The sequence below is a fragment of the Comamonas sp. F1-6 genome (assembly GCF_039581415.1).
Classification (GTDB): domain Bacteria; phylum Pseudomonadota; class Gammaproteobacteria; order Burkholderiales; family Burkholderiaceae_C; genus Comamonas; species Comamonas thiooxydans.
On sequence record NZ_JBCPWN010000028.1, the window covers coordinates 1 to 55,968 of the forward strand.

Below are 55,968 nucleotides of genomic sequence, written 5' to 3' on the forward strand. Positions count from 1 at the left end.
ACGTTCGAACTTTTCTTTTGCCATGATTTCTCCGAAAGAGCAAAAACCTGTGTGATGTTTAAGGTCTGCACCTCATTGCTGACTCGCCCCGCACAGGAAACAGGACGGCATGGGATCGCAGACCGGCAAAAATCGCGGCAATCCTCAAAGGACTGCCGCGATTGGAAGCCGTAGATTATGACGGATTCGTCAAACCTGCGTCAATTACTTGGCGCGGGCAGCAACGATGGCTTCAGCCACGTTACGAGGAGCTTCAGCGTAGTGCTTGAACTCCATGGTGTAGCTGGCGCGACCTTGAGTCATGGAACGCAGCGAAGTGGCGTAGCCGAACATTTCGGACAGAGGCACTTCAGCCTTGATGGCCTTGCCGCCACCAACCATGTCGTCCATACCCTGAACCATGCCGCGACGCGAGGACAGATCGCCCATCACGGTACCGGCGTAGTCTTCGGGCGTTTCCACTTCCACAGCCATCATGGGTTCCAGGATGACGGGGTTGGCCTTGCGGGCAGCTTCCTTGAAACCGAAGATAGCGGCCATCTTGAACGCCATTTCGTTCGAGTCCACATCGTGGTACGAACCGAAGGTCAGACGAACCTTGACGTCCACCACAGGGTAGCCAGCCAGCACGCCGGAAGTCAGAGCTTCGATCACGCCCTTCTCCACCGCAGGGATGTATTCGCGAGGAACCACACCGCCCTTGATTTCGTCGACGAACTCGAAGCCCTTGCCGGCCTCCTGGGGCTCCAGAGTCAGAACCACGTGGCCGTACTGGCCCTTACCGCCGGACTGGCGAACGAACTTGCCGTCCACGTCCTTGACCGTGCTGCGGATGGTTTCGCGGTAGGCAACCTGGGGCTTGCCCACGTTGGCTTCCACGTTGAATTCGCGCTTCATGCGGTCAACGATGATTTCCAGGTGCAGTTCGCCCATACCGGCGATGATGGTCTGACCGGATTCTTCGTCGGTACGCACGCGGAAGGAAGGATCTTCTGCAGCCAGACGCGACAGAGCGATACCCATCTTTTCCTGGTCGGTCTTGGACTTGGGTTCCACAGCCTGTGCAATCACGGGCTCGGGGAACACCATGCGCTCCAGCACGATAGGCGCGGCGATGTCGCACAGGGTTTCACCGGTGGTCACGTCCTTCAGGCCCACGCAGGCAGCGATGTCGCCGGCACGGATTTCTTCCACTTCCACGCGGTCGTTGGCCATCATCTGCACGATACGGCCGATACGCTCCTTCTTGCCCTTGACGGCATTCAGAACGGTCTCACCCTTGGACAGAACGCCAGAGTACACGCGCACGAAAGTCAGCTGGCCCACGAAGGGGTCGGTCATCAGCTTGAAGGCCAGAGCCGAGAACTTCTCAGCATCGTCAGCCTTGCGGCTCAGCTTCTTCTCTTCGTCATCGGGGTCGGTACCGGTAACGTCAGGGATGTCCACAGGAGCGGGCAGATAGTCGATCACGGCGTCCAGCATGCGCTGCACACCCTTGTTCTTGAACGCGGTGCCGCACAGCATGGGCTGAATTTCGGTGGCCAGGGTACGAGTACGCACGCCGAGCTTCACTTCTTCTTCAGTCAGAGTACCTTCTTCCAGGTACTTGTTCATCAGCTCTTCCGAAGCTTCGGCAGCGGCTTCCACCAGGTTTTCACGCCACTTGTTGGCGGTTTCCACCAGCTCGGCGGGGATGTCCTGGTATTCGAACTTCATGCCCTGGGAAGCTTCGTCCCAGATGATGGCCTTCATCTTGACCAGATCGACCACGCCCTGGAAGTTTTCTTCAGCGCCGATTGGGATCACCACGGGCACAGGGTTCGCGTTCAGGCGAGTCTTCATGCCTTCATAGACCTTGAAGAAGTTGGCGCCGGTACGGTCCATCTTGTTCACGAAGGCCAGACGAGGCACCTTGTACTTGTTGGCCTGACGCCACACGGTTTCGGACTGGGGCTGCACGCCACCCACAGCGCAATACACCATGCAAGCACCGTCCAGCACGCGCATGGAACGTTCCACTTCAATCGTGAAGTCCACGTGACCGGGGGTGTCGATGATGTTGAAACGGTGTTCTGGGTAGGACAGATCCATACCCTTCCAGAAGCAGGTCACAGCAGCCGAAGTAATCGTGATGCCGCGCTCTTGCTCTTGCTCCATCCAGTCGGTCGTAGCAGCACCGTCGTGCACTTCGCCCAGCTTGTGGGTCACACCGGTATAGAACAGGATACGTTCTGTAGTAGTTGTCTTACCTGCGTCAATGTGAGCGGAAATACCGATGTTGCGATAGCGCTCAATGGGGGTCTTGCGAGCCATGATGGATCCTTGCTTGATCGTATGGGAGTACTGCCGGCCCCGCATTGTGCGCAGGAGGCAGCAGCTCTATATGGGGGCGCTCAGAATCGACACAAGGCCGCAGCAAGTTTTTGCATGCGGCCCTGCATCTCGAGCGAGATTCCGATTAGAAGCGGAAGTGGCTGAAGGCCTTGTTGGCTTCGGCCATACGGTGCACTTCGTCACGACGCTTCATGGCGCCGCCACGGCCTTCCGTAGCTTCCAGCAGCTCGTTGGCCAGGCGTTGAGCCATGGACTTCTCGCCACGCTTGCGGGAGGCTTCCTTGATCCAGCGCATGGCCAGAGCCAGACGACGGACGGGACGCACTTCCACGGGCACCTGGTAGTTGGCACCGCCAACACGGCGGGACTTCACTTCAACCATGGGCTTGACGTTGTTGATGGCAACAACGAAAGCTTCCAGAGGGTCCTTGCCAGGATGCTTCTTCTCGATCAGGTCCAGAGCGCCGTAAATGATGCGCTCAGCAACCGCCTTCTTGCCGCCTTCCATGATCACGTTCATGAATTTGGACAGCTCTACATTGCCGAACTTGGGATCCGGCAGGATTTCACGTTTGGGGACTTCGCGACGACGTGGCATTTTTTACCTCTATCTTTGCTTCAGTTGGCATCTTTTCAGATACCGCGAGAGCTATTCAAAACTCTCACTTACTCGACCCGCACAAAACATTCGTGCTCAGGGCCACTACGTTTGACCGCGCCAGTCAGGCGAATCAAACACCGTTTGTTTTCAAAAAACCAGGGCTGATTACTTAGCCTTAGGCTTCTTGGCACCGTACTTGGAGCGAGCTTGCTTACGGTCCTTGACGCCTTGCAGGTCCAGGGAACCGCGCACGATGTGGTAACGCACACCGGGCAAGTCCTTCACACGACCACCGCGCACCAGCACAACGCTGTGCTCTTGCAGGTTGTGGCCTTCACCGCCGATGTACGAAATCACTTCGAAACCGTTGGTCAGACGAACCTTGGCCACCTTACGCAGAGCCGAGTTAGGCTTCTTGGGAGTGGTGGTGTACACACGGGTGCACACGCCACGGCGTTGGGGGCAGTTTTCCATAGCAGGGCTCTTGGATTTAACAACTTCTACCGTGCGGCCCTGACGCACGAGTTGGTTAATGGTTGGCATTAATTAAACGTCCCTAAACGTGAATTTGCTTCGTGAAAGCAAAAGGTTTATCCGCAGCAACAGATGCCGATGCGGAAACGTGAATCCCTTCGGAAATTCCGAAAAGCCCTCGAATGTACCAGCTTGTGCAAATCAGCACAACCACCTGTGGGCAATAGCCCCCAAGCAGCAAGACACTTTGCATGATCGACCAAGGGCTATCGCCGGCAGGAGCGCCTCCTGCCTGCCAGGGAACTTACTTGATCCAGAGGCGGATGGTGTCCCACAGACGGCCGAAGAAGCCGGCCTGCTCGACGGCCTCAAGCGCTACCAGCGGCACCTCGGCCACCACATCCGCGCCCGACTTGACCTTGAGCACGCCCATGGACTGGCCCTTGGCGATAGGAGCGATCAGCGGATCCTGGCGCACCACCTCGGTGGTCAGCTTGCCGCCGGTGCCCGAGGGCACGGTCACCACCACGGCGCCGTCGGCCTTGCCAATCTTGACGGCATTGGCAGCGCCCTTCCAGACGGCGGGAGTAGCCACGGGCTGATCGGAATCAAACAGCTTGACGGCATCGAAAGCGGTGTAACCCCAGTTCAACAGCTTCTGGCTTTCGTTGGCACGCGCCTTTTCGCTGGCCGTTCCCAGCACGATGGACAGCAGGCGGCGCTGGCCCACATTGGGCAGGTCGCGCTTGGCCGTGGCCACCAGGCAATAGCCTGCGGCGTTGGTGTGGCCGGTTTTCAGGCCGTCCACGGTGGGATCGCGGAACAGCAAGGCATTGCGGTTGCTGCCGTTGGAGGCAGGCGTGCCGGGGTAGCTGTATTGCTTGGTGGCGTAGTAGTGCATGTACTCGGGGAAGTCATGCATCAATCGCTGCGCCAGGATGGACAGATCACGCGCCGTCGTCAGGTGACCGGGCTCGGTCAGTCCTTCGGGGTTCTTGTAACTGGTGTTCTTCATGCCCAGGGCCTTGGCCTGGTCATTCATCATCTTGACGAAGTTCTCGGCCGTGCCGCCCACGGCCTCGGCCAATGCCATGGTGGCATCGTTGCCGGACTGGATGATCATGCCGCTGAGCAGGTCATTGACGGGCACCTGCATCTTGGGGTCGATGAACATGCGCGAACCGGGCATCTTCCAGGCGCGCTCGCTCACGGGCATGCGCTGCTCCAGCGTAATTTTCTTGGAGCGCAGGGCGTCGAACACCACATAGGCCGACATCAGCTTGGTCAGCGATGCCTGCTCGACGGGAGCATCGACGTCCTTGGCACCCAGCACCTGGCCGGCAGTGACGTCCACCAGCAGATAGTTGCGGGCTGCAATTTCGGGAGGAACAGGGGCCGCCACCTGTGCCATGGCAAACACGGGCGCCACTGCGGCAGCAACGGCCAGAACACGCAGTGTGGAGTAGATGGGCTTCATGAAGAGGACTCTCGCTAAAGCAAAGGTAAGCGCGGTGATTTACCGTCGAAAACGGCCAAAGCCAAGGATATACCTCGGCCTGGCGCTATGAAAAGGGAGTTAACCAAGACGGGGCAGCAATTCACGTGCGTCAAGGTGTGGGAAATGGCTCTTACAGGGACTTCAGGTGGCGCACCACCAGGCTCTTGAGCAGAGGCAATTGTCCGTGAAAGAAATGGCCGACCTGCGGAATCACGGTAACAGGCAGTATCTGCGGGCGCGCCCAGTCCATCACTGCGGACAGCTCGACGGTGTCGTCCGCCTCGCCGTGGATCACCAGGGTCTGGTCATGGGCCTCGGCAGGCACGGGAGCCACTTCGAAGCGACTGGCGGCGGTGCCTACCAGCACGGCCTTCTGCACCCGGCCTGTACCCCAGAGCTGGGCCAGCGCATGGCTGGTGACGAAAGCGCCGAAGGAAAAGCCGGCCAGAGCTACAGGGCCTTCGGGAGCCACCTGCTGCACCACGGCCAGCAAATCCTGCAGCTCGGCCTTGCCGGCGTCATATTCGCCGGCACTGGCACCCACGCCGCGAAAGTTGAAACGCACGACCGTGTAGCCGCACTGAACAAAGGCACGCGCCAGGGTCTGGACCACCTTGTTGTCCATGGTGCCGCCAAACAGCGGATGCGGATGGGCGATGATGGCCACGCCCTTGGGGCTCTGGCCTTCGACCAGTTGCGGCGCATCGCGCAGGGCCTCAATGGCACCGGCGGTGCCGGTGAGCGTCAGTCGTTCGGTTTGGGAATTCACGATTGCTATCCTAGTTGTAGCTTTTTGCGCTTGCTGTAATTGGGCTGACGCTTGAAAACGCTTAAAGTTCCTGAACAAGCAAGCCCAAAGTCGGCCGCACCAGGCAAGCGCCGCCTTGCCGCAAGCCTGTCGGGACGGCCAAAGGACTTAAGGCAGCCAGATCAGCGCCCCACGCTTTCGGGCAGCACCAGGCGCTCGACCACCTTGCCGTTCTTGAGATGGGATTCGACGATTTCATCGATATCGCTGTCGTCGATGAAGGTGTACCAGACAGCCTCGGGATAGACCACGGCCACGGGACCGCCGGCGCAGCGATCCAGGCAGCCGGCCTTGTTCACACGCACCAGCCCCTTTCCAGCAAGCCCCTCTTCCTTGACTTTGCGCTTGCAGTGGTCAAAGCCCGCCTTGGCGCCATGCAGAGCACAGCAGTCCTCACCGTTGGGACGCTCGTTCAGGCAAAAGAAGATATGACGCTGGTAGTAGCCGCCGGCCTGGTCTTGATTCTGGATGTCGCTCATGGTGGATCATTCTAGGCAGGCTGTTGGCGACGTGAGAGTCGAATCACTACATACGCCAGTGTCACGTAAGGCCAGAGCCAGCCCAGCCATTGGCCCAGGCCGTAGAAGCGGATGAAACGGCCTTGCTCCCAGGCCTGCAGGGTCTGGGCGAAGTACACATTCGTCGGCGCCTGATTGAGGATGCTCAGATGCAGCACCAGCACCAGCAGCAATAGCACGGCGCACATGCTGCGCGAGGCAGGCAATGCAATCACGGCCAGACCCAGCCCACCCCAGACACCCAGACGCACCGGCAGATCCACCCACTCCCAGGCATGGGCCGGACCCCAGCTCAACGCGGCCGACAGTGCCGTCACCCCCACCCCTGCCGCCACCAGAAGCAGTCCGGCCAGCGCGCGGCGGCCCATATGGCGCACGGCGCAATAGGCCAGCAGGCAGGGAATCCACAGCCCCAGCATTACGCATAGCATCTCCGTCACCAGCGACAGCGGCGTCATGGCGAAATCGCCCAGCGGCAGCCAGTCTTCGAACGGCGTGTTCAGCAGCCAGTCCTGCAAGGTGTCGTCGATGCGCTCCAGCACCTGGCCCAGGCCAAACGGCACTGCTGCCGGAAACAGCAGCGCAAACGGCCACAGCGCCAGCAGCACCAGCACGCCAGCACCGCCCTCGCCCAACCACTGGTTGCGAAATGCACTCCAGCGCGAGAGAGCCCCCAGCCTCTCCAGCAGCGCAGCCAGCAAGGCACCGATCAAGGTACCGCCGGCATTGAGCACCAGATCCAGATTGGACGGCACGCGGCGCGGCAGATAGATCTGCAGAAACTCCATGCACAGCGACAGCAGCGTGCCGGCAAGAAAAGCCAGCGGCACGGCCAGCCTGGGCTGGCCCGAGCGCATCAGGGCCAGCGCCAGGAAAAAGCCCAGCGGCGCATAGCCGACGATATTGGTGTTGACGTCGAACCAGGTCCAGTAAGGCGGCGGAATCCTGGCGAACAGGAATACGCTGGGGTCGATGCCCTGGGCGCGCCAGCCGTCGAACGGGAACAAGCTGGCAAAGACGATGAGCAGGCCATAGACCAGCGCCAGCGGCCAGGCCGAGGTATGGCGCATGGAAATCACCGGCACCGCGGAATCGGACACAGTCGCCTCCTACTCTCAGCGCAAGATTCAGAAGGGCTTGACCACCACCAGAATCACGGCAGCGATCAGTAGCAGCACCGGCACTTCGTTATAGAAACGGAACCAGCGATGACTTTTATGACAGGTGTTGTCCGCCAGCTTGCGCAGCAGCACGGCACAGCTGTGGTGGTAGCCGATGACCAGCAGCACCACGGCCAGCTTGGCATGCAGCCAGCCGCCCGCGAAGCCCCAGCCCAGCCACAGCCACAGGCCCAGTCCCAGCGCGGGCACGGCCAGCATGGTGGTGAAGCGCAGCAGCTTGCGCGCCATCAGCAGCAGGCGCTCGCGTTCGGCCACCGAGCCCGGCGTGACCATGGCGATGTTGACAAAGATGCGCGGCAGGTAGAACAGACCAGCAAACCAGCTGGCGACAAAAACGATGTGAAAGGCTTTGACCCATAGCATGGAGCCAGTGTAAAGGCCTGCGCTGCGCCGCAGCCGCTGCGCGCCGCGTCTTTACCTCGAAGCTCGGGCCTTGTCGCGCCGGCCGTCATGGAATAGTCACGCAGCTGCAAGCCAAGCCATGACGAATGGGGCACAATTTTCCCCATGCATTTGTCCAGCCCTACTCCTTTTCCCCAGAATCGTCCGCGCCGCCTGCGCCGCGATGCTTTCACCCGCAATCTGGTGCGCGAGAGCGTGCTGACGCCGCACGACTTCATCTACCCCGTGTTCGTGCATGAAGGTCAGAACAAGCGCGAGGCCGTGCCCTCCATGCCCGGCGTGGACCGCCTGAGCCTGGACCTGCTGCTGCCCGTAGCCGAGGAATGCGTGAAGCTGGAGATTCCCTACCTGGCGCTGTTCCCCGCCATCGAATCCAGCCTCAAGACCCCCGATGGCAAGGAAGCCCTGAACCCCGACGGCCTGATCCCGCGCGTGGTGCGTGCGCTGAAAAAGGAATTCCCCCAGCTGGGCGTGATGACCGATGTGGCCCTGGACCCCTACACCAGCCACGGCCAGGACGGCATCCTCGACGAGAGCGGCTACATCATCAACGATGACACCGTGGAAGTGCTGGTCGGCCAGGCCCTGGCCCATGCCGAAGCCGGCGTGGACATGGTGGCCCCCAGCGACATGATGGACGGCCGCATCGGCGCCATCCGCGAGGCACTGGAGCTGCAAGGCCATATTCACACCCGCATCATGGCCTATAGCGCCAAGTACGCCAGCGCCTTCTACGGGCCCTTCCGCGACGCCGTGGGCACACGCGGCGCCCTGGGCAAGGCCGACAAAAATGTCTACCAGATGGACCCTGCCAACACCGACGAAGCCCTGCGCGAAGTGGCGCAGGACATCGCCGAAGGCGCGGACATGGTCATGGTCAAGCCCGGCATGCCGTATCTGGACGTGGTGCGCCGCGTCAAGGACGAGTTCAAGGTACCGACCTTCGCCTATCAGGTTTCCGGCGAATACGCCATGCTCAAGGCTGCTGCCGCCAACGGCTGGCTCGATCACGACGCCGTGATGATGGAAGCCCTGCTGGCCTTCAAGCGCGCGGGCGCCGACGGCATCCTGACCTACTTTGCCATCGACGCCGCCAAGAAGCTGCGTGGCCTGTAACAAAATTGATAGCTGTCAGCGCAGGTCATGCTTGCGCCTGAGAGCATTTCAGGCATGATCTGACGGCCCGTGCAGCTTGCACGGGCCGTTTTGCATCTGCTTTTTGCACTGACATCGAGACTGCCTATTCCCATGCGCGTGCTGCATATCTCTCCCCTCTATGCCCAGCCTGTTGACGGACTGCCCACGCAGGCGGCAACAACGGGGTTTTACTGGGTCTCCTGCACACGCTCGGAGCTGGAGGCTCAGCTGCCGGCCATTCAGACCATGTTGGTCAGGCTGGGCGGCTCTGCCCTCGTGGACCTGCATGTCTCCGACCTGCTGAATCCCGCAATCCCTTCCAATTACGACTACACCTCGGTGTACGACGTGCTGGTGTTCCGCCGCCTGGCCAACGCCCATCTGCCGCCGCTCAATGGAAGCCCCGCCTCGCCAGCCGTGGCCACACCGCCAGGCCTGCCTGCAGTGATGGCAGGCACCGGCAGTGCTGCATCCAGCGCCCCGCCTCCATCGCACAACCCGGCCCACAGCGGCCAGCGCGAAGCGCCGGTGCTGCAACGCGTGGAAACCCAGCCCGTGGGCTTTGCGCTGTATGACCAGATCCTGCTGTCCGTGCATCCCGACGGCTGCTTTGTGCTGGAAAACTTCTGGCAGCGCCTGATCTCCGGCCCCGCCAAGACTGACAGCCGCCAGGTCAGCACCAAGATGCCCGTGGAGCCTGCCGACCTGATGCTGCGCATGGTCAACGGCATGGTGGACGGCTATCTGGACCTGCGCCGCACACTGACGCGCCAGATCGACCACTGGCAGATGGCACTTCTCAAGCCCAACAGGCGTTTCAGCAACTGGGCCAGCGTGCTCGATGTGCGCCTGGCGCTGCACCAATTGGATGAAATCTGCGAAGACCAGCGTGCCGCCGTGCAGGACTGGACCGAGGCGCTGGAGGGATGGCCGCCCGAGCACACACCTGCGCGCCAGCATGAGCGCGAACTGCTGCGCGTGCGCTCGCGTGACGTGCTCGAACATATAGAGCGCGTGACCCACCACATTCACCGCATGGAGCAAAGCGCCGAGACCGCCGTGCAGATGCACTTTTCGGCTCAGAGCAACCGCGCCAACGACATCATGCGCACGCTGACCACGGTGACGGCCATCTTTCTGCCTCTGAACCTGATTGCCGGCATCTTCGGCATGAACTTCGAGTTCATCCCGTTCGTGCACAAAAAGGACGGCTTCATCTGGGCGCTGGTGGCCATGGTGTTCATCACCGTGGTGCTGGTGGCCTATTTCTGGCGCCGACGCTATCTGGAAAGCGAAGAAAAAGAATGACCCCCTGAGGCGCTTCCGCGCCTTCCCCCAAGGGGGACGACATCCTCGCTGCGCGGCGGCGCTTGCTTGATGTCTCTGATGGGGGACCGCCCAGCGGCAACGGGCTTTAGATAAAAATAGCTGCTTGCGCTTATATATAAAGCACAAGCAGCTATTGTTTTTATATCAACCCAGATGCTGGGCGAAGAAGGCCAGAGTGCGCTCACCTGCCAACGCTGCAGCGGCTTCGTTGTAGGAGCCGCGCTGATCGCAGTTGAAGCCATGGTCGGCTTCGTAGATATGGACTTCCACCTTGGGCTGGGCCTTCTTGAAGGCTTCGACGGACTCCAGTGAGATGTAATGATCCTTGCTGCCGAAGTGGGCCAGCACCGGGCACAGCGCCTGACGGCTGGCTTCCAGCTCGCCCGTCATGCCGCCACCGTAATAGCAGACTGCAGCCGAGACGCTGGCCAGATTGCAGGCCGAGCGCCAGGTCATGAGGCCGCCCCAGCAAAAGCCCACCACGCCGATCTTGCCGCCAGGCACCAGAGTCGCCGCATGGGCCACGGCAGCTTCCACATCGCGCAGCGCGCCCGGCTCGGGTAGGGCTTCTACCGCGGTCTTGAGCGCAAAGCCGGCCTTCATGTCTTCTTCGCTGTAACCCAGCTCCACATCGGGCTTGACGCGGGCAAACATGGCGGGCGCCACGGCCACATAGCCCTGGGCTGCGTAGCGGTCTGCCACGGAGCGGATATGCGAGTTCACGCCGAAGATCTCCTGCAGCACCACAATGGCACCGCGTGCCTGGCCCTCGGGCATGGCCACATAAGCCGGGGTTTTTGCGCCATCCACGGCTGTCAGTTCAACAAAGCTGCCCATTGCGAAGCTCCTTAACATGGTTCAAAAGGGAAATCCGCGACGCGGCCGCCAGCAATGCTGTAATGGCTGATGCCGCGTCGATGATTCGGCCATTTTTTCACAGGAGTGTTGATGCAAGCTATCTCAGCCCCACAAAAGGCCGACAGTCGCAAGAAGCCCCCCATGCCAGGAGGCGAGCTGTAATGGATATCAAGCCGTTGATCACCCTGGTCGCCATCATCAACCCGCTGGCCATCGTCCCGTTCTTCATCCACTACACGGCCGGCTTCGACGCCGAGCAGCGCTGGCAGACGATTCGCACCGCCGCCTTTGCCGCCTTCTGCGTGATTGCGGTCTGCGCCCTGCTGGGGCTGCAGATTCTGCAGTTCTTCAATATCTCGCTGCAAAGCTTTCAGGTCGGCGGCGGTCTGCTACTGCTGATCAGCGCGATGAACATGCTCAACGCCCGTCCCGCCGAAGACCGCCCCAACAATGCCACGCTGGCAGCCGGCGTCGAAAAGGCCGCCGAGGGCAACAGCATTGCCGTCGTGCCGCTGACCATTCCGCTGCTGACCGGGCCTGCCGCCATGTCCACCGTGGTGATCTATGCCGATCAGGCGCGCACCATCTGGCAGCATGTGGCGCTGGTCGGTTACGGCGTGGTGGTGGCCGCAGCCATCATGGTGTGCTTTTCATTGGCCCACCCGATTGCCCGCGTACTGGGCAAGACCGGCATCAATGTGATGACCCGGCTCATGGGACTGATTCTGGCCGCGCTGGCCATCGAGGTGATGGCCGGCGGACTGATCAAGATCTTCCCCATCCTGGCCTCCCCGGCGATATACCCTTAACCCAAAAAATACTCCCCCTGAGCGGCTGCGCCGCTTCCCCCAAGGGGGACGGCAGCTTCGCTGCGCGGCGGCGCTTGCTCGCTGTCTCTCGCCTTAGCGCGTGCCAGTTTCAGGCAGTTACCACTTCCATTTTTTCAGTTTCACCACAGGCACCACCACAGCCGGTGATCGGCTCTGCAGGCAAAGCCTCGGGCACCAGCACCGCGCCGGTCACCGGGTCAAAGCCCGCGCGGCGCATATGCAGGGCCAGGGCGGCATCCATGTTCTGCGCATGGTGGCTGAACCACGGACCCAGCTCGGCCGCCATATGGCGGATCGTGGCCAGATCGCCCTGCCCGCCCTTGACCGCCCCCTCGCGCAGCACGGCCAGCACCACCTTGTGCTGCTGGCTGTGGCAGTTGCCCGTGGCAAAGCCCGTGGTCTGCATCCAGCGGTCTTCCTGATCGAAGTGCTGCTGGGTATGGGCAATCAGCTCGTCCCAGAGCGCGCACAGCTGCTCGTCGCCCGCAGCTTCCACCTGGGCCAGCAGGGTGACGAACTCTTCATGCACCGCGTCCATGACGGGAAAATCCAGGATGAGAGCGGCATTCCATTCGAGGCTGGCCATGGCAGTTCCTTGTGCGAGGTTGAGGAACTGGCAGCTTAAGAACAAGGCCCGGCCCGGCCATTGACCCACATCAGCAAAGCAGCTGCCCGCAAGTAACCAGGACCTGCCCGGAATCAACAAAGCCCTGCATGGCAGGGCTTCGGGAGCGGAAGTGCCTGGGACTGGTCAGGCCCTAGCGCCCGTAACCCTGCAACCAGCGGCTGAGCTGGACAGCCGCCTCATCCACCGCGCGTGCCATGGCCTGGGCACCGCCGGCTGCGTCGGCCGAGGCAGCCGGAACCTCGACCATGAATACCTTCTGGCCCAGCAACTGGTTGCCTGCACTCTCGCCGACACCGATCAGGCTGGCGCTCAGGCGCAGCAGCGCACGGCTGTTGCTGGCGTTGTCGAAGACCTGGTTGAACTCGTCCACCGTCACGCGCAGCTGCGCAATCGAGCGCTTGTCGGCCAACAGGGGGCGGACATTGTCCTTGCCCGAAAGCACGGGGCGCTCCAGCCCCAGACGCATGCGCAGACGCTGCTCCACCATCTGGGCGGGAGGCAGGCTCCAGCGCGCGTTCTGGTAGGCACGCAGTTGCTGGCTGTCGCTGTAGTTCAGACGGTAGAACATGGCCGTCAGGCCCTCGGGCAGGCCCGGCGCCTGGACTTCGGCCAGCACCAGCGGCACCGGCGCCACGGAGGGTGCGGCCGCATTCGCGGCCGGCACTGCCAGGTCGGCCATGCCCAGGTCATAGCGCACCGGTTGCGTGGGTGCCGTGGGCAGGCCCGAGCAGGCGGCGAGCGCCAGTACCAGGGAAGAAGCGCCCAGCAATCGCCATGCTCCGCGGCCGGTGAGTGAAATCTTTGTGTCTGCCATATTGATTCCTTTGGGACTTAGGCCAGCCAGAATGAGTAGCAGGCATTTCCATCGAAAAACAGCCTGCCTGATCCGAATTGGCGCAAGTCGTGTCCTTGTTGCGGGTTCATTTGGCCGGAGCCACGAACCCTGGCTCGCCGGGGCCTGGCAAGCCCATTCCCTGGCCGTAGATGACGGATTGCGGGTTGTCATTGAAGCGGCCCGCGGCCGCGCCCATGGTGCGCGCGGCGCGCGAGACATCGTCAGCCGCGCCGTTCATGCGCGGCAAGGTGCTGCGCCCCAGCGACTCGGCCGCCTGCGACAGGGCCTGCGTGCCCTCGGCAATCTGCTGCAGCGGGCCGTCGGGGGCATTGACCTTGTGCACGGTCTGTTGCAGATCGGTCGCCACGCCTGTGGCGGCATTGCCGGCCTTGGTAAGGGACTGCAGGGTCTGGTGCGCATCTGCCGTGATCTGCGGAAAGTCCTTGGCCGTCTTGTTCATGGTCTCGGCCAGATCCTTGATCCCGCCGGATGCGGCAGCGATATTGTCGAGCGCCACGCTCACCCGCTTCTGGTTGTCCTCACCCAGCATGGAATTGAGGCGGCGTGAAATTTCGTCAACCCGCTCCAGCAGCACCGGCCCCTGGTCGGCCAGCATGTTCAGCGGCGATGACTTCATGGGCAGGCGCGGCAGGCCGCTGGGCCCGGGCTTGAGCGGTTGCGAAGACTTGCTGTCATCGTCGAGCTGGATATGTGCCAGACCTGTCACTCCCTGATAGCCGAGCTGGGCGTAGGTGGCCGGCGTGACCGGCGTGTCCTCGCCCACGGCAATGCGAATCAGCACATTGCCAGGAATCTGCGGGTCAAAGCCGATGCGCACCACCTTGCCCACGGGCACGCCCTTGTAGCGCACCGTGGCCTGGGGCTGCAAGCCGCTGACTCCGTCCTTGGTGGACATTTCATAGAGCTGGTATTCGCGGTTGTCGCGCGTCAGCCAGACGGCCAGCCCTGCCAGCAGGGTCGCCACCACCAGCACGAAGATGCCGGCAGCCATGGCATGGGACTTGTTTTCCATCAGCTTTCCTCTGCGGCCACGCCGCCTTGCACCGGGGCCATGGCACGGCGGCCACGCTCTCCCTGGAAGAAATGTTCAATAAACGGGTGCTTGATCCGGGCCACGTCGCGCGGAGCTCCGGTGAACAGCACTTTTTTCTCGGCCAGCACGGCCACGCGCGTGGACAGCGCGAACAGCGTATCCAGATCGTGGGTGACCATGATCACGGTCAGGCCCAGCTCGGCATGGATATCGCGCAGCAGCTCACAGAACTCGTCCGAGCCCTTGGGGTCCAGCCCCGCTGTGGGTTCGTCGAGCAGCAGCAGCGGCGGATCCATCATCAGCGCGCGCGCCAGCGCCACACGCTTGATCATGCCGCCCGACAGGTCTGCAGGCATGCGCGAGGCATGCTCGGGCTTGAGGCCCACCATCTGCAGCTTGACCATGGCCGCATCGCGCACCACGGCATCGGACAGGGTGCCCTGCTCACGCAGCGCAAATGCGATGTTGTCGAGCACGTTGAAGGCCGAGTACAGCGCCCCTTGCTGGAACAGCATGCCCACCTGACTCGCCGCCAGCTCGCCGCTGATGACCTCGCGCGAGGGCCTGCCATCCACGGTCACCGTGCCGCGCGATGGCGAGAGCAGCCCCAGTATCTGGCGCAGCAGCACCGTCTTGCCCGTGCCGGAGCCGCCCACCAAGGCAAGAATCTCGCCCGGGTAGACATCGAAGTTCAAGTCCTGGTGCACGGCAAAGCGCGACTCGCCCTCGCCGAACTCGGTCCACAGGTCCACTGCCTGCACCAGCGGCTTCACATCCTGCGGCGGCGCGTAATCGCCCACGGCACCCTCGATACGGCGGTTGTGCATCACCTCTGTCATTTGCGTGCCCCCCGCTCCACGAGGCTGGCGCGACCCAAGCCAGAAACGCCGAGCAAGGGCCGCCCCGCAGCGAAGGTGTCGTCCCCTTGGGGGGAAGCGGCGAAGCCGCACAGGGGGTAGTTCATCCTAAAAGCCCACATTTCTGAAGAGGATGGCGAAAATGGCATCCACGATGATGACCATGGTGATGGATGACACCACCGCCGCCGTGGTGCCGCGACCCAGGCTCTGAGTATTGGGCTCTACCTTCAGGCCCCAGTGGCAGCCGATCAGGGCGATCAGCACGCCAAACACCACGGACTTGCCCATGGCCAGCACCAGATTGCCGATCTTCACGGCCGCAGGCAGGCTTTGCACGAAATAGGAGGGCGTGATGTCCATGGTCAGGTCCGCCGCGACCATGCCGCCAGCCAATGCAGCAAGAATGGTCCACAACGCCACCAGCGGCATGGACACGGCCAGCGCCAGCGCACGCGGCAGCACCAGCCGGTAGCCCTGGGAAATGCCCATGACCTGCATGGCGTCGAGCTCTTCGGTCACGCGCATCACGCCGATTTGCGCCGTGATGGCCGAGCCGCTGCGCCCAGCCACCAAAATCGCCGCCAGCAGCGGCCCGAGTTCGCGGATCAGCGAAATGCCAAGAATGTTGACGATAAAGGATTCGGCCCCGAACTGGCGCAACTGCAGCGCCATCAAATAGGCCAGCACCACGCCGATCAGAAAGCCGACGAGTGCCGTGATCGGCAAGGCGGTCGCCCCTGTCGCATAGAGGTGGCCCGAAATATCGCGCCAGGGGCCACGAAACGGATTGCGCAGCAGGCGCAGGCAGTCCAGCAGCAACTGACCGACCAGTTGGATCAAGTTGGAAAAGTGCCCGCAGGCATCGATCACCATCTGGCCCAGTCGATTGACCTCGCACATCCATCCCGAGGGCTCGGGCTTGGACTCGGGCACTTCGCTGAACCTGGCCACACGCTCCAGCATGGAGCGCTGGGTCTTGGTCGTCAGCAAGTGGGCCGGCCAGGCCTTGCCCCATTGCTCCCACAGCAGCTGCGCACCGATATGGTCGAACCAGACCATTTGCTGCAAATCCCAGGCCGCGCCCTTGGGCACCGCCCTGATCTGCGGCGCCAGCCGGCGCCAGATATGGCGGTCGCCCAGCTCTGCTGCACTCCAGCGGCCCACAGGCACGGCCCATTGCTGACCCTCGCGGGACTGCAGCGGACATTGAGGTAGTTGGTCTGAGCTGAACAAAGAAAAGCTTCCTAGAACTTGAGGGAGGCGGGCTGGCCGTAGGGGCCAGCATAACGCGCCACGCCGGGAACATGCCAAGCGCAGCACGTAGGCCGCTGCCGCATGCCACGTAATGATAGCGTTGCAATTTTTATCAAAAATCCGCGAAAGTCAAAACCAGTACTGCGCCGACAGCTTCCAAAACAGGAGTATGCGAGCGCTTTCCCTATCGACACCCGCAAGCTCATCACACCTAATGAACCAGCCTTTTTGCCCATGACTGCCTGATGCTCTGGCCTCTGCGCCTAGCTGTACCGGCCTTTTGATCTGCCCATGAGTGATACCCAGTTCGACTACATCGTCATCGGCGGAGGCACAGCAGGTTCGCTGCTGTGCAACCGTCTCACCCGCAACAAGAATCACCGGATTCTGCTGATCGAAGCCGGCGGCAAGGATGACTACCACTGGATCCATATCCCCGTCGGCTATCTCTATTGCATAGGCAACCCGCGCACCGACTGGCTCTATCAGACCGAGCCCGATCCCGGCCTCAACGGTCGCAGCCTGCGCTACCCGCGCGGCAAGACACTGGGCGGCTGCTCCAGCATCAACGGCATGATCTATATGCGCGGCCAGGCCCGCGACTACGAGCAATGGGCCGAGCTGACCGGCGACGACACCTGGCGCTGGGAGCAGGTCCTGCCGGCCTTCAAACAGCATGAAGACCATTGGCGTCTCGACGCCGTCGGCAGCGCCAGCGAAGAATTCATGCGCCTGCACGGCAGCAAGAGCACCGGCGGCAGCGGCGAGTGGCGCGTGGAGAAGCAGCGTCTGCGCTGGGACATACTCGACGCCTTTGCCCAGGCCGCGCAGCAGGCAGGCATTCCTGCCACCGACGACTTCAACCGCGGCTGCAACGAGGGCGTGGGCTACTTTGAAGTCAATCAGAAGTCAGGTCTGCGCTGGAACACTGCCAAGGCATTTCTGCGCCCCACCTGCTACGGCCGTCCCAACTTCGAGATGTGGACCCGCGCCCAGGTGCGCCGGCTGATTCTGGAAGATCTGCCGGACGGCAGCCAGCGCTGCACCGGCGCCGAAGTCTGGACCGGAGAGGAGATGGTGACTGTGCAGGCCGGGCGCGAGGTGCTGCTCTGCGCGGGTGCGGTCAACTCGCCGCATATCCTGCAGCTGTCGGGCATAGGCCCCGGCGAATTGCTGCAACGCCATGGGATGGCTGTGCGCCGCGATCTGCCCGGCGTGGGCGCCAATCTGCAGGACCATCTACAAATCCGCTCGGTCTACAAGGTGCAGAACGCCAAGACGCTCAACACCATGGCCGGCAGTCTCTGGGGCAAGGCGGCCATCGCCCTGGAATACGCACTCAAGCGCAGCGGCCCCATGAGCATGGCGCCTTCGCAACTCGGTGCCTTTACACGCAGCAATCCGGCATTGGCCCACCCCAATCTGGAATATCACGTGCAACCGCTGTCGCTGGATGCCTTTGGCGAGCCGCTGCACGACTTTGCCGCCTTCACCGCCAGCGTCTGCAACCTCAACCCCAGCAGCCGCGGCACGGTGCAACTGCAAAGTGCGGATTTCCGCCAGGCTCCGGCCATTGCACCCCATTACCTATCCACGGCAGAAGACCGGCAGGTGGCGGCAGACAGCCTGCGCGTCACGCGGCGCATCGTCAGCCAGCCGGCGCTTGCGCGCTTCCAACCCGAAGAGTTCAAACCCGGTGCTCAATACCAGAGCGACGAAGAGCTGGCACGTCTAGCCGGTGATATCGCCACCACCATCTTCCACCCCGTAGGCACGACCAAGATGGGACGCGCCGACGACCCGATGGCAGTCCTGGACAGCCGTTTCAAGGTGCGAGGCGTGCAGGGTCTGCGCGTGGTCGATGCCGGCGCCATGCCCACCATCACCAGCGGCAATACCAACAGCCCGACGCTGATGATGGCCGAGAAGGCGGCGCAGTGGATTCGTGACGCGACCTGAAAAACGGCCTCTCGAAAAGCCGAGCGATTCACTGCGAAAAGCCCGTCAGCGCCCGAAATTCGCTCTGGAGCGCAACGTCTGTCCGAGCGGAAGAATTCCGCGCGGCGTCATGCCCCATGAATCAAAGCCCTCAGAGATCTTTTGCTTATAAGCATATGACGCTATTGTTTTTGAAATATCTCAAAACTCATAAGGATGTCACGAAACTTTCTGATTCATTTGTCAGACGTTTTTGATATAACCCAAGGGAATTCCCCAATGCACCACACAGGTGCAGCCCTTACATTCTCGTCACTCTCGCTGCTCCACGAAGCAGCATGGAGGGCCGAGGAGACAACTCGACACAACCAGACCAATACATATAAAAGCATCAAAGATGCGTTCAAAAGCGCCCCACAGTGGGCGCTTTTTTTATGCCTTCGCACAGGCTTGAGGCAGCGGTGCGACAATGCCGGCGCCATCCTCGGGCATTCAAGCCCGCTCTCTCCCTGGCTTCTTCATCCCGCCTCCGGCAGCGCCGCCCAGCGGCAACGCGCGTTGCTCACGGCATGCACCAATTGCAGGCATTTGCTCCATGGAATGGATTCTTGTTTCCCTCGCCTCGGCCCTGGCCGGGTTTGTTGACGCCATCGTGGGAGGCGGCGGACTGATTCTGGTGCCGGCCATGTTTGCAGCCTTCCCCACCACCACGCCCGCCACGCTGTTTGGCACTAACAAAAGTGCCGCCGTCTGGGGCACGGCCATTTCCGCCTGGCAGTACAGCAAGCGTGTGCATATCACCTGGGCTACGCTGCTGCCCGCCATCGGCACGACGCTGGTGGGAGCTTTTCTCGGAGCCTGGGCCGTCACCTTGATTTCGCCCGATTTTCTGCGCAAGCTGCTGCCCTTCATCCTGCTGGGCGTGCTGGGCTACACCCTGGCCAAAAAAGAGCTGGGCCGCGACCACGAGCCGCGCCTGGCAGGGCGCACCGAGATGTTGACCGCCAGCGCCATCGGCCTGCTGATCGGTTTCTACGACGGCTTCTTCGGCCCGGGCACAGGCAGCTTCTTCGTGTTCCTGTTCGTGCGCCTGCTGGGCTATGACTTCCTCAACGCCTCGGCCAGCGCCAAGCTGCTGAACCTGGCCTCCAACGCCGCGGCACTGCTGCTGTTCACGCTCAAGGGCCATGTCTGGTGGCACTTTGCGATTCCGCTGGCCGTGGCCAATGTGCTGGGCAGCATGCTGGGCACCTGGATGGCCTTGCGCCACGGCACGGGCTTTGTGCGCACGATTTTCATCGGCGTGGTCAGCCTGCTGATTCTGAAAACTGGTTATGACGCTTTTCTGCGTTAAACCATTACACAGCAAGCGTTAACAGCTATCAATTTATCAAGGTGCTGTTTCGTCGTCGGACAGCACCGAGATATCTTCCACACGACGCGGCGTGCCGATCGGTGCGCCTGCCTTGCCCTGGCGCACGGCAGCGATATCAGCCTCGCTGGGATAGTTGCCCACCAGCCAGTAGTCCAGTATGCGGCGTGCGATAGGCGCGGCAGCCGCTGCACCGAAGCCGGCATTCTCCACAATCACGGCCACGGCAATCCTGGGCGCTTCGGCCGGGCCGTAAGCGATATAGAGCGAGTGGTCGCGCTGGTACTCGGCCAGACGCGCAGCGTTGTACTTTTCCTTCTGGCCCACGCTCACTGCCTGGGCCGTGCCGGTCTTGCCGCCCGACAGATAGCTGGCACTGCCGAAGACGCCACGGCCCGTGCCGCCGGTCACCACTCCGACCATGCCGCGCTTGACGGCATCGACATTGCTCTGCTTGTAGCCCAGATTGACGGGGGCCGGCTGAACAATGGCCGTGCGCGTACCGGTGACGGAGTCGATCAGCTCCTTGCCCACATGGGGCGTGAAGCTCATGCCGTTGTTGACCAGCGTGGCCAGCGCATGCGAGAGCTGGAGGATGGTGAAGTTGTTGTAGCCCTGGCCGATACCCAGAGAAATCGTCTCGCCTGCAAACCATTGCTGCTGGGCTGCGCGCTTGTAGGTCTTGCGCTTCCACTCCTTGCTGGGCAGCACGCCGCGCACCTCGCCGGGCAGGTCGATGCCGGTGATCTGACCAAAGCCCAGCGGCTTCATGAAGTCGTGGATCGCATCCACGCCCATCTCGTTGGCCAGAGTGTAGAAATAGACGTTGCTGGAATGCTGGATGGCGCGCGCCAGATCCACCGGGCCCAGCGCATGGCCGGAGCGGAAGGTGTGGCCGCCGAAAGTCCAGGAGCCGCCGTCCTGGATCACCGTGCCCGGCGTGCGCTTGCCGGTCTCTATGCCCGCCAGGCCCATGAAGGGCTTGTAGGTCGAGCCCACGGGGTAGGTGCCGCGCATGGAGCGGTTGAGCAAGGGGCGGTCCAGCGATTCGTTGAGCGCCTTCCAGCTCTCCTGGTCGATGCCGTCGACAAACAGATTCGGGTCGTAGGTCGGCTTGCTGACCATGGCCAGCACCTCGCCATTGCGCGGGTCCATGGCGATGGCCACGCCACGGCGGTTGCCGTAGAGGTCTTCCACCATCTTCTGCAGCTTGATGTCCACCGACAGCTGCAGGCTGTGTCCCGGCGTGGCAGGGCGACTGCCCAGACGACGCACGGCATGGCCGCCAGCCGAGGTTTCCATTTCCTCCCAGCCGGTCTGGCCGTGCAGCTGCAGTTCATAGCTCTTTTCGGCACCCAGCTTGCCCATGACCTCGGTGCCACGGTAGTTGGCGGCATCGTCGGAGTCGTCGATCTCTTCCTTTTCCCTTTGATTGATACGACCGATGTATCCGATCAAATGGCTGCCGGTTTCCTTGAGCGGGTAGGTGCGAAACAGGCGGGCCTTGATGTCCACACCCGGAAAGCGATAGCGCTGGGCCGCAAACTTGGCGACTTCCTCATCCGTCAGGCGCGAGCGGATCGGAATCGACTCAAAGCTCTTGGAGTCATCCATGAGCCGCTTGAACTTGCGGCGGTCGCGCGGTGTGATCTCTATGACCCCGGACAGCCCTTCGATGGTCTCGTCCAGATCCTCGACCTTGGAGCGTGTGATCTCCAGCGTATAGGCCGAGTAATTGGTCGCCAGCACCACGCCGTTGCGGTCCAGGATCTGGCCCCGGTTGGGCACGATGGGGACCACCGCCGTGCGATTGCTCTCGGCCCGCTCGGCAAATTCCTCATGGCGCTCGACCTGCAGCACCAGCAGACGCCAGACCAGCAGACAGAACGCCAGGAACACCACGCAGCCCATGACGACTGCACGCATCCGGAAGCGCTGCAGCTCGACTTCGGTGTTGCGAATCTCCATCATGCGCAGGCTCCCCGCACGCCAAACCAGTGACTGCAAGCAAGGGCCGCCCCGCAGCGAGGCAGTCGTTCCCCCCCGCGAAGCGAGAGAGGGAAAGGCGCGCAGCGACTCAAGGGGGCTTTCATCTACAGAGGCCGGTTTTCATCGCTGTCCGGCGCACGGCGCTGCGGCGCCAGCAGCAAAGCGCTGACCACAGGCCACAGCAAGGTCTCGATCACTGGAGCTATCAGAAACTCCAGCCCGGGGAAGATACCTCCCGTCGCCACACGCAGCAGAACCTGAATGCCGTGCGCCGCAGCAAACACCGGCAACAGGTGCAGGGCCTGCACGGGGCTCGAGAACCAGAGCAGGCGGCGACTCATCCAGCCCGTCACGAAGACCAGCAAGGTATAGGCCAGTGCATGCTGGCCCAGCAGCGAGGCCCGGTCCACATCCATGATCAGCCCCAGCACAAAGGCAATACCCAGGCCCACGCGCTGCGGCTGATTCAGACTCCAGAAGGCCAGCAGCAGCAGCAACATGTCCGGCAGCCAGACGATGCGGCCCAGCGGAAGCATGTTGACGGCCAGGCCTATCACCAGGGTGACGACGATGAACAGAGGATTGACCGGCAGCAACAGCTGCTGGCCGCGCGGCATGATCATGCAGGATCCTTTGCAGGCTTGGCGGCCTTGGTCCCCGCCTTTTCAGCGGCGGCCTTCTCCTTTTCGGCAGCGGCCGCCTCCTTTTTGCCACGTGCCTTGGCAGCCCGGTCGGCCTTCTCGGCATCGGCCTGGGCCTGCATATTGGCGGCCTCGGGATGCTCGGTACGGCCCTGGGGCTTGAGCACCATCACATGGCGCACGCCCTGCACACGGCCCACGGGCTCGCAGTAGATGCGGGTGAAGGCAGAGTCGGCACGGCGGTCCACGGTCACCACCTTGGCCACGGGCAGGCCCGTGGGATAAAGCCCGTCAATACCACTGGTGGTGAGCAGATCGCCCACCTGTACATCGGCGTTGCTGGGCATGAAGCGCAGCTCCAATCCGCCGGCGCGGGTCGAGGATGCATCGCCATAGGCGACGCTGCGCGCGCCAGTGCGCGGGTTGAAAACGGGAATGGCCTGATCGCGATCGATCAGCAGCGTGACCTCGGCACGCGTCGGATAGACGCGCGTGACCTGACCTATCACGCCTTTTTCATCGAGCACGGGCGAGCCCGGCGCAATATTGTCCGCCTGCCCCTTGTCGATCACCACGCGGCGCGTATAGGGGTCAGGACTGTCATAGACCACCTCGGCCACCTGCCCCGGCGTCAACGAGCGCTCACGCAACTCCAGCATGGAGCGCAGATGCTCGTTCTCCTTGATCAACTCGTCGGCCAGCTCGGCGCGCTGAGCCATGACGACCAGCTCCTTGCGCGCAGCATCCTCGCGGGCCACGGCCTGCTGCTGCACCTCGGCATAGCGGCTGGCGTTCTGGTAGGCCAGCACGGGCTGGGCCACCAACCATTGCACGGGCGACAGCGCCACCGACAAGGCCGCGCGCACCGGCGTGGTGATCTTGAAGCGCGCGTCGGCCACCATCAAAAACAGCGCCAAGGCGCTGTAGAGGGCAAGCTGGGAAGTGCGCGAGGCCTGTTGCTTGAACAGTGATGGAGCGCGGTGGTCCAGGGTGTCCAGGCTCATGCGTGCTCCCGCGACATGGCCGCATGCGCACGGCCTCCTGGATCAGAAGGAATGCAAAAAGAGAGCGCGGTATGCAGGCGTATCACGGACTCAGGCCCTGTTCATGGAAGTGGCTGCGGTACGCGCACTATGCCGCGTGCCGCAAAACACCACATTGCACAGCGATTAATCGCTGGTGAAGATGCTGCCCTGGCGATCCATGGTCTCCAGTGCCATGCCACAGCCGCGTACCACGCAGGTCAGCGGCTCCTCGGCCACCAGCACGGGCAGACCCGTCTCTTCGGCCAGCAGACGATCCAGATCGCGCAGCAGCGCACCGCCGCCGGTCAGCATCATGCCGCGCTCGGCAATGTCGGCGCCCAATTCGGGAGGCGTCTGCTCCAGCGCATTCTTCACGGCGGAAACGATCTGGTTCAGGGGGTCGGTCAGCGCTTCCAGCACTTCGTTGGAAGAGATGGTGAAGCTGCGCGGCACGCCTTCGGACAGGTTGCGGCCCTTGACTTCCAGTTCCTTGACTTCGGAGCCGGGGAAGGCCGAGCCGATCTGCTTCTTGATCAGTTCTGCCGTGGGCTCGCCGATCAGCATGCCGTAGTTGCGGCGGATATAGCTGATGATGGATTCATCGAACTTGTCGCCACCCACGCGCACCGAGCCCTTGTAGACCATGCCGCCCAGCGAGATCACGCCCACTTCGGTCGTACCGCCGCCGATGTCCACCACCATGGAGCCAGAGGCTTCGGAGACGGGCAGGCCCGCGCCGATGCCGGCAGCCATGGGTTCTTCGATCAGGTACACGGCCGTGGCACCCGCAGCTTCGGCGGCGTCCTTGATGGCGCGGCGCTCGACCTGGGTGGAGCCGCAGGGCACGCAGATGATGATGCGGGGGCTGGGCGTCAGCACCGAGCGCGGATGCACCATCTTGATGAACTGCTTGATCATCTGCTCGGTGATCACGAAGTCGGCGATCACGCCGTCCTTCATGGGGCGAATGGCTTCGATGTTGCCGGGCACCTTGCCCAGCATGGCCTTGGCTTCGCGGCCGACAGCCTGAATCACCTTCTTGCCGTGGGGGCCGCCTTCGTGACGGATCGCAACCACCGAAGGTTCGTCCAGAACAATGCCCTTGTCTCGGGCGAAAATCAGGGTGTTAGCTGTGCCAAGGTCAATGGCAAGGTCGGTGGAGAAGTACCGACGGAAAGCTCCGAACATTCAGGGTCCTCTCAGGCACGGCTTGCGCATCGGCTAGCCGTCGCCGGGATGTAAGGTAATGGAGTCTGGGTGGTGGGCATTTTTTGCACAATGACCAGCCGAACGGAGGTATTGCGGCAAAGCCGAGATAATACCGTATCCCCTGTGAATAACTTCTACTGTCAGGGTTAGAAACACTGCTTTACACGCGGCGGCCCTGTTAAATAATTTCTATGGCATTGAACGATCAAGACATTGCGCGCATCGCCAACTTGGCCCGCCTTGAACTGTCGCAAGACGAAAGTAAGCGCATGCTCGCGCAACTAAACAACTTTTTCGGCATCGTCGAAAAAATGCAGGCTGTGGATACTTCAGGCGTCAGCCCTCTGTCACATCCGGTGGCAGCCATCCAGGACGTCGCCTTACGGCTACGTGACGATTTGGTAAGTGAGGGCAATAACCGCGACGCCAACATGCAGAACGCCCCTGCAGCCGAAAAGGGTTACTTCCTCGTGCCCAAGGTCATCGAATAAACGCGCGGGACACATCAGAACATGAGCCAAACCGAACTCCACCAATTGAGCGTGGCCGAGCTGGCCGCGCAGCTGCGCGCCAAGCAGGTCTCAGCCACCGAAGCCGCCCAGCATTTCCTGGCCCGCGCCAAGCAGCACCAGCAGCTGGGCGCTTTTGTCGCCATCGATGAAGACGCCACCCTGGCCCAGGCCAAGGCGGCCGACGCCCTGATTGCCGAAGGCAAGGGCGGCAAGCTGGCCGGCGTGCCCATTGCGCACAAGGACATCTTCGTCACCAAGGACTTCCCCACCACCGCCGCCAGCAAGATGCTGGAGGGCTACAAGTCGCCGTTTGACGCCACCGTGGTGAAGAAGCTGGCCGATGCCGGCGTAGTCACCCTTGGCAAGCTCAACTGCGACGAATTCGCCATGGGCGGCGCCAACGAGAACTCGGCCGTGGCCCCCGTGGGCTTTGACGCGGCACAGCCCGTGCGCAACCCCTGGAACACCGAGCGCGTGCCCGGCGGCTCGTCCGGTGGCTCCGCCGCTGCCGTGGCCGCGCGTCTGGCCCCGGCCGTGACCGGCACCGACACCGGCGGCTCCATCCGCCAGCCCGCCTCGTTCTGCGGCATCACCGGCATCAAGCCCACCTATGGCCGCGCCAGCCGCTACGGCATGATCGCCTTTGCCTCCAGCCTCGACCAGGCCGGCCCCATGGGCCGCAGCGCCGAAGATTGCGCGCTGCTGCTCTCCGAAATGTGCGGCCCCGATCTGGACCGCGACTCCACCAGCCTGGACTACCCCGCCGAGGACTTCAGCGCCCGCCTGGGTGACTCGATCGAAGGCCTGCGCATCGGCGTGCCCGCCGAGTTCTTTGGTGAAGGCCTGTCCGACGATGTCCGCACAGCCGTCAACGCAGCGCTCAAGGAATACGAAAAGCTGGGTGCCAAGCTGGTTCCCGTGAGCCTGCCGCGCACCGAACTGTCCGTGCCCGTGTACTACATCCTGGCTCCGGCCGAGGCTTCGTCCAATCTGTCGCGCTTTGACGGCGTGAAGTTCGGCCACCGCGCCGCCAAGTACGAAGACCTCAACGACATGTACAAAAAGACCCGCGCCGAAGGATTCGGCGACGAGGTCAAGCGCCGCATCATGATCGGCGCCTATGTGCTGTCCGAAGGCTATTACGACGCCTACTATCTGCAGGCGCAGAAGATCCGCCGCATGATTGCCGACGACTTCCAGGCTGCCTTCAAGGACTGCGACGTCATCGCCGGCGCGGCCGCGCCGACGACGGCCTGGGCCATTGGCGGCAAGGCCGATCCCGTGAGCAACTATCTGGCCGACATCTTCACCCTGCCCGCATCGCTGGCCGGCCTGCCCGGCCTGTCCCTGCCCGCAGGCTTCGGCGACGGCGGCATGCCCGTGGGCCTGCAGCTGATCGGCAACTACTTCGGCGAAGCCAAGCTGCTGAACGCGGCCCACCGCTTCCAGCAAGCGACAGACTTCCACCTGAAGAGCCCTGTTGGCATTTAAATGAAACACCCCCTGAGTCGCTTCGCGCCTTCCCCCTCAAGGGGGACGACAGCCTCGCTGCGGGGCGGCCCTTGCTCGCTGTCCCTGGATCGGGCCGCGCCAGTTTCATGCGCGGCGCCATGGATACAGCCCACTTTTTGAAGCAAGAACATGACTGTGAAACTAATCAATGGCTACGAAGTCGTCATCGGCTTCGAAACCCATACCCAGCTGGCGACCAACAGCAAGATCTTCAGCCGTGCCAGCACCGCCTTCGGCGCCGAGCCCAACACCCAGGCCAGCGCCGTTGACCTTGCCCTGCCCGGCACGCTGCCGGTGATGAACAAGAAGGCCGTGGAATGCGCAATCAAGCTCGGCCTGTCGCTGGGCTCGACGATTGCGCCGCGTTCCATCTTCGCGCGCAAGAACTACTTCTACCCCGACCTGCCCAAGGGCTACCAGATCTCCCAGTTCGAGATCCCCGTGGTGCAAGGCGGTGAAGTCAGCTTCTATCTGGAAGAAGGCAAGAACAACGTCCTCAAGACCGTGCGCCTGGTGCGCGCCCACCTGGAGGAAGATGCCGGCAAGTCCGTGCACGACGAGTTCATCGGCCAGTCCGGCATCGATTTGAACCGCGCCGGCACGCCGCTGCTGGAAATCGTGACCGAGCCCGATATCCGCTCCACCGCCGAAGCCGTAGCCTACGCCAAGGAGCTGCACAAGATCGTCACCTGGATCGGCATCTGCGACGGCAATATGCAGGAAGGTTCGTTCCGCTGCGACGCCAACGTCTCCGTGCGCAAGCCCGGCCAGCCCCTGGGCACCCGCCGCGAGATCAAGAACCTGAACTCGTTCAGGAATATGCAGATCGCCATCGATTACGAAATCCTCTGGCAGATCGAGCAGATCGAGGACGGCCACAAGATCCAGCAGGCCACCGTGCTGTTCAACCCCGACACGGGTGAGACCCGCGCCATGCGCACCAAGGAAGACGCGGCCGACTACCGCTACTTCCCCGACCCCGACCTGCCCCCGCTGGTCGTGGCACCCGAATGGGTGGAGCAGGTCAAGGCCGAGATGCCCGAGCTGCCCCGCGCCATGGCCGCGCGCTTTGTAGCGCAATACAGCCTGCCCGAGTACGACGCCACCACGCTGACGCAAAGCCAGGCCATGGCCGGCTACTTTGAAGCCACCGCCAAGGCCTGCGGCCAGCCCAAGCTGGCGTCCAACTGGATCATGGGCGAGATCTCGCGCCGCCTGAACATGGAAGAGATCGGCATGGACCAGGTCAAGGTCAGCGCCGAGCAGCTGGGCACCCTGATCGCCCGCATCCACGGCAATGTCATCAGCAACAACTCGGCCAAGCAGGTGTTCGAGGCGCTGTGGACCGGTGAAGGCTCCGATGTGGACGCCATCATCGAAGCCAAGGACCTCAAGCAGTCCAACGACACCGGCGCACTGGAAGCCATCATCGACGAGGTGATCGCCGCCAACCCCGCCAACGTGGAGCAATACCGCGCCGGCAAGGACAAGGCCTTCAACGCCCTGGTCGGTCAGGTCATGAAGGCGTCCAAGGGCAAGGCCAACCCCGGCCAGGTCAACGAGCTGCTCAAGGCCAAGCTGGCCTAACTCTGTTACAAGCACGTCCCTCAAGGCGTGCCTCTGCCCCCAGATAATGGGAGCACGCTCCAGGGCCGCAGGCAGCATATGCCTGCGGCCTTATTACTTGCAGCTCATCCCAGTCCTCGGTCCCCATGCCCTGTGGCGCCCGCCCAGGAAAAAATCAGTGATCTTCTCGAACGCCTCACTCATCGAATCCGAAAAAGAGCGCAACCTCTGCAGCAAGTTTTTTGCCGGTTACTTTTTCAACGAATTCACGGCCGGCTATGCCAAGCGCATCGTCCAGTTCAACCGCTACATCCAGGAAGTCACGGGCCGCGAAGACCTCGGCCTTCAGTCCCCCCATATCTCCTTCGACACCCACGCCTACCTGTGCCACGAACGCCTGCGCAGCAAGCTGGCCGATGTGCTCATCTCAGACCCCGCACGGCAGGTCTTTCTGTTCATCGAGACCAAATACCTGAGCAACTGGACTTACGCCGCCGATGTGGCCAAAGGGCTGGAGCGGCTGGACAAGGTCTTCGACGCCGATAAGAAGTCCCATCTGGCAGACGCCCGCCAGCATTACTTTGTGCTGACTTCCAGGCGCAAGGAGGAAGCAGCAGGCCGCCCCGTGCAGCACTACGCCCCGGTGAATGGACCTATTTATGTTCCCACCCCTTCGCGCGCCGCAGAAGTGAGCGAGGGCGACGCGGCTGAGTCCGCGAAGCCTTCTTTCACCAGCCTGCTCTATTGGGAAGACCTGGCCCAGATGTGCGACCGCTCGGAAGTGCGCCAGTACATGGAGGCGCGGTTGAAGCTATGTGTCAGCAGCAGTCGGAATCAGCACAAGGCGGGGTACTTTTTGCCGGGGGCGTGATAGTTAGGTGTCTGCTCCCCTCGCAGGCGCAGCCGAAGGAACGAGGGCAGCAGGGTCAGGCTCTTTGCTTACTTTCTGGTGGTCCGGCATACCGGCAGCAGAAAGTAAGTCGGCATGGCGGACCGAGACCCGCCCTCAGTCCACTAATCAGGCATGTCGCTAAAACAGAGACTTCAAGCCAAATGAGCCTCTAGCTCAATCGCATCAACGTAGGCCGCTATCAAAAAAGCGCTTTTTTGTTGTACACGACAGAGGCCGGGTCTCGCCCCGGCAGGCGAGTTACCTTTCTTGCTCGCACAAGAAACGTAACCCCAAGAATGCGCCCCGACTGTCTGCGTCCCTACGCTTCGCTACGGGCAAACCTGCGTCACGCCATTCAGTCTGCGGTGCGGCAAAACTCGCTTTGCGCTGCGCGCGCCGCTCAAACAGGTTGCCGCAAGTCAGAGCACGATGCATTGGCACTCTTCGGTGCCAATGCCCGCAGCCCGAACCGCGCGCCGCAGGCGCTGACACACGGGTGGATACGGGAGCGTGCGGCCTGCGAGAGCCATGACGAAATTGGCTTCAAGTGTTTATTCCGATTGCAGTAACAGCTATCAATTTGACAAAGAAGCTAGCCCGCTCCCGGTATTGCCCCTTTTGCCCACGCCTGCGACGGCAGGCTCTTGGGGCTGGCAGTTGCACCGCAGAGTGCAACTGCATCGTCATCCAATCTGCGGCAACCTGTTTGAACGGAGCGCTGCAAGCGCGCAGTGAGTTTTGCCGCACAGCCCCAAGAGCTTGACGGCGCAGGTTGCCCGCAGGCGAAGCCGGAGGGACGGGGGCAGTAGGGGCTGGCTCTTTGCCGACTTTCTGGCAGCAGAAAGTCGGTCGGCAGGCGGACCGAGACCCGCCCTCTGCAAGCAAAGCAGGCATGCAATCAGCCTCGCCACATCAGGCAAACAGCTAAAGCATCACCACGAGCCAAACAAGCCCCAAACGTAGACATCACTCGCACCACCCGCTATCAATTCCTCAAACCACCGCTTACATAAAGCCGAGGTAAAGCGCACACCAAACCCACACAAATCTGCGCACAATCCGGCGCAAACCCCATATCTTTGCGCTCCATGTTCTCCAAGCTGCTCAAGCCCCTGCTCTGGCTGCTGGCCCTGTGCCTGGCGGTCTATATCTGTATCTGCAGCTATATGTTTGCGCAGCAGCGCCAGATGATTTTTCCGGGTGGCGGCACACGGGTGGCGGCCGAGAGCACCGATTTCTCGCTGCAGCGCGCCGATGTGCTGCTGCGGGGCTGGCAGCTGCACCCGGCCGACGGCAAGGCGCGCAATGCGGTGATCTACTTTGGCGGGAATGCCGAGAACATTGCCCACCGGCGCCAGCAGCTGTCGCGCAGCCTGCCGCACAGCGATATCTATATGCTGGCCTACCGCGGCTACGGCGCCAGCGAGGGCGAGCCCACGCAAGAGCTGATGGAGCTGGATGCCGCGGCCTTGTTCGACGAGGTCAGGCGCCTGCACCCCGAGCTGCCCATCACCGTGATCGGTCGCAGCCTGGGTACGGGCGTGGCGGCTGCCGTGGCCGACCTGCGCCAGCCGGACCAGTTGGTGCTGATCACGCCCTTCGACAGCATTCTGAACACGGTGCGCGGCATGTATGGCTGGCTGCCTGTGGAACTGCTGCTGCGCGACCCATTCGACTCTGCCGCGCATCTACGCAATTACCATGGGCCGATTCTGGTGCTGCGCGCCGGACGCGATCAGGTGGTGCAGCCCGAGCGCACTGACGCCCTGCTGCACGGCCTTAGGGACAAGGCTGTGCAGGTGCAGGAATTCGCCCTGGCGAATCACTCGACCATCTTCCGCGCCAACGGCTTCTGGAGCGCCATAGAGCAGTTCGTGGACGGGCATCACAAAGCGGCCTGAAAGGCCTCAGACGCTCCCAGCAGGTGCTGTCCGGCGATGCGTTTCAAGTGCCCGTCAAATTCTTGACGACCGTCGTCGCGCCGTTTTTCCTGACGGACTCGATGCCCGCATCGCGCGAGGCCGCCGAGGCATAGAGCTGGCTTGTGCCGATAACCTGATGGTTGGCCGCCTTGAGGTTGAAATGCTCCTTGCCGTTGCTGGCGGTCTTTTTCTCATAGCGCTCGGCCAGCGGGCTGTTGGTCTGCACCGAGGCAATGCCACTCTCGGCCGCCGCCCGTGCCTTGTACAGCTCGCTGGTGAGGATGATCTCGCCATTGCCGGCCTTCAGCACAAACCGGAACTGCCCATCGCTGCTCTTGCTCAACTCGAAATGACCTGCCATTGGTTTCTCCTTCAGTTGCAAAAAGCGGCCTGCGCCGCGGGGGTAGCCCGCACACTATAAAACCATCACCGCTGAAACCGGGCATCCCATGGCCGGCTCCGGCGGTGATGAATCCAGCCTTGTCAGCTTTTCATGGCGCTTTCATAGGGCGGCTGATCCAGCCCCATGCCTTCGGCCAGATTCTCGGCATAGCCCAGCATCAGCGTACGCCGAGATAGCAGCACAGACGCCAGCTGTACCCAGCCCGCATGTTCCCGCACCTCGCCCTGCCCCTGGCCGTAGAGCATGCGCAAATCCTCTATCAGCCGATCGACCAGCACCGCATCGGGCAGGCTGCTGCGCACAAACCCCATCCATGCGGCGCCCATGCCGAAGAAGCGATAGCCATATTGCACCGCAAGATGGCGGATGACAGCGTGGTTCTGAAAACTGTCCCAGTCCGCGCTGAAATAGCCGTTTGGCTGGCCCGCAATCATGAGCTCGTCGCTGGGCACGGGCAAACGCTGGACATAGACCACCTCGTCGAGCAGCACCTCGGGACTGCCGTTGGCCTGCAGCAGGGCATCTACATCCTCGGCCGCCAGCAGCAGCGTGCCGCAGACCTGCACCCAGTCCTGCACCAGCTCGGGCCGCTGCAGCTGCGCCACGCGGTGCTGCAGCGAAGCCAGCGTCAGGGCCTGCTCCTGCGCCGGGTCCTCCCAGTCCATGTCCTCGGGGTCATCCAGATACAGGCGCTCATCCTGGCTCGCATGGCCGCTGGTGTAGCTGCACTGGCTCACATCGTCCAGCGTGCACAGATAGCGATGTGCAGGGTCGGCGGCACGCAGCGCGTCCAGCCGCTCCAACACCTCGTCCAGCGTCTTGAACTCCTGCAGCCATTCATGGGCGAAGCCAAAGTTGCCCTGGCGGTATTCGGCCTGTTCCCCGTCGAATCTTCCTGTCTTCATTTGCGCAGCACCCGGCGATAAAAGAACACACACAGGCCCACGAAATAGGCCAGGCCCAGCCACATGGCGGGCGCAAAGCCTTCGCCGACCAGGGCCAGCGGCGCATCCTTGCCGCTGAAGCCTATGAGTGCCGCAATCAACAGGCCCATCAGGCTCTCGCCCACGATGAGGCCGGAGGCCAGCAGCAGGCCGCGCTCCTCGGCCGCCGCCGTCCAGTCCTTGCCGCCGCGCTGCGCATAGGCCTTGATGGCTCTGGCAATGCACCAGCCCAGCACCGCGCCTATGGTCAGCGTCAGGCCTATGGTGGGCGGCAGATAGATGCCCAGGCCCACGGCCAGCGGTGGCAGCGCACCCTTGCCGCTCTTGCGCAGGGTCAGATCGATCAGGATGACGACAATGCCCACGGCCACGCCCAGACCCAGCATGCTCCAGTCCAGCGAGCCCTTGAAGATGCCGCTGGCAATCTGCATCATCAGCGTGGCTTGCGGCGCGGCCAGGGCCTGATTCGGGTCCATGCCGGCACGCGGCATGCTGCCGGCAAAACCGTAGGCGTTGTAGAGCAGATCCAGCACGGGCGGTATGACCAGCGCGCCCACAAGGCAGCCGATGATGAGCACGATCTGCTGACGCCAGGGCGTGGCCCCCACCAGATAGCCGGTCTTGAGATCCTGCAGGTTGTCGTTGGAGATCGCAGCCATGGCCAGAACGGCCGAAACCATGAACAGCACCAGCGCAATGCCCATCTGCCCAGCGACGGCGCTGGTATAGGCCGGCACCAGGGCATGCAGCGCCAGCAGGGCCACGCCCATGAGCAAGGTGGCGATGATGCCGATACCCGAGATGGGACTGGCCGACGAGCCCACCAGACCGGCCATATAGCCGCAGGCCGCCGCCACCAGAAAGCCGAACAGGGCCGCGAACAGCACGCACAGGGCCGCCAGGCCGTAGCGCGCGCCGGCGGCCAGATCGGGCATATGCCCGGCGATGAAGTCATTGACCACCAGGAACAGAACGCCCAGGGCGGCGGCTCCTATCGTCAGCATCCAGCTGCGCGGCATGTCCTTGTCGGTTTCATCGCCACCGGCACCCTCGGCGACGCTGCGTGCAGGCTGGTTGCGAATCGCCTGGACAATGGGCTTGGCCAGCGTGGCCACGGTCCACAGCGCCGAGATGCCGATGACGCCCGCCCCCAGAAAGCGGGCCTTGCTGCCCCAGAGCTGGGTGGACAGCTCGGAGAGCGCCTGGCCGGCCGCAGGAGAAGCCTGGGCCGTCAGCCAGGGCACGACCACGCCCCAGCACAGCGCCAGCCCCACAAGCACGGCAATGCCTGCGGCCGCCCCCATCAGATAGCCGGCAGCCAGCAGGGCGGGCGAAAAGCCTGCCGCCACGCGAAAGGCCACGCTGCCTGCGGGAATCCAGAAATTGAAGGCATCGCCAAGCAGGCGCAGACCGCCGCTGAAAAAGCCGAACAGCGCGGCCAGCCCCGTGCCCCAGCCCAGCTCGCGCAAGCCCGAACTGCGTGGCTTGCCCTGGTTCTCCGGATCGTGGAGATGGCGCTGCTCATCGCCTACGCGCAACACCTCGGCAGCAGCCACGCCCTCGGGATAGGGCAGCGCGGACTGCACCACCAGCACGCGGCGCAGGGGCACGGTGTAGAGCACGCCCAGTGTGCCGCCGGCCGCGCAGATCAATGCCGTCTGCCAGAACGGGAAACCCGTCCACAGCCCCAGCATGAGCAACGCCGGCAGCACAAAGATGACCGAAGACAAGGTGCCGGCCGCCGAGGCCTGGGTCTGCACCAGATTATTTTCAAGGATGTTGGAATCCTTGAAGCGATAGAGCAGCGCCATGGAGATCACGGCAGCGGGAATCGCCGAGGCAAAGGTCAACCCGACCTTGAGCCCCAGATAGACGTTGGCGGCGGTGAACGCCAGGGTGATGAGCGCGCCAAGCAGCACGCCACGAAAGGTGAACTCTCTCTTGATTGGTGTATTCATTGTGCAAGCGGGAGGGTCTGTAACGGCACAAGCCTAGCATCAGCGGCGCGCAACACCATGTCCGCCGCGCCCCTTCGGGCCAGCTTCTGGCATCGCCAATGGCCGGTCCATGAAAAAAGGAGACCAAGGTCTCCTTTTCCGTTCAGCGGCCAAGGCTTCAGAACAGCACGCGGCAGCGGATGGTGCCCGCAATCTGCGCGAGCTTTTCCAGCGCCAGCGCCGAGGACTTGGCATCGATATCGATCACCACATAGCCCACTTTTTCATCGGTACGCAGGTACTGACCTGCGATATTGATGCCGTTGTCGGCAAACACCTGGTTGATGGCAGAGAGAATGCCGGGACGATTCTCGTGCACATGCAGGATGCGGTTGTTGCCGGGGTGCTCGGGCAGCGCCACTTCGGGGAAGTTGACGGCCGATGTGGTCGTGCCGTTGTCGCTGTACTTGACCAGCTTTTCCGCCACTTCCAGACCGATATTGGCCTGCGCCTCCATGGTGGAGCCGCCGATATGCGGCGTGAGGATGACATTGTCCATGCCACGCAGCGGTGACAGGAATTCGTCCTTGTTGCTCTTGGGCTCCTTGGGGAAGACGTCGATGGCCGCGCCCAGCAGCTTACCGCTTTGCAGCGATTCCGCCAGCGCCTCGATATCGACCACCGTGCCGCGCGATGCATTGATGAGAATGCTGCCGGGCTTCATGGCGGCAATCTGGGCAGCCCCCATCATGCCGTTGGTGGAGGCCAGCTCGGGCACATGCAGGGTGACGATGTCGGACTGGGCCAGCAGCTCGTTGAGACCGCTGCTCTGCTGGGCATTGCCCAGCGGCAGCTTGGTCACCACGTCGTGGAAGATGACCTTCATGCCCAGGCCTTCGGCCAGCACCGACAGCTGGGTGCCGATGGAGCCATAGCCGACGATGCCCAGCGTCTTGCCGCGGATCTCGAAGGAATTCTCCGCGCTCTTCTTCCAGCCGCCGCGGTGGGAGACGGCATTCTTTTCGGGGATGCCGCGCAGCAGCAAAATGGCTTCGCCCAGCACCAGCTCCGCCACCGAACGGGTGTTGGAGTAAGGCGCATTGAAGACCACCACACCGCGCTCGCGCGCTGCGTTGAGATCCACCTGGTTGGTGCCGATGCAAAAGCAGCCCACGGCCACCAGCTTCTGCGCGGCCGCGAACACATCGGCCGTGAGCTGGGTGCGCGAGCGGATGCCGACAAAGTGCACATCGGCAATCTTGCGCTTGAGCTCCTCGCCGTCCAGCGCGCCGGTCAGTGCCTCCACATTGGTGTAGCCCGCGTCATGCAGCACCTTGAGCGCGGAGGGATGTATGCCCTCGAGCAGCAAAAACTTGATCTTCGATTTATCCAGCGACGTCTTACCCATGATCCAGCCTCGATCCATCAAAACTCCATTACAGCGGTTTCGTAATTCCGTTACAGGATCTGGGTGCATCGCCCCTTCATGAAGTGAAGAGGAGCAGCACCGGCGTCCCCGGCCCAAAAACGAGGGCTGGGCAGGACGGAAGCGTGCATTTGTCGACTCAGCTGTAACAAATTACGACTTTCCGATTCGCTTCCTACAATCGCGATCATTCACGCGCTTCCAATTTCATAGTTGAAAGTGCAGACCACTCAAGCTTTTTACAAGGATTTGCTGCCTATGCTGACCCTCTTGCGCCGCGCAGAAGATTTGCTGATTCAAGTTCTGCGTCTTGTCTTGCTCGCCTTTTCCATCTTTGTGCTGTTTGGCATGGGCCACTGGATCTGGGACCACTACAAGCCCAAGAAGCCCGATACCGCCACTGCCGGCGCAACGGCGCTGAACTGGAAGGATGCGCCCTACGACCTCAAGTACATGGAAGAAGAGACCGGTCGCGACCTGAGCGTACTCGGCAACGCCGTGCCCATGGAAAAGCGTCTGGCCGACCCCGCCCTGCGTCCGGATTTCCGCAAGGCCGACGGCCTGCTGCGTGGTTTCATCTATCGGGACACGGCTGCGCGCAAACGCGTAGAAACGGAAAACAGTAGCCAGGGGCTGGATCCCATCCACCCCCTGCTCAAGGGCGATGCCCTGCCCTCGGCCGACGATGTCAACCGCCAGATCAAGATGCGCGAGGCACGTGAAAACTCCTGCTGCGACAAGGAGGCTGCCGACGCGGCCGCTGCCGAAGTGGATGCCGCCTGGACGGCTCGCCGCATCTCGCTGACCCGCGAGGACCGCATGGCCCGTGCCGCCGCAGATGCTGCAGCCGATGCAGCGATTGCGGCAGCCGCCGAGGCTTCGGGCGAAGACGCCATGCTGATGGATCCGGTGAACCTGGCCTCCGAAATCAACGACCGTGCCCAGGCCGCCGAGATGGAGCATGGCGAGGGCTCGTATGCGGCCTACATCAAGGGGCTGCCCGTAGCGCTGGAGAAGGTGCTGGGCAACGAAAGCCTGACCAAGAAGCTGCAGCAGCAGTCCGCCCCGCAGATCGTCAATACCTTGCTGACCAACTACACACTGTCGTTCGACCGCACGGCCGCCAAGCTGCGCGGCGACAACCCCGATGAGGAAAAGTGGGAGTTTCTGGGCATGGACACGGCTTTTGCCACGCTGCTGATTTCCTGCCTGGTGATGGTGATGATGGCGCTGGTGATGTTCCGCATGGAGCGCCATTTGCGCGGTATCGGCGCGCAATCGGGTCAGAAGTCCTGATTTTCCGGCTCCGGCACAAAGGCCGGAGCTTGCGCTATGGTTTCGGGCCCGCCTCTGTACAGTAGGCGGGCCCTTTTCTTTTCAGTTCAGCGATATCACCATGAGCACCACCCGTAGCAGTACCGTCCCCGTCCACGCGCAATTCATCGAGCGCATGTCGCCGCGCGCCTTTGTGCCTGAAGCACTGAGCGCTGCCCAGATCGAGCAGCTGGTGGAAGCCGCCCGCTGGGCGCCTTCGGCCAGCAACAAGCAGCCCTGGCACTTTGCCTACGCCCTGCGCGATGACGCGAACTGGCAGGCGTTCTCGCAGATCCCCAACGAAGCCAACCGCCGCTGGTGCCTGAATGGCGGCGCGCTGATCGTGCTGCTGTCGGACAGGCAGGCTTCCGCCGCCAAGCACAGCTTCGACGCGGGCTGCGCCTGGGGCTATCTGGCGCTGCAGGCCCATGCCATGGGTCTGGCCACCCACGCCATGGGCGGCTTCTCTGCCGATGAAGCCCGCAAGGTGCTGAACCTGCCCGAGCATCTGGTGCCCGAATGCGTGATCGCCGTGGGCCGCCGCGCCGATGCCGCCACTCTGCCCGACGATCTGCGCGAGCGCGAGCAGCCCTCGGGCCGCAAGCCGCTGGCCGAAATGCTGAGTGCCGGAGCCGTTCAAGCCGCCGCAACCGCCTGAAGCGGCGCCAATCCCGCCAAAGCTCCACAACTCACCCTGTGGAGCTTTTTTTGACAGAATTGCCGCATTAATCAATACAACATTGCGGGAGCAGCTATCAAATTTGCGCCCCGTAGCCTGAGCCTATGTCCGTCATGCAAACAATGTGGCAGCGCCTGGGGCCGGTGGCCTCGCGCCCTTCTTGGAAAGAGCTGATCCGCGCCAGCATCGGCGCAGGTCTGGGTCTGGCGCTGGCCGGCATTCTGGTGGGGCTGGTCGAGCATTTCTTTCCCAACACCCTGTTCCTGTTCGCACCGCTGGGCGCCACCGCCGTGCTGGTCTTCGCCGTGCCCAGCAGCCCGCTGGCCCAGCCCTGGAACTGTGTCGTCGGCAACACCGTGCCTGCACTCTATACCTTGCTGCTGCTCTGGGCGTTTCCCACGCTGTCCCAGACCTCGCTGGCCGCGCTGGCCGTGGCAGGAGCCATTGCCCTGATGCTGCTGCTGCGTGCCCTGCACCCGCCGGGTGGCGCCGTGGCCTTGCTGACGGTACTGGCTGCGGCCCAGATGGCGCCACTGGGCTGGCATCTGCTGATTCCCATGGCCGTGCTCTCAGGCGTCCTTGCAGCAGTCGGAGTGCTCTACCACCGCGCCTGCGGCCGTCCCTACCTGCACCAGCCGCATCAAGCGGCCAAGACCCAGCGCCCCACCACGCGCCTGGCGCTGAGCGAGCAGGATCTGGAGCAGCTGTTGCAGCGCTTCGAGCAAAGCTACAACCTGACACCCGAGGATCTGGGCGAGCTGCTGGCTGCCGCCGAGGAGGAAGCCATCAAGCGCCGGCTGTCCAGCGTGAACTGCGGCACCGTCATGTCCGCCAAGCTCCTGACCGTGAGCCCGCAGACTCCGCTCGAAGAGGTCGCCGAGCTGTTTCACCGCCATCTGATCAAAAGCCTTCCCGTGGTCGATGCGCAAGGTGAGCTGATTGGCCGCGTGCTGCGCGCCGACCTGTTCGACTGGCTCTGGCAGGATCACCGCGCGCGCCAGCAGCAAAACCTCTGGCAGCGCCTGCGCAGCCGGCCATCCAAAGTGCAATCCGTAGCCCAGGAACTGATGCGCGCACCAGAGATGAGTGTGCAGGAAGACACACCCATGGGCGATCTGCTGCACGAGCTGGCATCGCACAGCGTGCAGTTCATTGCCGTGCTGCGAGGCAAGACCCTGGTCGGCGTCATCACGCGCTCCGACGTGATTCGCACCTTGCTCTCCATCAATCAATAGCCATGCGGGCAAAGGCCCTCTTGCCTGACACGGGCTGCTGGATAAACTATGGGCAGTACTGGTTTGATTGCCCGAAAAGGAGTTGCTGCCATGGACGCCGTGTTCACCCCAAACCTCGACAAGCTGCGCAACATCGTGCAAAGCTTTGGAGCCAGTTCCTTTACCGCGACACAGGTGGCCACGGAATATGAAGGCAGCACTGCCAGCAGCGAAATCACCAAGACCTTCGAAGAGCTGCTCGCCCACCACGCCACCGTGCTGGGCATTCAGTCTGTGCCGGGCCACCATGTGGTCTGGCGCGCAAACTGAGCCGCTGACAAGCCCCTTCATGCATGCCCACTTCGGTGGGTATTTTCTTTTTCATCCAGGGATCAACTGGGCTAAAGTGCGGCGCCATGTCGCTGATTCCTCTTTCGTTGTGGATGCCGCTGTCCGTTGCGGCCTGCGTGCTGCTGGTACTGGCCGCCGTGGGCTGGCTATGGCGTACCGCCCTGCGCATCCCCGCAGGCAGCCGTGACGGCCGCAATATGCGCAACATGGCCGCCATTGCCAGCGCAGGCCTGCTGCTATGGCTGGCCTATGGTTTGTTCAAGGGTTATGGGGCGCTGTGGCAAGCCGATGCGCTGATGCTCATGGCTCAGGCACCGTTGCTGGTGCAGATGCCCTTGATCATCGCCGGAGTGGCCTGGATTGCGACCCTGCTGCTGGGTCGGGTCATGGCCATGCACAAAGACGGCCACGAAGACTGAAGGCACAGCCGTCAGTGCGAGCGCGTTGCGGCCGGCTGCAGATCAGCCCATAGTTTGCGCAGCTGCTGCAGCTCGGCATCGAAGCGCTGGTTGATGCGCTGCTTTTCCTCTTCCTGCTGCTTGATGAAGCGCTGCTGCTCGGCCTGAGATTCCGTGTTGTCGTCCAGCTGGCGGCGCAGATTAGCGGGAGCCTTCTTCGGGTCGTTCTGATAGAACTCCAGCTCGGTATTGAGCTTGCGGCGGCGTTCCTTGAGATCGACCTGGCGCTGCTGGGCCACGCCGATCACATCGTTGACCTGGGCAATGGCCTCGGCTCTGGCGGCGTCATGCACGCCCTGATTGGGGAAGCGCGCCAGCATCGCACGGTCACGCGAGCGCTCCTCACGCAGGCGTTGCTGCTCGGCCTGGTCCTGGCGGCGCTTGGCCTCCTGTGCACTGCGCTCCTGATCGGTCAGCGTGGGGCCCACGCGGCGCAACTCGACGCCCGTGGTACCAAGCACACGCTGCTCGCGATCGACGCAGGAGGCAATAGGTCTGTCGGCCGTGATGCGCCGCCCATTGGCATCCGTGCAGGCGTAGATACCGCCGCTATTGGCTGGGGCCTGGGCTTGAGCCGGCATGGCGCCTGCCCAGACGGTAGCTACCACATACAAACTCAGTTTTGCATGCAAGGCCTGCTTCATTGGCGTGTTTATTCCTTGTCTTCAACACCATAACGCTGACGGTAGGCCAGCACGCGCTCATGATGCTCGCGGCCGGCATCCCCACCCTGCTGCTCGAGATAAAGCAACAGATCTGCCAGCTTGGCAATCGCACAGACCTGCATGCCCAGTTGATTGCGCACATATTGCACGGCGCTGTGCGGCACGTCCTGGCCATTCTCTGTCGCCATTTCCTGACGATCCAGAGCGATAGCCACGGCATGCGGCTCGGCACCGGCCGCCTTGATGATAGCAATCGACTCGCGCGCGGCCGTACCGGCCGACATCACGTCGTCAATGATGAGCACGCGGCCCTTGAGGGGAGCGCCCACCAAAGTACCGCCTTCACCGTGGTCCTTGGCTTCCTTGCGGTTGTAGGCAAAGGGTACGTTCTTGCCCTGCCGCGCCAGTTCCACCGCCACCGTGGCTGCCAAAGGGATGCCCTTGTAGGCAGGCCCGAAGACCATATCAAACTCCATGCCGCTGGCCAGAATGGCTTTTGCATAGAATTCGGACAGACGGGCCATCTTGGCGCCATCGTCGAACAGGCCGGCATTGAAGAAGTACGGGCTGATGCGCCCGGCCTTGGTCTTGAATTCGCCAAAACGCAGCACGCCCGCATCGACGGCAAACTGCACAAAATCCTGCGCCAGACGGTCTGCACCGCCCATTGGCTTCTCACTCACCACCATGGATTCATCCTTGTTCAAATTAACCAGCCTCAACCTCAACGGTATCCGCTCTGCCACGACCAAAGGCGCCGAAGCCTGGATCGAAGCCACTGCGCCGGATTGTATTTGCGTCCAGGAAATCAAGGCCCAGGCTTCGGATATGGCCGGGCGCTTCGAGGTGTTGGCCGGCATGAAGGGCTACTTCCACTTTGCCGAGAAGAAGGGCTATTCGGGCGTGGGCGTCTATACCCGCCACGAGCCCAGCGATGTGGTCGTGGGCTTCGATATCGAAGAGTTCGACGCCGAGGGCCGCTATGTCGAAACCCGCTTCGACACGCCAGGCCGCAAGTTCTCCGTCATCAGCGCCTACTTTCCCAGCGGCAGCTCGGGCGAGTTGCGCCAGGAGGCCAAGTTCCGCTTTCTCGCCAAGATGCACAGCCACCTGATGCACCTCAAGGCCGAGCGCGACTTCGTGCTCTGCGGCGATATCAATATCGCGCACCAGAAGGAAGACCTGAAGAACTGGCGCGGCAACCAGAAAAACAGCGGCTTCCTGCCCGAAGAGCGTGACTGGATGAGCAAGTTGCTGCACAAGACCGAGGCCAGCGGCGGTCTGGTCGACGTCTATCGTCAGCTTCAGCCCGACACCACGGATGCCTGCTACACATGGTGGAGCAATCGGGGCCAGGCCTATGCCAACAACGTGGGATGGCGACTGGACTACCACCTGGCCACACCGGCGATCGCGGCCCTGGCCCGCACCGAGTCCATCTACAAGGGCGAGAAGTTCTCGGACCACGCGCCCATCACCATTGGTTACGACATGGCGATCTGAAGCGCGCAAGCAACGCCGGCAGCGACCTGCAAGGCAGTGAACGCACGCATGTTCGGCGAATTGAGTTAGCGCAAGGTGCAACAGTACAACCCATGCGAGCATGAGTTGTACTGAGCCGGCTGGGCAGGTTTCCGAAAGAATGAACTGCGGAACCTGGAGGGCGACAAGGCCACAGCGGTTCCCGTTTCGCTTTTAGGAAAAGGAATAGCCAATGAAGAAGATCCTGATGACCCTGGCCCTGTGTGCAGTCGGTGCCCTGAGCGCACCCGCCATGGCGGCAGGCTGCGAAGCCGTCGTTGAAAGCAACGATGCCATGCAGTTCAATGTCAAAAGCATCGATGTGCCCAAGTCCTGCAAGAAGTTCAGCGTGACTCTCAAGCATGTGGGCAAGATGCCCAAGACCGCCATGGGCCACAACATCGTGGTCAGCACCGCTGCCGACATGCAGGCCGTGATCACCGACGGCATGGCCGCTGGTGCTGGCGCCGACTATGTGAAGGCCGGCGATGCACGCGTGCTGGCTCACTCCAAGGTGATCGGTGGCGGCGAGACTACCAAGTTCGATATCGATGCGAGCAAGCTCAAGGCTGGCACTGACTATGCCTTCTTCTGCTCCTTCCCCGGTCACTCGGCCCTCATGAAGGGCTCGCTCAAGCTGGGCTCCTGAGCTCCGAAGCTCCCGATTCAGGAGCTTGCAGCGCTTCCCTCATATAAGTTTTGAAGCCATTCAAACTGAAAGACATTAAAGGACAAGCGCCAGACGCTCTGAAATATGGAGCAAAATCAGCTGTACCAAAGCGCCTGTGATTCGCGTCACAGGCGCTTTTTTCATGGCTTATTCCATCGCAGACGTCAGCGGCCTGTTGATCACCACATGCTTCATCACCAGCGTGGAAGTCATGCGCAGCACGCCGGGCAGCCGGGTCAGCTGCTCGTCATAAAGCCGCTGGTAGGCAGGCAGATCGCGCACCACGACCTGCAGCAGATAGTCGGGATCGCCGAACAGGCGCTGGGCCTGCACCACATTGTCGAGCCGGGCCACGGCGTCCTCGAACGCAGGCACGGACTTGCTGTCCTTGAGCGTGACAAAGACCAGGGACGAGAAATCCAGCCCCAGCGCCGCGGGGTCCAGCTCGGCGCGGTAGCCGCGAATCACGCCCGATTCCTCCAGCGCACGCACACGCCGGTGGCAGGGCGACAGGCTCAGGCCCACCTGCTCGGCCAGCTCGGTCACCGTGAGGCGGCCATTGTTTTCGAGCGCAGCAAGAATTTTTCGATCCAGCGAGTTCACGAGGCAGTTTCTTCCAATTTCAAGCCGATATGCGGCGAATATTGAGAGCACATTCTCTCTCCTCTTCCATATTCTCTCGGCATCAACGCTTTTCGAGGGAATTTCGTGTCCTACGCCGCCTTGACCGCCTTCTGGGCCGTCTCCTTTCTTCTGGTGCTCACGCCCGGGGCCGACTGGGCCTATGTGATCTCGGCCGGTCTGCGTGGCCGGCGGCTGGTGCTGCCCGCCACGCTGGGCCTGGCCTGCGGCGCGCTGCTGGCCACGCTGGCCGTGGCTGCAGGCGTGGGCGCCCTGGTGGCGCGCAACCCGGCCCTGCTCACCGCCTTGACGGCCACCGGCGCGCTCTACCTGGCCTGGATGGGCGTGGGCCTGTGGCGCAGCCCGGCAGCCATAGGCAGCGCCGGCGATGCCGAGAGCGGCACGCGCTGGCACTGGACGGTCAAGGGAGCCAGCGTCAGCGGCCTCAACCCCAAGCAGCTGTTGCTGTTGCTGGCCTTGCTGCCGCAGTTTGTGCGGCCTGCCGAGAGCTGGCCGGTGTTTGCGCAGATCATGGCTCTGGGCACCGTCCATGCAGCCAGTTGCGCCGTGGTCTACTTCGGCGTGGGCTGGGGCTCGCAAAGCGTGCTGCGCTCGCGCCCCGCCGCCGCGCTTGCCGTCTCGCGCCTGTCGGGCACGCTGATGCTGGTGATTGCCGCCGTGCTGCTCGGTGAAATCGCCGTTCAGCATCTCTGACAGCAAAAATGCCTGCGGCCAAAAACCGCAGGCATTTCAAGAATAGGCATATGCCACAACCCGGGACACCGGGCTCCCGCATTGCAAAGCAAGGCGGCAGAGGGGGCAGAGCGCCTCAGCAGAGGCCACTCCATCTCATCAGCTCTTCAGTGCCCCCAGCACCTCATCCAGCATCTTCTTGGCATCGCCAAACAGCATGCGGTTGTTGTCCTTGTAGAACAGCGGATTGTCCACGCCCGCATAGCCGGAGGCCATGGAGCGCTTCATCACGATCGAGGTCTTGGCCTTCCAGACTTCCAGCACCGGCATGCCGGCGATGGGGCTCTCGGGATCGTCCTGGGCTGCCGGATTGACGATGTCGTTCGCGCCGATGACGATGGCCACGTCGGTCTCGGGGAAGTCTTCGTTGATCTCGTCCATCTCCATCACGATGTCGTAAGGCACCTTGGCCTCGGCCAGCAGCACGTTCATGTGGCCGGGCATGCGGCCCGCCACTGGGTGGATGGCAAAGCGCACATCCACTCCCTGCTCGCGCAGGGTCCGGGTGATTTCATTGACGGTGTGCTGGGCCTGGGCCACGGCCATGCCGTAGCCGGGCACGATGATGGCGCTTTTTGCCTCGCGCAGCATCTCGGCGGTCTCGGCTGCACTGACGGGCGCCACTTCGCCCTGGGGCTCTGCGGCCGCAGAAGCATCGCCCTTCTTGGCGGGAGCACCGGAACCAAAGCCTCCGGCAATCACGCTGATGAAGTTGCGGTTCATGGCCTGGCACATGATGTAGCTCAGGATGGCACCCGAGGAGCCCACCAGCGCGCCGGTGACGATCAGCAGGTCATTGCCCAGCATGAAGCCGGTCGCCGCCGCAGCCCAGCCCGAGTAGCTGTTGAGCATGGACACCACCACGGGCATGTCGGCTCCACCAATGGCCATGACCATGTGCACGCCGAACAGCAGCGCAATGACGCTCATCACGATCAGCGGCAACATGCCGTCAGCCACGGTTTGGGCATGCAGAAACTCGCGCCCGAACCAGATCACCACCAACAGCGCGAGCAGATTGAGCCAGTGGCGTGCGGGCAGCAGCAGCGGCTTGCCGCCTATCCTGCCGTTGAGCTTGCCGAAGGCAATCAGCGAGCCCGAGAAGGTGATGGCACCGATCAGGATGCCCACGTAGATTTCCACCTCGTGAATGGCTTTTTCTGCACCCGCCAGCTCGATGGAGGTATCGACATAGCTGGCAAAGCCCACCAGACAGGCGGCCAGGCCGACCAGGCTGTGCATGAGGGCGACCAGCTCGGGCATCTGGGTCATCTTGACGACCTTGGCCGCATACAGGCCGATACCGCCACCGACCACCAGCGCGCCGACGATCCAGGCGATGCCGCCGGCATCGACGCGTGGGCCGAACACGGTGGCCAGCACGGCTAGCGCCATGCCGACCATGCCGAACAGATTGCCGCGGCGCGAGGTTTCGGGGTTGGACAGGCCACCGAGGCTGAGGATGAACAAAATGGCAGCCCCCAGATAGGCCACCGTTGCGAGACTTTGGGACATGGTGTTTCTCTCTTGTGCTCGTTCTTCTTATTTGCGGAACATGGCCAGCATGCGACGTGTCACGGCAAAGCCGCCAAACATATTGATGGCAGTCAGCACAAGCGCTGCAAAGGCCAGCCAACGAATCAAGTCATCAGGGCGAGCGGTACCCGCCGTTCCCGGCGGTGCAATCTGCACCAGAGCGCCAATGGCGATGATGCTGGAGATGGCGTTGGTCACGCTCATCAGCGGCGTGTGCAAGGCCGGCGTCACGTTCCACACCACCATGTAGCCGATGAAGCAGGCCAGCACGAACACCGTGAAGTGGCCCAGGAAGGCCGCCGGCGCGTAGGCACCGATGAACCAGAAGGCCAGGGCGGCAATCGCAAAAATAATGGCCAAGGTCTTGGCAGGCAGCGGGCCGGCAGCGCCATGGCCATGACCGCTTTTCTTCTGCTCCACGGGCGCTGCAGGCTTGGGAGCAGGCTTGGGCGCCTGGGCAATGGGCGGTGCCGGCCAGGTGATCTCGCCGTCCTTGACCACGGTCAGGCCGCGAATCGCATCATCTTCCATATTCACCACGGCCACGCCATCCTTGGCCTTGCACAGCTCTTCCGTCAGGCGCAGCAGGTTGGTAGCGTACAGCGTGGACGACTGCTTGGCCAGGCGCGATGCGAGGTCGGTGTAGCCGATGATGGTCACGCCGTGGCGCACCACGGCCTCGTTGGGAACGGTCAACTCGCAGTTGCCGCCCTGCTCGGCCGCCATGTCGACGATCACGCTGCCGGGCTTCATGCTCTGCACCATCTCGGCCGTGATCAGCTTGGGCGCCGGTTTGCCGGGGATCAGCGCGGTGGTGATGATGATGTCGGCCTCCCTGGCCTGCTGGGCATACATCTGGCGCTGCGCAGCCTGGAAGCCCTCGCTCATCACCTTGGCATAGCCGCCGCCGCCAGCTCCGTCCTCTTCGTAGTCGACCTTGACGAACTCACCGCCCAGCGATGTGACCTGATCGGCCACTTCGGCGCGCGTGTCGTTGGCGCGCACGATGGCGCCCAGATTGGCGGCCGTGCCAATGGCCGACAGACCGGCCACACCTGCGCCGGCAATGAAGACCTTGGCTGGCGGCACCTTGCCTGCGGCCGTGATCTGGCCGTTGAAATAGCGGCCGAAGGCGTTGGCGGCCTCGATCACGGCGCGGTAACCCGAAACACCGGCCATGGAGGTCAGTGCATCCATCTTCTGCGCGCGGCTCAATGTCCGGGGCAGCGAGTCGATCGCCAGCACCGTCACCTTCCTGGCAGCCAGTTGCTGCATCAGATCGGGATTCTGGGCCGGCCAGATGAAGTCGATCAGGATCTGGCCTTCGCGCATCAGCGCGACTTCTTGCGGGGTGGGCGGGCGCACCTTGAAGATGATGTCGGCAGCAGCCCAGACCGCCGCAGCGTTGGGCAGCACCTCGGCACCCACTGCGCGATAAGCGTCATCGCTGAAGTTGGCGGCATCGCCGGCGCCCGATTCGATGGCGACCGAAAAGCCCAGCTTGATGAGTTTTTCGACCACATCGGGCACGGTGGCCACGCGCTTTTCCAGCGGGAAGGTTTCCCGTGGGATGCCGATGAGTTGGGCATCACCACGCTGGGCGTCACTACGCTGGGCGTCGGTCGGCGGGTTGGAAGAGGTAGACATGAGGAGTCTCCTGGAGTTTAAAAACTGGTTCCCTTCAGGCCGACCCGCCCCCCAACCATTCCTACCGCAGGAGGAACTTGCTTGCATGGGCATTGGCACGGCCTGAACGATCTTGAAACTGTGTCGGGGCGCCTCCCATGAAGCGAATGCCCGCTGCCTTGCAGCACAAATACGTTTTAGCAGCCCGCACCAAAATGGGGCACTCGCATCCATGCTAGCTCAAATGAGGGATGACGCCAGAATCTGAGCGGGCATTTTTGATGCGCGTGTCATGCCGTGTCATGCTTGCGGGGTTCGCAGCCCGCGAGACTACGCAAACGCCTGAAAAATACAAGTCACCCATGTTGCAATATCACACTGTCCCCGTCACAGCCTTTCAACAGAACTGCTCTCTCGTCTGGTGCGACCAGACCATGGACGCGGCCGTCATCGACCCGGGCGGAGATATCGAGCAGATCGAGTGGGAGGTGGAACGCCTGGGCCTGAATCTCAAGGCCATCTGGATCACCCACGCCCATATCGACCACGCGGGCGGCACCAGCGAGCTGGCGGCCAAGTACGAGCTACCCATCATTGGCCCGCATGAGGGCGACCAGTTCTGGATCGACGGTCTGCCCCAGCAGGGCGCCATGTTCGGCTTTCCCCACTCCGACCCCTTTGTGCCCACGCGCTGGCTGCATGACGGCGACACCGTGACCATCGGCCAGGAAACGCTGAACGTACGCCACTGCCCAGGTCACACGCCCGGCCATGTGGTCTTCCACTCACCGCAGATCGACCGCGCCTTTGTCGGCGATGTGCTGTTTGCCGGCAGCATAGGCCGCACGGACTTCCCGCAGGGCGATCATCAGCAGCTGATCGACTCCATCGTTCAGCGCCTGTGGCCCATGGGTGACCAGACGATCTTCATCCCCGGGCATGGTCCGGAAAGCAGCTTTGGCCGCGAGCGCAAGCTGAACCCCTATGTCAGCGGGACCTGAAGCCTGACGGCCGAGGCTTGCGGAATCAGGTCTTCCGTAGCAGCATGCGCCTGTCACGCCTTGTGACATCACATCTATTGGAGGGAGTTCGTATGCGCAATTTATGGAAAATTTGCCTGGCTTCAGCCCTGGTCAGCAGCTCATGGGCGAGCCTTGCTCAGGCTCCGGCAGCGGCGCCTGCCGCACCGGCCGCCAAAACAGCCCCCATGCCCGCCAAGCCGGCGGCAGAACCCGCAGCAAAGGCAGCGCCGGCCCCTGCCGCTGCCAAGGCGGACATGCAGACCTTTGTCTGCAAGGATGGCTCCACCATGAGCGCGGCGTCCTCCAAGGGAGCTTGCTCGGGCCGCAAGGGCATTGATCAGCAGGCCACTGCCAAGGCTGGTGCAGGCGCCAAGCCGGCCGCGACCGCCGCACCTGGCGGTGGTGCAGGCAAGGTCTGGGCCAATGAGGACAGCAAGATCTATCACTGCCCCGGCACCCGTTTCTACGGCACCACCAAGAACGGCAAGTACATGAGCGAGGCCGATGCCAAGGCCGCCGGCATGCACGGCGCCAACAACAAGAGCTGCAGCTGAACCTGTAGCATCAAACCATCGCGCTGACCTGCGATTGCAGGCAGCGCGATTTTTCATTCACAACAGGCTAGATTGCTTGTCCATCAAACACAAGCAGCTATCAATTCAAAAGGACAATCGCGGGCATGAACTGGCTGGTCGGACTGGGTATGTTGCTGATGGCGGCCTTGCTGCTATGGGCTTTTTCGGCGCTCTTCATCAGCATGCTCGCCGGCCTGGCGGTCAGCGCCCTGCTCTGGCAGCCGCTGCGCTGGTGGCGCCGCAGGCAGTTGCTGCGCGAGCTGGAGCAGAACCCGGCTCTCGATGTCCAGCAGCAGGCCCCATGCGCCCTGTTTTATCTGCTGTCCGCAGCCGTGGTTCTGCTGGGATGCGCCGCCGCACTGGCCACCCTGATTAATCTGCCCGACAGCCTTTACTCGCCCGAGCTGCTTTCTCTGATCTGTGGCCTGGCATTTGCCATCAGTCTTGCCACCCTCATTAAGCTGAGCGGTAATCTCGTCAGCCTGGGTGAGGAGGCCGCTGCCGCTGCCGAGATCCGGGCGGCCTGGTCGCTGGCGGCGGGCATCGTGCCCATGCTGTCCCTGATCACCCTGATTTTCTTCGTACCGCATACGGCGGGCTGGATGGTCTGGCGCGAGCAATGGCGGGGTTATGACAGCACGCGGCTGCGCATCCCCCTGAAGCACAACGATGCCGAGCACCAGCAGGCCTTGTTGCAGTTGGTCCGCCCGATGCTGGAGCAAGGCAGCCGCATCCTGAGTCACCGTGCCCGCTCGCGCAGCGGCGGCGGCTATACCCTGAGCGCCGCCCTGCCCGCACGCTATCGTTTTCATGAGGATGCGCTGGAGTTGCAACTGGCGGGCCTGATGCCGCAGGAGCAGCTCAACATGCATCTGCAGGCCCTGATTTCCGTGGTGGAAGGAGAGGCCAGCAGCCTGCCTCTGGCCTATGCCCAATGCCAGCCCTCCACCGATTGGTTGGGCAAACAGCGCTTTTTCGGACGTGGCCAGCAAGCCATGCAATCGCTGCGCGAATGCGTGCGGGCTCGCCAATCCGAGCTGGCGACCGCTCTTCCATTGCTGCGGGGCAACCTGCAGGAGGTGCAAGTGGGCTGGATTCGCTTTCGCCCCTGGCCGGCTCTGCCGCGCTGGCAGGCAGCTGCCTTGCCGGAAGATGAAGATGAGCTGCAGCGGCTCGATACTTTGCGCTAGGAACCACTGAGCGGCAACACATCCAGCCACTGGCCGGGTTCCAGCCCTTCAATCGAATAAGGCCCCACGGCCATGCGCACCAGCCTCAGCGTGGGGTGGCCGACGGCTGCCGTCATGCGGCGCACCTGGCGGTTCCTGCCCTCGCGGATTATGAGCTCGATCCAGCAATCGGGAATGTTCTGGCGCACGCGAATCGGCGGGTTGCGCGGCCACATCAGGGGCTGCGGTTCTATCAGGCGGGCCTTGGCGGGCAGTGTCTTGCCGTCGCTCAATTCCACGCCGTCGCGCAGGCGCTGCAGTGCGGCCTCGTCCGGGATGCCTTCGACCTGCACCCAGTAGGTCTTCTCCATCTTGTGGCGCGGATCGGCAATGCGGGCCTGCAACTGGCCGTCATTGGTCAGCAGCAACAGGCCTTCGCTGTCGGCATCGAGCCGGCCCGCCACATAGACACCGGGCACATCGATCCAGTCCTTGAGGCCCTGCCACTTGCCCTCGGGCGTGAACTGGCTGAGCACTCCATAGGGCTTGTGAAAGCACAGCAGACGCGTGACCTCGGGCCGGGGCGCGGGCTGGCGCACCACGGTGCTGCGGCGCAAGTTGCTGGAGCGATTGGAAGAGAACGGGCGGGGCATGGCAGCGAGCTTAGCAACAAAGACCTGGACTAGCATCAAGCATCAAAAAGCCTTGTATCGCTTACTGGACAATGGAAAACAGCTATCAGTTTTGAAAATCCGGAAAAGCAGCACCGAGGAGCGGCTGTGGATACACCTCACGCACGCAGTTCAGCCAGGCCTGGGCCGCACGCGACAGGTAGCCGGGCCGCCACATCAGCGCCACATCCCAGGGGATCTCGGGCTCCACCAGCGGGCGGCTGGCCACGCGCTGCGGATCGTAGCGGGCGATGACATGCTCGAACATCACGGCAACGCCCACCTGGGCCGCGACCAGATGGCCTATGAAATCCCAGTAGCGCGTCTGCAGCTTGACCTGTGGCGTGAAGCCCGCTGCCTCGCATTGCTGCAGCACATGCTCGTGCAGCGCAAAGTCCGAGGTGTAGAGCACAAACGGCAGGTCGCGCAGATCGCTCCAGCGCATGGGTTGGCCCGGGTCTGTCACCTGCCGGGCGGGCAGCACCACGCGCGTCTTCTGGCGCGCCACGGTGTAGCGCTCCAGCGCCGGATCGGGGGCCGCGAACAGGCCCAGCGCCATGTCCAGCTTGCCTTCCTGAATCAGTTGGTACTGGGCACGCGCCCCCTGCTCGTTGACCTGCAGGTTCACACCCGGATAGCGCTGCTGGAACAGCGCGATCACCGGCGCCATGTAATGGCCCGTGGTGGGCATGATGCCCAGGGACAGCTCGCCGCGCGTGATGTGGTCGACCTCGGCCACCTGGCGGCGCAGCAGCTGGGCCTGCTCGAGAATCTCCATCCCGCGGTCATAGACCACCTGGCCGGCATCGGTGAGCTGCACGCCCCGCCCCTCGCGCAGCAGCAGGCGGCCACCGAATTCATCTTCCAGCGCCTTGACCATCTTGCTGATGGTGGGCTGGGTCACATGCAAGGCGTCGGCCGCGCGGGTGAAGCCGTTCTGGCGCACAACCTCGATGAAATAGCGCAGGGCGCGCAAGTCCATGAGAATTCCTTTTACGCATGGAAAAAATGAAAATAAGTCATTTTATGAATATAGGTGAAAACCCTAGAATTCACCCATGTCACAGATTACGGAAGCTTTCGCCCCTCGCGCCCCGGGCGGCAGCCATTCTTTCGCCCAGACACTCTGGCAACTGCTCAAGGCCGTGCTGCAAGTGTGCCTGCTCAGTGCCATCTGGATTGCCATGGATGTGCTGCGCCAGCATTTCGGCTGGAGCATGCCCGCCGGCCTGATCGGTTTCGGCCTGCTGGCCGTGGGCCTTTTTTCGGGCCTGGTCAAGGCACGCTGGCTGCAAAGCGGCACCAACTGGCTGCTGGCCGAGATGCTGCTGTTCTTCGTGCCCGCCATGCTGGTGGTCACCGAATACCCCGATCTGATCCGCCATCAGGGCTTGCGCATTCTGGCCGTCATCGTGGCCAGCACAGCCTGCGTGATGGCCGTGACCGCACTGGCAGTCGATCGTGTCTATCGCTTCGAGCTGTGGCTGGCAAGGCGCAAGTCCAGCCGCGATGTCTCTGCCCTGGATGAGGAGTAAGCCATGCTGTCGAATGAAGTCATCGGCCTGCTGTCGCTGCTGGCCACCGTGGTCTGCTACTGGGTCAACAAGCGCCTGTATCGCAAGCATCCCCATCCGTTGCTAATGCCCATAGTCGCCACTCCCATGGTGCTGATCGGCCTGTCGCTGCTGACCCATGTCAGCTACCCGCAGTACATCGCCCAGACACACTGGCTGGTCTGGCTGCTGGGCCCCACCACGGTGGCATTTGCACTGCCTCTGTACGAGAACCGCAAGCTTCTGCGCAAGCACTGGATGTCGATTGCCACCGGCGTGGTTGTGGCCAGCCTGGTGTCCATCTCCACCACCATTGCGTTTGCCGATATGTTCGGCCTGTCCGAGGCGCTGCAAAAAGGCCTGGCCGTGCGCAGCATCACGACACCGTTTGCGATCGAGGCCGAGAAAGTGCTGGGTGGCCCCACCGATCTGGCGGCGCTGTTCGTGCTGTTGACCGGTGTCAGTGCCATGCTGCTGGGCGAGACCGTGCTGCGTGTGCTGCCCCGCATCCGCAGCAAGCTGGCCACGGGCGCCAGCTGGGGCGGAGCCGCCCATGGCAGCGGCGTGGCCAGGGCGCGCCAGGCCGGCGAGGTGCAGGCCGTGATGGCATCGCTGGTGATGATGATTGCCGGTGCCGTCAACGTGCTGGCCGCGCCCTGGGTGCGCACATTGTTTTTCTGAGCGGCGCTCAGGGACCGGCTCCGGCAAGCGCCGCTCTCAGCGCACCGGAATGGCAATCGGGCGCAGCGGCGCGGCGTCGCCGCCTCGGATCTTCAACGGGTTTCCTATGAAGGCGAACTCATAGACCTTGTCGCGCGAGAGCCCGTCCAGGGCCACCAATTCCATGATGGGAATGCCTTGCTGGGCCAGCAGGTAGCTGTGCAGCGGCACATAGTCATCGTCCACTTCTGAGGGGAAAGTCTCCAGGCTCAGGTTGTCAGCGCCGACAATCATGGCGCCGGCATCCTCGGCCAGAAAGCGTGCGGCATCCAGGCCCAGCCCTGGCGGTTTGGCCATATAGGCCTGGGGTTGCTCGTAGAGCTTCATGCGTCCCGTGCGAATCAGCACGACATCGCCCTTCTGCGGCGTCACGTTCTGGCGTTCCAGCGCGTCCTTGAGGTCCTGGCGCGTGATCCGGTACTGGTCGGGCAGCATGTCCAGGCCCTTCGCCGCTGCCACGTCAATCAGCACGCCGCGCGCCACCAGTGGCGGGAATTTCTCTATGCCTGTGCGCTGCCAGCCGCGGTCGCCCAGATGCTCGTCGGCGCTGAAGCCGTTCCAGATCCTGCCGCGTATGCCGAAGTGGTTGAGTGCGTCGATGTGCGTGCCCGTATGGCTGTACATGGAGAACGCCGTGCCCGTGTAGCTGCGCGTGGCGTTCATGTTCTTGCCCACGTTCATGGGGTCGTCCACCACGGTGCCGCGTGGCGTGTGCGTCATCCAGAACTGGTAGTGCGGATCGCCGGCGTCCTGCCAGCTGGGCATGCCCACGTAGTACTCGGTGGCGAGGTCATAGACCTGGCCACCTGCGATGCGCTGCAGGATGGCAGCGCGCGAGGCGGGCGTTATCAGGTTCAGGCGGCCGATCTCGTCGCCCGGCCCCCAGGGGCTGGTGCCCACATCCTGGCCGGCACCGGCCGGGAGCGTGTGGCCACCGTGGGCATGAGCCAGGCCGGAGAACGCTGCTGCCATCGCGAGCAACAGGGTGGGCAAGCGCCGGACACCGGCGCAGAAAGAGAAGTTCATGAGTGTTTCCTAAGAAGCGGTGCGCCTTTCGGCGCCAGTGAAAAAGTGAGAGGAAATGGCTTAGCCCACCAGGGCGCGCAGCCGTTCACGCAGCATGTTCAGGGGCTGGGTCTGCAGCGGTGGCAGGCCCTGGGCGATCAAGGTGGGAATGCTGCGCAGGCCCAGGTGCTGAGCCAGTGCGATGTCCTGGTGAACCATGTTCAAGGCCTCGGTGCTTTCCATGCAGCGCGCAAACGCATTGCGCTCGAAGCCGGTGTGCGTGGCGATGTCCAGCAGCACCTCGGCGTCGCCTATGTTGCGATGGGCACTCATATGGGCGTGCTGTATGGCATCGAACAGATTCCAGTGGGCCTCGTCGCCCTCCAGGATCTGGGCAGCCTGGCAGGCCAGTGCGCCGGCCAGGCCGCTGGGGTACTCAAAGGTTTCGCGGCGCATGCCTTCGACGTCGATACGCTGTGTATCGTCATGCCGTGCGCAGGCCTCCCAGTGCCCAAGAATGATCTGCTTGGCCTGCATCATGGAGCCAAACCTTGCCACCATCTCGGCGCGGGAAGCTTGCAGCACAAAGCTGCGCTGACGTACGCGCAGGCCCAGCTCGCCGGCCACCTGGCGCAGGCGCGGTGACATCACATAGCACCAGCCGCAAACCACGTCGTGGAAGAAATCGATGGTGGGAGCAGCCTCAACTGCCGCGGACAGGACCGGGTCAGGGGCTGGATGGGCTGCGACCTGCGCGGGCAGAGCGCAGGAAAAATCATGGCATTGCGTCATGCTTGTGTCCTTCATGGCTGATGGACAGCAAGCGTAGGGCGCAGGCCTCGCAGGAGTAAGAGGCCTGCGCTTGAGAGACTCTTAATCCGGCGTCAAGAATCGCCGCCCATGGCCGCAGGCAGCTCTTCTGCCAGAAAGTCCACAAAGGCGCGCACCTTGGGCAGCAGGTGGCGTTGCGTGGGGTAGACCACGTAGACATGGCGTGGCGGCTCTGCCCAGTCTTGCAGGCTCAATGCCTCCAGCTGGCCCTGAGCGATGGCGGGCCGGGCTAGAAAGGACGGCAGTGCACCGATGCCGAGGCCGGCCACCAGCAGCTCCCGCAACATCAGGCTGTTGTTGACGCTGGCCCGTGCTTCGCTCGGAACTTGCAGGCCGTCGTCAACCTGTGCCAGGCTGTAGTTCAGCAGTGCCTGGCCACGCAGTGCGGCCACGCTGGCCGGGCGGCCGTGTTGCTGCAAATAGGCCGGCGAAGCGCACAACATTTGCGACAGCGAGGCCAGACGCCGCGCAATCAGCGATGAGTCCGCCAGTTCGGCGCTCAGGCGTATGGAGACATCAAAGCCCTGGCCAACAGCGTCCACCAGCCGGTCTTCCATGGATAGGTCGATCTGCAATTGCGGATGGCGCTGCATAAAGCGCGCCAGCAGCGGCGCCAGCGTGCTCAGCGCAAACGACAGCGGCGCATTCACGCGCAGCCGCCCCGTCACCAGCTCGGACTGCGCCCGCACCGATTGCTCCAGCATGTCAAAGCCATCGAGCAGCCGACAGCATTCGGCGTAGTAGGCCCGGCCGGTATCGGTCAGGCTCATGCGGCGCGTGGTGCGCTGGATCAGCACCGCACCCAGCTGTGCTTCCAGCGCGCGCAACTGCTTGCTGAGAGCCGCCGAGGAAAGATCGAGTGCATCGGCGGCCCTGGCAATGCTGCCCAGTTCAACAATGCGCCGAAAGGCGCGCAAAGGGGTGAGCGAATCCATGGAAGAGAAGAGCGAAAACCTGGGCCGCAGCGTAGCAGCTTTCGCAGCAAGGCCGGCGCGGCCCGGGCATGCTCGCTCTTCTTCTGAAAAATGGGCCGCTCAAGCTTTGCAGCTTGCTTGAACAGCCCCCAAGCATCAGGCCAGCGTATAGGCCGTCTTCACCGTGGTGTAGAACTCCTGGGCATAGCGC

The 55,968-nt window shown here is 62.7% G+C and carries 55 protein-coding genes; 23 read left to right on the forward strand and 32 right to left on the reverse strand.

Annotated elements, in window-relative coordinates:
* Positions 1–204: 204 nt before the first annotated feature.
* From fusA to AAIL66_RS21480, 8 genes are all read right to left on the reverse strand, one after another.
* Positions 205–2,313 carry an elongation factor G gene (gene fusA, locus AAIL66_RS21445; protein WP_003064006.1) on the reverse strand — a complete coding sequence of 703 codons (2,109 nt, stop codon included), beginning with the start codon at positions 2,311–2,313 and terminating at the stop codon, positions 205–207.
* 145 nt (positions 2,314–2,458) lie between these two features.
* A complete protein-coding gene (rpsG, locus tag AAIL66_RS21450) occupies positions 2,459–2,932 on the reverse strand; it encodes a 30S ribosomal protein S7 (protein WP_003059438.1) in 474 nt (157 codons plus the stop codon).
* A 168-nt stretch (positions 2,933–3,100) separates the two neighbouring features.
* The gene (gene rpsL / locus AAIL66_RS21455; RefSeq protein WP_003059441.1) at positions 3,101–3,478 is read right to left on the reverse strand and encodes a 30S ribosomal protein S12; all 378 of its coding nucleotides are present in this window, start codon (positions 3,476–3,478) and stop codon (positions 3,101–3,103) included.
* Between the two features lie 235 nt (positions 3,479–3,713).
* Positions 3,714–4,886 carry a D-alanyl-D-alanine carboxypeptidase family protein gene (locus tag AAIL66_RS21460; RefSeq protein WP_003064007.1) on the reverse strand — a complete coding sequence of 391 codons (1,173 nt, stop codon included), beginning with the start codon at positions 4,884–4,886 and terminating at the stop codon, positions 3,714–3,716.
* Between the two features lie 151 nt (positions 4,887–5,037).
* Positions 5,038–5,676, reverse strand: a complete 639-nt coding sequence (locus AAIL66_RS21465) for an alpha/beta fold hydrolase (RefSeq protein ID WP_003064008.1) — start codon at positions 5,674–5,676, stop codon at positions 5,038–5,040.
* A 161-nt stretch (positions 5,677–5,837) separates the two neighbouring features.
* Positions 5,838–6,194: a hypothetical protein gene (locus AAIL66_RS21470; protein WP_003074660.1), complete on the reverse strand. Its 357-nt coding sequence runs from the start codon at positions 6,192–6,194 to the stop codon at positions 5,838–5,840.
* Between the two features lie 11 nt (positions 6,195–6,205).
* Complete coding sequence (locus tag AAIL66_RS21475) at positions 6,206–7,303, reverse strand: VanZ family protein (protein WP_034357922.1); 1,098 nt, start codon at positions 7,301–7,303, stop codon at positions 6,206–6,208.
* Positions 7,304–7,360: 57 nt separating this feature from the next.
* Entirely contained in the window at positions 7,361–7,777 is a 417-nt protein-coding gene (locus AAIL66_RS21480; RefSeq protein WP_003064013.1) for a CopD family protein, read from the reverse strand.
* 144 nt (positions 7,778–7,921) lie between these two features.
* Between AAIL66_RS21480 and hemB the strand changes: the two genes are divergently transcribed.
* Positions 7,922–8,932: a porphobilinogen synthase gene (gene hemB / locus AAIL66_RS21485; RefSeq protein ID WP_003059450.1), complete on the forward strand. Its 1,011-nt coding sequence runs from the start codon at positions 7,922–7,924 to the stop codon at positions 8,930–8,932.
* A 132-nt stretch (positions 8,933–9,064) separates the two neighbouring features.
* Positions 9,065–10,261 carry a magnesium transporter CorA family protein gene (locus AAIL66_RS21490; RefSeq protein WP_034380942.1) on the forward strand — a complete coding sequence of 399 codons (1,197 nt, stop codon included), beginning with the start codon at positions 9,065–9,067 and terminating at the stop codon, positions 10,259–10,261.
* A gap of 165 nt (positions 10,262–10,426) precedes the next feature.
* On the opposite strand, the gene AAIL66_RS21495 is transcribed toward AAIL66_RS21490, so the two are convergent.
* The gene (locus AAIL66_RS21495; protein WP_034357900.1) at positions 10,427–11,119 is read right to left on the reverse strand and encodes a dienelactone hydrolase family protein; all 693 of its coding nucleotides are present in this window, start codon (positions 11,117–11,119) and stop codon (positions 10,427–10,429) included.
* Positions 11,120–11,301: 182 nt separating this feature from the next.
* Between AAIL66_RS21495 and AAIL66_RS21500 the strand changes: the two genes are divergently transcribed.
* Entirely contained in the window at positions 11,302–11,949 is a 648-nt protein-coding gene (locus AAIL66_RS21500) for a MarC family protein (protein ID WP_003059455.1), read from the forward strand.
* A 109-nt stretch (positions 11,950–12,058) separates the two neighbouring features.
* Here AAIL66_RS21500 and AAIL66_RS21505 read toward each other — a convergent pair whose 3' ends face one another.
* From AAIL66_RS21505 to AAIL66_RS21525, 5 genes are all read right to left on the reverse strand, one after another.
* On the reverse strand, positions 12,059–12,556 hold the full coding sequence (locus tag AAIL66_RS21505) for a hemerythrin domain-containing protein (protein ID WP_034407005.1): 498 nt from the start codon (positions 12,554–12,556) through the stop codon (positions 12,059–12,061).
* Between the two features lie 172 nt (positions 12,557–12,728).
* The gene (locus tag AAIL66_RS21510; protein ID WP_343497716.1) at positions 12,729–13,412 is read right to left on the reverse strand and encodes an ABC-type transport auxiliary lipoprotein family protein; all 684 of its coding nucleotides are present in this window, start codon (positions 13,410–13,412) and stop codon (positions 12,729–12,731) included.
* A gap of 106 nt (positions 13,413–13,518) precedes the next feature.
* Entirely contained in the window at positions 13,519–14,466 is a 948-nt protein-coding gene (locus AAIL66_RS21515) for an MlaD family protein (protein ID WP_343497717.1), read from the reverse strand.
* The gene (locus tag AAIL66_RS21520) at positions 14,466–15,314 is read right to left on the reverse strand and encodes an ATP-binding cassette domain-containing protein (RefSeq protein ID WP_045839399.1); all 849 of its coding nucleotides are present in this window, start codon (positions 15,312–15,314) and stop codon (positions 14,466–14,468) included. Before AAIL66_RS21520 ends, AAIL66_RS21515 begins: the two co-directional genes overlap by 1 nt.
* A gap of 138 nt (positions 15,315–15,452) precedes the next feature.
* On the reverse strand, positions 15,453–16,580 hold the full coding sequence (locus tag AAIL66_RS21525; RefSeq protein ID WP_034406999.1) for an ABC transporter permease: 1,128 nt from the start codon (positions 16,578–16,580) through the stop codon (positions 15,453–15,455).
* A 312-nt stretch (positions 16,581–16,892) separates the two neighbouring features.
* Here AAIL66_RS21525 and AAIL66_RS21530 point away from each other — a divergent pair, with 312 nt between their 5' ends.
* Positions 16,893–18,560, forward strand: coding sequence for a GMC family oxidoreductase N-terminal domain-containing protein (locus AAIL66_RS21530; protein ID WP_034380936.1), 1,668 nt, complete (start codon positions 16,893–16,895; stop codon positions 18,558–18,560).
* A gap of 574 nt (positions 18,561–19,134) precedes the next feature.
* Positions 19,135–19,893 carry a TSUP family transporter gene (locus AAIL66_RS21535; protein ID WP_003074636.1) on the forward strand — a complete coding sequence of 253 codons (759 nt, stop codon included), beginning with the start codon at positions 19,135–19,137 and terminating at the stop codon, positions 19,891–19,893.
* A 36-nt stretch (positions 19,894–19,929) separates the two neighbouring features.
* Here the strand turns inward: AAIL66_RS21535 and mrdA are convergent, their stop codons facing one another.
* The 4 genes from mrdA to AAIL66_RS21555 all read right to left on the reverse strand — a co-directional run bounded on the left by mrdA (position 19,930) and on the right by AAIL66_RS21555 (position 24,754).
* A complete protein-coding gene (mrdA, locus tag AAIL66_RS21540) occupies positions 19,930–21,882 on the reverse strand; it encodes a penicillin-binding protein 2 (protein ID WP_003070410.1) in 1,953 nt (650 codons plus the stop codon).
* Positions 21,883–22,004: 122 nt separating this feature from the next.
* Entirely contained in the window at positions 22,005–22,523 is a 519-nt protein-coding gene (mreD, locus tag AAIL66_RS21545; protein ID WP_003070409.1) for a rod shape-determining protein MreD, read from the reverse strand.
* Positions 22,520–23,545: a rod shape-determining protein MreC gene (gene mreC / locus AAIL66_RS21550; RefSeq protein ID WP_003070406.1), complete on the reverse strand. Its 1,026-nt coding sequence runs from the start codon at positions 23,543–23,545 to the stop codon at positions 22,520–22,522. The genes mreD and mreC overlap by 4 nt, the downstream gene beginning before the upstream one ends.
* A gap of 165 nt (positions 23,546–23,710) precedes the next feature.
* Positions 23,711–24,754: a rod shape-determining protein gene (locus AAIL66_RS21555; protein ID WP_003059473.1), complete on the reverse strand. Its 1,044-nt coding sequence runs from the start codon at positions 24,752–24,754 to the stop codon at positions 23,711–23,713.
* Between the two features lie 212 nt (positions 24,755–24,966).
* On the opposite strand from AAIL66_RS21555, the gene gatC reads away from it, so the two are divergent.
* The 5 genes from gatC to AAIL66_RS21580 all read left to right on the forward strand — a co-directional run bounded on the left by gatC (position 24,967) and on the right by AAIL66_RS21580 (position 31,158).
* Positions 24,967–25,266: an Asp-tRNA(Asn)/Glu-tRNA(Gln) amidotransferase subunit GatC gene (gene gatC, locus AAIL66_RS21560; RefSeq protein WP_003070403.1), complete on the forward strand. Its 300-nt coding sequence runs from the start codon at positions 24,967–24,969 to the stop codon at positions 25,264–25,266.
* A 21-nt stretch (positions 25,267–25,287) separates the two neighbouring features.
* Positions 25,288–26,778, forward strand: coding sequence for an Asp-tRNA(Asn)/Glu-tRNA(Gln) amidotransferase subunit GatA (gene gatA, locus AAIL66_RS21565; protein WP_224649543.1), 1,491 nt, complete (start codon positions 25,288–25,290; stop codon positions 26,776–26,778).
* A gap of 150 nt (positions 26,779–26,928) precedes the next feature.
* Positions 26,929–28,386, forward strand: a complete 1,458-nt coding sequence (gatB, locus tag AAIL66_RS21570; protein ID WP_343497718.1) for an Asp-tRNA(Asn)/Glu-tRNA(Gln) amidotransferase subunit GatB — start codon at positions 26,929–26,931, stop codon at positions 28,384–28,386.
* 157 nt (positions 28,387–28,543) lie between these two features.
* Positions 28,544–29,236: an excinuclease ABC subunit A gene (locus tag AAIL66_RS21575; RefSeq protein ID WP_343497719.1), complete on the forward strand. Its 693-nt coding sequence runs from the start codon at positions 28,544–28,546 to the stop codon at positions 29,234–29,236.
* Positions 29,237–30,345: 1,109 nt separating this feature from the next.
* Entirely contained in the window at positions 30,346–31,158 is an 813-nt protein-coding gene (locus AAIL66_RS21580; protein WP_343497720.1) for an alpha/beta fold hydrolase, read from the forward strand.
* Between the two features lie 43 nt (positions 31,159–31,201).
* Here AAIL66_RS21580 and AAIL66_RS21585 read toward each other — a convergent pair whose 3' ends face one another.
* The 4 genes from AAIL66_RS21585 to serA form a co-directional block, all read right to left on the reverse strand.
* Positions 31,202–31,540, reverse strand: a complete 339-nt coding sequence (locus AAIL66_RS21585; RefSeq protein ID WP_343497721.1) for a YegP family protein — start codon at positions 31,538–31,540, stop codon at positions 31,202–31,204.
* Between the two features lie 122 nt (positions 31,541–31,662).
* Complete coding sequence (locus AAIL66_RS21590; RefSeq protein ID WP_343497722.1) at positions 31,663–32,487, reverse strand: hypothetical protein; 825 nt, start codon at positions 32,485–32,487, stop codon at positions 31,663–31,665.
* Positions 32,484–34,484, reverse strand: a complete 2,001-nt coding sequence (locus AAIL66_RS21595; protein WP_343497723.1) for an oligopeptide transporter, OPT family — start codon at positions 34,482–34,484, stop codon at positions 32,484–32,486. The genes AAIL66_RS21590 and AAIL66_RS21595 overlap by 4 nt, the downstream gene beginning before the upstream one ends.
* A gap of 157 nt (positions 34,485–34,641) precedes the next feature.
* A complete protein-coding gene (gene serA, locus AAIL66_RS21600) occupies positions 34,642–35,871 on the reverse strand; it encodes a phosphoglycerate dehydrogenase (RefSeq protein WP_034357918.1) in 1,230 nt (409 codons plus the stop codon).
* Between the two features lie 276 nt (positions 35,872–36,147).
* Between serA and AAIL66_RS21605 the strand changes: the two genes are divergently transcribed.
* The 5 genes from AAIL66_RS21605 (at position 36,148) to AAIL66_RS21625 (ending at position 39,866) form a co-directional block, all read left to right on the forward strand.
* Positions 36,148–37,185 (forward strand): hypothetical protein, encoded by a 1,038-nt coding sequence (locus AAIL66_RS21605; protein ID WP_034357916.1) that lies wholly within the window; start codon positions 36,148–36,150, stop codon positions 37,183–37,185.
* Positions 37,186–37,285: 100 nt separating this feature from the next.
* Positions 37,286–37,861 (forward strand): nitroreductase family protein, encoded by a 576-nt coding sequence (locus AAIL66_RS21610; RefSeq protein ID WP_343497724.1) that lies wholly within the window; start codon positions 37,286–37,288, stop codon positions 37,859–37,861.
* Positions 37,862–37,995: 134 nt separating this feature from the next.
* The gene (locus AAIL66_RS21615) at positions 37,996–39,117 is read left to right on the forward strand and encodes an HPP family protein (RefSeq protein ID WP_241781237.1); all 1,122 of its coding nucleotides are present in this window, start codon (positions 37,996–37,998) and stop codon (positions 39,115–39,117) included.
* Positions 39,118–39,207: 90 nt separating this feature from the next.
* On the forward strand, positions 39,208–39,426 hold the full coding sequence (locus tag AAIL66_RS21620) for a hypothetical protein (protein ID WP_003070377.1): 219 nt from the start codon (positions 39,208–39,210) through the stop codon (positions 39,424–39,426).
* Between the two features lie 86 nt (positions 39,427–39,512).
* Positions 39,513–39,866, forward strand: a complete 354-nt coding sequence (locus tag AAIL66_RS21625; protein ID WP_034380913.1) for a hypothetical protein — start codon at positions 39,513–39,515, stop codon at positions 39,864–39,866.
* A gap of 11 nt (positions 39,867–39,877) precedes the next feature.
* Here the strand turns inward: AAIL66_RS21625 and AAIL66_RS21630 are convergent, their stop codons facing one another.
* Together AAIL66_RS21630 and pyrE are read right to left on the reverse strand one after the other, a co-directional pair.
* Complete coding sequence (locus tag AAIL66_RS21630) at positions 39,878–40,549, reverse strand: hypothetical protein (protein ID WP_034357858.1); 672 nt, start codon at positions 40,547–40,549, stop codon at positions 39,878–39,880.
* Positions 40,550–40,557: 8 nt separating this feature from the next.
* Positions 40,558–41,259 carry an orotate phosphoribosyltransferase gene (gene pyrE, locus AAIL66_RS21635; protein ID WP_045839220.1) on the reverse strand — a complete coding sequence of 234 codons (702 nt, stop codon included), beginning with the start codon at positions 41,257–41,259 and terminating at the stop codon, positions 40,558–40,560.
* Between the two features lie 10 nt (positions 41,260–41,269).
* Between pyrE and AAIL66_RS21640 the strand changes: the two genes are divergently transcribed.
* Both AAIL66_RS21640 and azu read left to right on the forward strand, forming a co-directional pair.
* Entirely contained in the window at positions 41,270–42,073 is an 804-nt protein-coding gene (locus tag AAIL66_RS21640; protein WP_034357855.1) for an exodeoxyribonuclease III, read from the forward strand.
* Between the two features lie 211 nt (positions 42,074–42,284).
* Positions 42,285–42,740, forward strand: coding sequence for an azurin (gene azu, locus AAIL66_RS21645; RefSeq protein ID WP_003070364.1), 456 nt, complete (start codon positions 42,285–42,287; stop codon positions 42,738–42,740).
* A 168-nt stretch (positions 42,741–42,908) separates the two neighbouring features.
* Here azu and AAIL66_RS21650 read toward each other — a convergent pair whose 3' ends face one another.
* Positions 42,909–43,364 carry an Lrp/AsnC family transcriptional regulator gene (locus tag AAIL66_RS21650; protein ID WP_034380910.1) on the reverse strand — a complete coding sequence of 152 codons (456 nt, stop codon included), beginning with the start codon at positions 43,362–43,364 and terminating at the stop codon, positions 42,909–42,911.
* A gap of 105 nt (positions 43,365–43,469) precedes the next feature.
* Here AAIL66_RS21650 and AAIL66_RS21655 point away from each other — a divergent pair, with 105 nt between their 5' ends.
* Positions 43,470–44,096, forward strand: a complete 627-nt coding sequence (locus AAIL66_RS21655) for a LysE family translocator (protein WP_087864106.1) — start codon at positions 43,470–43,472, stop codon at positions 44,094–44,096.
* Positions 44,097–44,234: 138 nt separating this feature from the next.
* Here AAIL66_RS21655 and pntB read toward each other — a convergent pair whose 3' ends face one another.
* Both pntB and AAIL66_RS21665 read right to left on the reverse strand, forming a co-directional pair.
* On the reverse strand, positions 44,235–45,650 hold the full coding sequence (pntB, locus tag AAIL66_RS21660; RefSeq protein ID WP_343497725.1) for a Re/Si-specific NAD(P)(+) transhydrogenase subunit beta: 1,416 nt from the start codon (positions 45,648–45,650) through the stop codon (positions 44,235–44,237).
* A gap of 27 nt (positions 45,651–45,677) precedes the next feature.
* Positions 45,678–47,318, reverse strand: a complete 1,641-nt coding sequence (locus tag AAIL66_RS21665; protein WP_224649532.1) for a Re/Si-specific NAD(P)(+) transhydrogenase subunit alpha — start codon at positions 47,316–47,318, stop codon at positions 45,678–45,680.
* Positions 47,319–47,659: 341 nt separating this feature from the next.
* Here AAIL66_RS21665 and AAIL66_RS21670 point away from each other — a divergent pair, with 341 nt between their 5' ends.
* The 3 genes from AAIL66_RS21670 to AAIL66_RS21680 all read left to right on the forward strand — a co-directional run bounded on the left by AAIL66_RS21670 (position 47,660) and on the right by AAIL66_RS21680 (position 50,084).
* A complete protein-coding gene (locus AAIL66_RS21670) occupies positions 47,660–48,298 on the forward strand; it encodes an MBL fold metallo-hydrolase (protein ID WP_034380907.1) in 639 nt (212 codons plus the stop codon).
* A 206-nt stretch (positions 48,299–48,504) separates the two neighbouring features.
* The gene (locus AAIL66_RS21675) at positions 48,505–48,873 is read left to right on the forward strand and encodes a hypothetical protein (protein WP_034380947.1); all 369 of its coding nucleotides are present in this window, start codon (positions 48,505–48,507) and stop codon (positions 48,871–48,873) included.
* 125 nt (positions 48,874–48,998) lie between these two features.
* Positions 48,999–50,084: a hypothetical protein gene (locus tag AAIL66_RS21680; protein WP_343497726.1), complete on the forward strand. Its 1,086-nt coding sequence runs from the start codon at positions 48,999–49,001 to the stop codon at positions 50,082–50,084.
* On the opposite strand, the gene AAIL66_RS21685 is transcribed toward AAIL66_RS21680, so the two are convergent.
* Both AAIL66_RS21685 and AAIL66_RS21690 read right to left on the reverse strand, forming a co-directional pair.
* Positions 50,081–50,752, reverse strand: coding sequence for a pseudouridine synthase (locus AAIL66_RS21685; protein ID WP_343497727.1), 672 nt, complete (start codon positions 50,750–50,752; stop codon positions 50,081–50,083). The two genes, AAIL66_RS21680 and AAIL66_RS21685, sit on opposite strands and share 4 nt — an antisense overlap.
* A 49-nt stretch (positions 50,753–50,801) precedes the next feature.
* Positions 50,802–51,716 carry a LysR substrate-binding domain-containing protein gene (locus AAIL66_RS21690; protein ID WP_343497728.1) on the reverse strand — a complete coding sequence of 305 codons (915 nt, stop codon included), beginning with the start codon at positions 51,714–51,716 and terminating at the stop codon, positions 50,802–50,804.
* 76 nt (positions 51,717–51,792) lie between these two features.
* Between AAIL66_RS21690 and AAIL66_RS21695 the strand changes: the two genes are divergently transcribed.
* Positions 51,793–52,269 carry a CidA/LrgA family protein gene (locus AAIL66_RS21695; protein WP_343484310.1) on the forward strand — a complete coding sequence of 159 codons (477 nt, stop codon included), beginning with the start codon at positions 51,793–51,795 and terminating at the stop codon, positions 52,267–52,269.
* Positions 52,270–52,272: 3 nt separating this feature from the next.
* Positions 52,273–52,968, forward strand: a complete 696-nt coding sequence (locus tag AAIL66_RS21700; RefSeq protein WP_343497729.1) for an LrgB family protein — start codon at positions 52,273–52,275, stop codon at positions 52,966–52,968.
* Positions 52,969–53,004: 36 nt separating this feature from the next.
* On the opposite strand, the gene AAIL66_RS21705 is transcribed toward AAIL66_RS21700, so the two are convergent.
* The 3 genes from AAIL66_RS21705 to AAIL66_RS21715 all read right to left on the reverse strand — a co-directional run bounded on the left by AAIL66_RS21705 (position 53,005) and on the right by AAIL66_RS21715 (position 55,778).
* Complete coding sequence (locus tag AAIL66_RS21705; protein WP_343497730.1) at positions 53,005–54,033, reverse strand: cyclase family protein; 1,029 nt, start codon at positions 54,031–54,033, stop codon at positions 53,005–53,007.
* Positions 54,034–54,093: 60 nt separating this feature from the next.
* Positions 54,094–54,804 (reverse strand): DsbA family protein, encoded by a 711-nt coding sequence (locus AAIL66_RS21710; protein WP_343497731.1) that lies wholly within the window; start codon positions 54,802–54,804, stop codon positions 54,094–54,096.
* A gap of 92 nt (positions 54,805–54,896) precedes the next feature.
* The gene (locus AAIL66_RS21715) at positions 54,897–55,778 is read right to left on the reverse strand and encodes a LysR family transcriptional regulator (protein WP_343497732.1); all 882 of its coding nucleotides are present in this window, start codon (positions 55,776–55,778) and stop codon (positions 54,897–54,899) included.
* Positions 55,779–55,968: the final 190 nt, after the last annotated feature.

Bases quoted from the DNA above. Each gene is read 5' to 3' on its own strand.
- fusA (WP_003064006.1), bottom strand. From the start codon at position 2,313: ATGGCTCGCAAGACCCCCATTGAGCGCTATCGCAACATCGGTATTTCC.
- rpsG (WP_003059438.1), bottom strand. From the start codon at position 2,932: ATGCCACGTCGTCGCGAAGTCCCCAAACGTGAAATCCTGCCGGATCCC.
- rpsL (WP_003059441.1), bottom strand. From the start codon at position 3,478: ATGCCAACCATTAACCAACTCGTGCGTCAGGGCCGCACGGTAGAAGTT.
- AAIL66_RS21460 (WP_003064007.1), bottom strand. From the start codon at position 4,886: ATGAAGCCCATCTACTCCACACTGCGTGTTCTGGCCGTTGCTGCCGCA.
- AAIL66_RS21470 (WP_003074660.1), bottom strand. From the start codon at position 6,194: ATGAGCGACATCCAGAATCAAGACCAGGCCGGCGGCTACTACCAGCGT.
- AAIL66_RS21475 (WP_034357922.1), bottom strand. From the start codon at position 7,303: ATGCGCCATACCTCGGCCTGGCCGCTGGCGCTGGTCTATGGCCTGCTC.
- AAIL66_RS21480 (WP_003064013.1), bottom strand. From the start codon at position 7,777: ATGCTATGGGTCAAAGCCTTTCACATCGTTTTTGTCGCCAGCTGGTTT.
- hemB (WP_003059450.1), top strand. From the start codon at position 7,922: ATGCATTTGTCCAGCCCTACTCCTTTTCCCCAGAATCGTCCGCGCCGC.
- AAIL66_RS21490 (WP_034380942.1), top strand. From the start codon at position 9,065: ATGCGCGTGCTGCATATCTCTCCCCTCTATGCCCAGCCTGTTGACGGA.
- AAIL66_RS21495 (WP_034357900.1), bottom strand. From the start codon at position 11,119: ATGGGCAGCTTTGTTGAACTGACAGCCGTGGATGGCGCAAAAACCCCG.
- AAIL66_RS21500 (WP_003059455.1), top strand. From the start codon at position 11,302: ATGGATATCAAGCCGTTGATCACCCTGGTCGCCATCATCAACCCGCTG.
- AAIL66_RS21505 (WP_034407005.1), bottom strand. From the start codon at position 12,556: ATGGCCAGCCTCGAATGGAATGCCGCTCTCATCCTGGATTTTCCCGTC.
- AAIL66_RS21510 (WP_343497716.1), bottom strand. From the start codon at position 13,412: ATGGCAGACACAAAGATTTCACTCACCGGCCGCGGAGCATGGCGATTG.
- AAIL66_RS21515 (WP_343497717.1), bottom strand. From the start codon at position 14,466: ATGGAAAACAAGTCCCATGCCATGGCTGCCGGCATCTTCGTGCTGGTG.
- AAIL66_RS21520 (WP_045839399.1), bottom strand. From the start codon at position 15,314: ATGCACAACCGCCGTATCGAGGGTGCCGTGGGCGATTACGCGCCGCCG.
- AAIL66_RS21530 (WP_034380936.1), top strand. From the start codon at position 16,893: ATGAGTGATACCCAGTTCGACTACATCGTCATCGGCGGAGGCACAGCA.
- AAIL66_RS21535 (WP_003074636.1), top strand. From the start codon at position 19,135: ATGGAATGGATTCTTGTTTCCCTCGCCTCGGCCCTGGCCGGGTTTGTT.
- mrdA (WP_003070410.1), bottom strand. From the start codon at position 21,882: ATGATGGAGATTCGCAACACCGAAGTCGAGCTGCAGCGCTTCCGGATG.
- mreD (WP_003070409.1), bottom strand. From the start codon at position 22,523: ATGATCATGCCGCGCGGCCAGCAGCTGTTGCTGCCGGTCAATCCTCTG.
- mreC (WP_003070406.1), bottom strand. From the start codon at position 23,545: ATGAGCCTGGACACCCTGGACCACCGCGCTCCATCACTGTTCAAGCAA.
- AAIL66_RS21555 (WP_003059473.1), bottom strand. From the start codon at position 24,754: ATGTTCGGAGCTTTCCGTCGGTACTTCTCCACCGACCTTGCCATTGAC.
- gatC (WP_003070403.1), top strand. From the start codon at position 24,967: ATGGCATTGAACGATCAAGACATTGCGCGCATCGCCAACTTGGCCCGC.
- gatA (WP_224649543.1), top strand. From the start codon at position 25,288: ATGAGCCAAACCGAACTCCACCAATTGAGCGTGGCCGAGCTGGCCGCG.
- gatB (WP_343497718.1), top strand. From the start codon at position 26,929: ATGACTGTGAAACTAATCAATGGCTACGAAGTCGTCATCGGCTTCGAA.
- AAIL66_RS21580 (WP_343497720.1), top strand. From the start codon at position 30,346: ATGTTCTCCAAGCTGCTCAAGCCCCTGCTCTGGCTGCTGGCCCTGTGC.
- AAIL66_RS21585 (WP_343497721.1), bottom strand. From the start codon at position 31,540: ATGGCAGGTCATTTCGAGTTGAGCAAGAGCAGCGATGGGCAGTTCCGG.
- AAIL66_RS21590 (WP_343497722.1), bottom strand. From the start codon at position 32,487: ATGAAGACAGGAAGATTCGACGGGGAACAGGCCGAATACCGCCAGGGC.
- AAIL66_RS21595 (WP_343497723.1), bottom strand. From the start codon at position 34,484: ATGAATACACCAATCAAGAGAGAGTTCACCTTTCGTGGCGTGCTGCTT.
- serA (WP_034357918.1), bottom strand. From the start codon at position 35,871: ATGGGTAAGACGTCGCTGGATAAATCGAAGATCAAGTTTTTGCTGCTC.
- AAIL66_RS21605 (WP_034357916.1), top strand. From the start codon at position 36,148: ATGCTGACCCTCTTGCGCCGCGCAGAAGATTTGCTGATTCAAGTTCTG.
- AAIL66_RS21610 (WP_343497724.1), top strand. From the start codon at position 37,286: ATGAGCACCACCCGTAGCAGTACCGTCCCCGTCCACGCGCAATTCATC.
- AAIL66_RS21615 (WP_241781237.1), top strand. From the start codon at position 37,996: ATGCAAACAATGTGGCAGCGCCTGGGGCCGGTGGCCTCGCGCCCTTCT.
- AAIL66_RS21620 (WP_003070377.1), top strand. From the start codon at position 39,208: ATGGACGCCGTGTTCACCCCAAACCTCGACAAGCTGCGCAACATCGTG.
- AAIL66_RS21625 (WP_034380913.1), top strand. From the start codon at position 39,513: ATGTCGCTGATTCCTCTTTCGTTGTGGATGCCGCTGTCCGTTGCGGCC.
- AAIL66_RS21630 (WP_034357858.1), bottom strand. From the start codon at position 40,549: ATGAAGCAGGCCTTGCATGCAAAACTGAGTTTGTATGTGGTAGCTACC.
- pyrE (WP_045839220.1), bottom strand. From the start codon at position 41,259: ATGGTGGTGAGTGAGAAGCCAATGGGCGGTGCAGACCGTCTGGCGCAG.
- azu (WP_003070364.1), top strand. From the start codon at position 42,285: ATGAAGAAGATCCTGATGACCCTGGCCCTGTGTGCAGTCGGTGCCCTG.
- pntB (WP_343497725.1), bottom strand. From the start codon at position 45,650: ATGTCCCAAAGTCTCGCAACGGTGGCCTATCTGGGGGCTGCCATTTTG.
- AAIL66_RS21665 (WP_224649532.1), bottom strand. From the start codon at position 47,318: ATGTCTACCTCTTCCAACCCGCCGACCGACGCCCAGCGTAGTGACGCC.
- AAIL66_RS21670 (WP_034380907.1), top strand. From the start codon at position 47,660: ATGTTGCAATATCACACTGTCCCCGTCACAGCCTTTCAACAGAACTGC.
- AAIL66_RS21675 (WP_034380947.1), top strand. From the start codon at position 48,505: ATGCCCGCCAAGCCGGCGGCAGAACCCGCAGCAAAGGCAGCGCCGGCC.
- AAIL66_RS21680 (WP_343497726.1), top strand. From the start codon at position 48,999: ATGAACTGGCTGGTCGGACTGGGTATGTTGCTGATGGCGGCCTTGCTG.
- AAIL66_RS21685 (WP_343497727.1), bottom strand. From the start codon at position 50,752: ATGCTAGTCCAGGTCTTTGTTGCTAAGCTCGCTGCCATGCCCCGCCCG.
- AAIL66_RS21690 (WP_343497728.1), bottom strand. From the start codon at position 51,716: ATGGACTTGCGCGCCCTGCGCTATTTCATCGAGGTTGTGCGCCAGAAC.
- AAIL66_RS21695 (WP_343484310.1), top strand. From the start codon at position 51,793: ATGTCACAGATTACGGAAGCTTTCGCCCCTCGCGCCCCGGGCGGCAGC.
- AAIL66_RS21700 (WP_343497729.1), top strand. From the start codon at position 52,273: ATGCTGTCGAATGAAGTCATCGGCCTGCTGTCGCTGCTGGCCACCGTG.
- AAIL66_RS21705 (WP_343497730.1), bottom strand. From the start codon at position 54,033: ATGAACTTCTCTTTCTGCGCCGGTGTCCGGCGCTTGCCCACCCTGTTG.
- AAIL66_RS21710 (WP_343497731.1), bottom strand. From the start codon at position 54,804: ATGACGCAATGCCATGATTTTTCCTGCGCTCTGCCCGCGCAGGTCGCA.
- AAIL66_RS21715 (WP_343497732.1), bottom strand. From the start codon at position 55,778: ATGGATTCGCTCACCCCTTTGCGCGCCTTTCGGCGCATTGTTGAACTG.